The 45,484-nt window shown below is 68.4% G+C and carries 43 protein-coding genes, 2 pseudogenes and 1 riboswitch; of the genes and pseudogenes, 22 read left to right on the top strand and 23 right to left on the bottom strand.

Going from position 1 to position 45,484, the window contains the following annotated elements; genetic code table 11:
• Window positions 1-126: 126 nt before the first annotated feature.
• A pseudogene (locus QZW52_RS05435) lies at window positions 127-312 on the bottom strand (IS256 family transposase); the annotation flags it as partial.
• Window positions 313-362: 50 nt separating this feature from the next.
• Here QZW52_RS05435 and QZW52_RS05430 point away from each other — a divergent pair.
• Window positions 363-599: pseudogene (locus QZW52_RS05430) on the top strand (transposase domain-containing protein); the annotation flags it as partial.
• Between the two features lie 134 nt (window positions 600-733).
• On the opposite strand, the gene pobA reads toward QZW52_RS05430, so the two are convergent.
• Window positions 734-1,960: a 4-hydroxybenzoate 3-monooxygenase gene (gene pobA / locus QZW52_RS05425; protein WP_293996108.1), complete on the bottom strand. Its 1,227-nt coding sequence runs from the start codon at window positions 1,958-1,960 to the stop codon at window positions 734-736.
• Window positions 1,961-1,996: 36 nt separating this feature from the next.
• Window positions 1,997-2,788, bottom strand: coding sequence for an IclR family transcriptional regulator domain-containing protein (locus tag QZW52_RS05420; protein ID WP_293996106.1), 792 nt, complete (start codon window positions 2,786-2,788; stop codon window positions 1,997-1,999).
• Window positions 2,789-2,949: 161 nt separating this feature from the next.
• Here QZW52_RS05420 and QZW52_RS05415 point away from each other — a divergent pair, with 161 nt between their 5' ends.
• The 3 genes from QZW52_RS05415 to QZW52_RS05405 all read left to right on the top strand — a co-directional run bounded on the left by QZW52_RS05415 (window position 2,950) and on the right by QZW52_RS05405 (window position 6,338).
• Window positions 2,950-4,236 carry a DUF445 domain-containing protein gene (locus QZW52_RS05415; RefSeq protein ID WP_293996104.1) on the top strand — a complete coding sequence of 429 codons (1,287 nt, stop codon included), beginning with the start codon at window positions 2,950-2,952 and terminating at the stop codon, window positions 4,234-4,236.
• 64 nt (window positions 4,237-4,300) lie between these two features.
• Window positions 4,301-5,437, top strand: coding sequence for an iron-containing alcohol dehydrogenase (locus QZW52_RS05410; protein WP_293996102.1), 1,137 nt, complete (start codon window positions 4,301-4,303; stop codon window positions 5,435-5,437).
• Between the two features lie 112 nt (window positions 5,438-5,549).
• Window positions 5,550-6,338: a hypothetical protein gene (locus QZW52_RS05405; RefSeq protein WP_293996100.1), complete on the top strand. Its 789-nt coding sequence runs from the start codon at window positions 5,550-5,552 to the stop codon at window positions 6,336-6,338.
• Between the two features lie 14 nt (window positions 6,339-6,352).
• On the opposite strand, the gene QZW52_RS05400 is transcribed toward QZW52_RS05405, so the two are convergent.
• Window positions 6,353-7,207, bottom strand: a complete 855-nt coding sequence (locus QZW52_RS05400) for a hypothetical protein (protein WP_293996098.1) — start codon at window positions 7,205-7,207, stop codon at window positions 6,353-6,355.
• A gap of 324 nt (window positions 7,208-7,531) precedes the next feature.
• On the opposite strand from QZW52_RS05400, the gene QZW52_RS05395 reads away from it, so the two are divergent.
• Both QZW52_RS05395 and QZW52_RS05390 read left to right on the top strand, forming a co-directional pair.
• The gene (locus QZW52_RS05395) at window positions 7,532-9,115 is read left to right on the top strand and encodes a GGDEF domain-containing protein (protein ID WP_293996096.1); all 1,584 of its coding nucleotides are present in this window, start codon (window positions 7,532-7,534) and stop codon (window positions 9,113-9,115) included.
• Between the two features lie 86 nt (window positions 9,116-9,201).
• A complete protein-coding gene (locus QZW52_RS05390) occupies window positions 9,202-9,822 on the top strand; it encodes a glutathione S-transferase family protein (protein ID WP_293996094.1) in 621 nt (206 codons plus the stop codon).
• A 2-nt stretch (window positions 9,823-9,824) separates the two neighbouring features.
• On the opposite strand, the gene QZW52_RS05385 is transcribed toward QZW52_RS05390, so the two are convergent.
• Entirely contained in the window at window positions 9,825-10,616 is a 792-nt protein-coding gene (locus tag QZW52_RS05385; RefSeq protein ID WP_293996092.1) for a sensor histidine kinase, read from the bottom strand.
• 191 nt (window positions 10,617-10,807) lie between these two features.
• Window positions 10,808-10,880, top strand: a riboswitch (SAM riboswitch).
• Window positions 10,881-10,944: 64 nt separating this feature from the next.
• On the opposite strand from QZW52_RS05385, the gene metX reads away from it, so the two are divergent.
• Together metX and metW are read left to right on the top strand one after the other, a co-directional pair.
• Entirely contained in the window at window positions 10,945-12,090 is a 1,146-nt protein-coding gene (metX, locus tag QZW52_RS05380; protein WP_293996090.1) for a homoserine O-succinyltransferase MetX, read from the top strand.
• Window positions 12,087-12,671, top strand: coding sequence for a methionine biosynthesis protein MetW (metW, locus tag QZW52_RS05375; RefSeq protein ID WP_293996088.1), 585 nt, complete (start codon window positions 12,087-12,089; stop codon window positions 12,669-12,671). Before metX ends, metW begins: the two co-directional genes overlap by 4 nt.
• A 15-nt stretch (window positions 12,672-12,686) precedes the next feature.
• Here the strand turns inward: metW and QZW52_RS05370 are convergent, their stop codons facing one another.
• Window positions 12,687-13,853 (bottom strand): GGDEF domain-containing protein, encoded by a 1,167-nt coding sequence (locus tag QZW52_RS05370; RefSeq protein WP_293996086.1) that lies wholly within the window; start codon window positions 13,851-13,853, stop codon window positions 12,687-12,689.
• Window positions 13,854-13,931: 78 nt separating this feature from the next.
• Here QZW52_RS05370 and QZW52_RS05365 point away from each other — a divergent pair, with 78 nt between their 5' ends.
• Window positions 13,932-15,431, top strand: a complete 1,500-nt coding sequence (locus tag QZW52_RS05365) for a M20/M25/M40 family metallo-hydrolase (protein ID WP_293996084.1) — start codon at window positions 13,932-13,934, stop codon at window positions 15,429-15,431.
• Here the strand turns inward: QZW52_RS05365 and QZW52_RS05360 are convergent, their stop codons facing one another.
• From QZW52_RS05360 to QZW52_RS05340, 5 genes are all read right to left on the bottom strand, one after another.
• The gene (locus QZW52_RS05360; RefSeq protein WP_293996082.1) at window positions 15,432-16,178 is read right to left on the bottom strand and encodes a 5'-methylthioadenosine/adenosylhomocysteine nucleosidase; all 747 of its coding nucleotides are present in this window, start codon (window positions 16,176-16,178) and stop codon (window positions 15,432-15,434) included. It lies immediately after the preceding gene.
• Window positions 16,175-17,848: a long-chain-fatty-acid--CoA ligase gene (locus tag QZW52_RS05355; protein ID WP_293996080.1), complete on the bottom strand. Its 1,674-nt coding sequence runs from the start codon at window positions 17,846-17,848 to the stop codon at window positions 16,175-16,177. Before QZW52_RS05355 ends, QZW52_RS05360 begins: the two co-directional genes overlap by 4 nt.
• A 108-nt stretch (window positions 17,849-17,956) precedes the next feature.
• Window positions 17,957-19,384 (bottom strand): NAD(P)(+) transhydrogenase (Re/Si-specific) subunit beta, encoded by a 1,428-nt coding sequence (locus tag QZW52_RS05350; RefSeq protein ID WP_293996078.1) that lies wholly within the window; start codon window positions 19,382-19,384, stop codon window positions 17,957-17,959.
• Entirely contained in the window at window positions 19,381-19,713 is a 333-nt protein-coding gene (locus QZW52_RS05345; protein WP_293996076.1) for an NAD(P) transhydrogenase subunit alpha part 2, read from the bottom strand. The genes QZW52_RS05350 and QZW52_RS05345 overlap by 4 nt, the downstream gene beginning before the upstream one ends.
• 6 nt (window positions 19,714-19,719) lie before the next feature.
• A complete protein-coding gene (locus tag QZW52_RS05340) occupies window positions 19,720-20,850 on the bottom strand; it encodes a Re/Si-specific NAD(P)(+) transhydrogenase subunit alpha (protein WP_293996074.1) in 1,131 nt (376 codons plus the stop codon).
• Window positions 20,851-20,964: 114 nt separating this feature from the next.
• Between QZW52_RS05340 and QZW52_RS05335 the strand changes: the two genes are divergently transcribed.
• The 8 genes from QZW52_RS05335 to QZW52_RS05300 all read left to right on the top strand — a co-directional run bounded on the left by QZW52_RS05335 (window position 20,965) and on the right by QZW52_RS05300 (window position 27,400).
• Complete coding sequence (locus QZW52_RS05335) at window positions 20,965-21,453, top strand: NUDIX hydrolase (RefSeq protein ID WP_293996072.1); 489 nt, start codon at window positions 20,965-20,967, stop codon at window positions 21,451-21,453.
• The gene (gene mnmA, locus QZW52_RS05330) at window positions 21,450-22,589 is read left to right on the top strand and encodes a tRNA 2-thiouridine(34) synthase MnmA (RefSeq protein WP_293996070.1); all 1,140 of its coding nucleotides are present in this window, start codon (window positions 21,450-21,452) and stop codon (window positions 22,587-22,589) included. Before QZW52_RS05335 ends, mnmA begins: the two co-directional genes overlap by 4 nt.
• Before the next feature lie 83 nt (window positions 22,590-22,672).
• Window positions 22,673-22,969, top strand: a complete 297-nt coding sequence (locus QZW52_RS05325; RefSeq protein WP_293996068.1) for a type II toxin-antitoxin system TacA family antitoxin — start codon at window positions 22,673-22,675, stop codon at window positions 22,967-22,969.
• Window positions 22,966-23,472 (top strand): GNAT family N-acetyltransferase, encoded by a 507-nt coding sequence (locus tag QZW52_RS05320; protein WP_293996066.1) that lies wholly within the window; start codon window positions 22,966-22,968, stop codon window positions 23,470-23,472. The genes QZW52_RS05325 and QZW52_RS05320 overlap by 4 nt, the downstream gene beginning before the upstream one ends.
• Window positions 23,473-23,721: 249 nt before the next feature.
• Complete coding sequence (locus QZW52_RS05315; RefSeq protein ID WP_293996064.1) at window positions 23,722-24,792, top strand: RNA-guided endonuclease InsQ/TnpB family protein; 1,071 nt, start codon at window positions 23,722-23,724, stop codon at window positions 24,790-24,792.
• A gap of 24 nt (window positions 24,793-24,816) precedes the next feature.
• Complete coding sequence (locus tag QZW52_RS05310) at window positions 24,817-25,098, top strand: sodium-independent anion transporter (protein WP_363226178.1); 282 nt, start codon at window positions 24,817-24,819, stop codon at window positions 25,096-25,098.
• A 59-nt stretch (window positions 25,099-25,157) separates the two neighbouring features.
• Window positions 25,158-26,054: a DMT family transporter gene (locus tag QZW52_RS05305; RefSeq protein WP_293996062.1), complete on the top strand. Its 897-nt coding sequence runs from the start codon at window positions 25,158-25,160 to the stop codon at window positions 26,052-26,054.
• Between the two features lie 185 nt (window positions 26,055-26,239).
• The gene (locus QZW52_RS05300; protein ID WP_293996060.1) at window positions 26,240-27,400 is read left to right on the top strand and encodes a GNAT family N-acetyltransferase; all 1,161 of its coding nucleotides are present in this window, start codon (window positions 26,240-26,242) and stop codon (window positions 27,398-27,400) included.
• Here the strand turns inward: QZW52_RS05300 and QZW52_RS05295 are convergent.
• The 10 genes from QZW52_RS05295 to QZW52_RS05250 form a co-directional block, all read right to left on the bottom strand.
• Window positions 27,283-27,633 carry a hypothetical protein gene (locus QZW52_RS05295; RefSeq protein ID WP_293996058.1) on the bottom strand — a complete coding sequence of 117 codons (351 nt, stop codon included), beginning with the start codon at window positions 27,631-27,633 and terminating at the stop codon, window positions 27,283-27,285. The genes QZW52_RS05300 and QZW52_RS05295 overlap by 118 nt on opposite strands.
• Window positions 27,634-27,745: 112 nt before the next feature.
• Window positions 27,746-29,545, bottom strand: coding sequence for a feruloyl-CoA synthase (locus QZW52_RS05290; protein ID WP_293996056.1), 1,800 nt, complete (start codon window positions 29,543-29,545; stop codon window positions 27,746-27,748).
• 29 nt (window positions 29,546-29,574) lie between these two features.
• Window positions 29,575-30,297: an ABC transporter ATP-binding protein gene (locus QZW52_RS05285; protein WP_293996054.1), complete on the bottom strand. Its 723-nt coding sequence runs from the start codon at window positions 30,295-30,297 to the stop codon at window positions 29,575-29,577.
• A gap of 1 nt (window position 30,298) precedes the next feature.
• A complete protein-coding gene (locus QZW52_RS05280) occupies window positions 30,299-31,054 on the bottom strand; it encodes an ABC transporter ATP-binding protein (protein ID WP_293996052.1) in 756 nt (251 codons plus the stop codon).
• A complete protein-coding gene (locus QZW52_RS05275; protein ID WP_293996050.1) occupies window positions 31,051-32,055 on the bottom strand; it encodes a branched-chain amino acid ABC transporter permease in 1,005 nt (334 codons plus the stop codon). The genes QZW52_RS05280 and QZW52_RS05275 overlap by 4 nt, the downstream gene beginning before the upstream one ends.
• Window positions 32,056-32,061: 6 nt before the next feature.
• Window positions 32,062-32,928, bottom strand: a complete 867-nt coding sequence (locus tag QZW52_RS05270) for a branched-chain amino acid ABC transporter permease (protein WP_293996048.1) — start codon at window positions 32,926-32,928, stop codon at window positions 32,062-32,064.
• 33 nt (window positions 32,929-32,961) lie between these two features.
• The gene (locus tag QZW52_RS05265) at window positions 32,962-34,122 is read right to left on the bottom strand and encodes an ABC transporter substrate-binding protein (RefSeq protein WP_293996046.1); all 1,161 of its coding nucleotides are present in this window, start codon (window positions 34,120-34,122) and stop codon (window positions 32,962-32,964) included.
• 42 nt (window positions 34,123-34,164) lie between these two features.
• The gene (locus tag QZW52_RS05260; protein WP_293996044.1) at window positions 34,165-34,983 is read right to left on the bottom strand and encodes an alpha/beta fold hydrolase; all 819 of its coding nucleotides are present in this window, start codon (window positions 34,981-34,983) and stop codon (window positions 34,165-34,167) included.
• Window position 34,984: 1 nt separating this feature from the next.
• Entirely contained in the window at window positions 34,985-36,565 is a 1,581-nt protein-coding gene (locus tag QZW52_RS05255) for a benzoate-CoA ligase family protein (RefSeq protein ID WP_293996042.1), read from the bottom strand.
• Between the two features lie 28 nt (window positions 36,566-36,593).
• Window positions 36,594-37,061: a 4-hydroxylaminobenzoate lyase gene (locus tag QZW52_RS05250; RefSeq protein ID WP_293996040.1), complete on the bottom strand. Its 468-nt coding sequence runs from the start codon at window positions 37,059-37,061 to the stop codon at window positions 36,594-36,596.
• A 142-nt stretch (window positions 37,062-37,203) separates the two neighbouring features.
• Between QZW52_RS05250 and QZW52_RS05245 the strand changes: the two genes are divergently transcribed.
• A complete protein-coding gene (locus QZW52_RS05245; RefSeq protein WP_293996038.1) occupies window positions 37,204-38,136 on the top strand; it encodes a helix-turn-helix transcriptional regulator in 933 nt (310 codons plus the stop codon).
• A 25-nt stretch (window positions 38,137-38,161) separates the two neighbouring features.
• Here the strand turns inward: QZW52_RS05245 and QZW52_RS05240 are convergent, their stop codons facing one another.
• Window positions 38,162-38,455 (bottom strand): PepSY domain-containing protein, encoded by a 294-nt coding sequence (locus QZW52_RS05240; RefSeq protein ID WP_293996036.1) that lies wholly within the window; start codon window positions 38,453-38,455, stop codon window positions 38,162-38,164.
• A 117-nt stretch (window positions 38,456-38,572) separates the two neighbouring features.
• Between QZW52_RS05240 and QZW52_RS05235 the strand changes: the two genes are divergently transcribed.
• Window positions 38,573-40,132, top strand: a complete 1,560-nt coding sequence (locus QZW52_RS05235) for a DUF4139 domain-containing protein (RefSeq protein WP_293996035.1) — start codon at window positions 38,573-38,575, stop codon at window positions 40,130-40,132.
• 18 nt (window positions 40,133-40,150) lie between these two features.
• Here QZW52_RS05235 and QZW52_RS05230 read toward each other — a convergent pair whose 3' ends face one another.
• Complete coding sequence (locus tag QZW52_RS05230; protein WP_293996033.1) at window positions 40,151-40,597, bottom strand: MarR family winged helix-turn-helix transcriptional regulator; 447 nt, start codon at window positions 40,595-40,597, stop codon at window positions 40,151-40,153.
• 210 nt (window positions 40,598-40,807) lie between these two features.
• On the opposite strand from QZW52_RS05230, the gene boxC reads away from it, so the two are divergent.
• From boxC to boxA, 3 genes are all read left to right on the top strand, one after another.
• Window positions 40,808-42,490, top strand: coding sequence for a 2,3-epoxybenzoyl-CoA dihydrolase (boxC, locus tag QZW52_RS05225; RefSeq protein ID WP_293996031.1), 1,683 nt, complete (start codon window positions 40,808-40,810; stop codon window positions 42,488-42,490).
• Between the two features lie 33 nt (window positions 42,491-42,523).
• On the top strand, window positions 42,524-43,951 hold the full coding sequence (gene boxB, locus QZW52_RS05220; protein ID WP_293996029.1) for a benzoyl-CoA 2,3-epoxidase subunit BoxB: 1,428 nt from the start codon (window positions 42,524-42,526) through the stop codon (window positions 43,949-43,951).
• A gap of 78 nt (window positions 43,952-44,029) precedes the next feature.
• Window positions 44,030-45,322: a benzoyl-CoA 2,3-epoxidase subunit BoxA gene (gene boxA / locus QZW52_RS05215; RefSeq protein ID WP_293996027.1), complete on the top strand. Its 1,293-nt coding sequence runs from the start codon at window positions 44,030-44,032 to the stop codon at window positions 45,320-45,322.
• Window positions 45,323-45,484: the final 162 nt, after the last annotated feature.

Here is a 45,484-nt window from a genome sequence, read left to right as displayed (position 1 = left end):
CAGGAGCGTGCGCGAGTGGCGTGAGGTCATGAAGCAGCTCGCCATCGCCTATGGCGAACGGTTCTCCCCGGTGGCCGCCTGAATGGGTGGCCTTTTCAGCCTCGAACACAGAATTTCGGACACCCTCAGGTGGTGTGACAGCTCCGCTCCCAGCGCACGCTCAATCAGCGCCTTCTTGAACGCCAGTGACGCCGCTTCCACCGCCTGCGGACTCATCGGCCCCGTCACGAACTGATCAATCAGCTCTTTCGGTATCGCCGGCATCGCCGCCACTGCGGCCAGCGCCGCCTTCGTCGTCTTCCTGCTTGGCATACATGCTCCTTCTTCTCATGCTATGCCTCGCACACAAAATCCCGGATAGGCTCGTCGCCGATGGCGGCGCCACGGCCAACGCCATCGACTACAGCCTCAACCACTGGGCAGCGCTGACGCGCCACCTGCTCGACGGGGCGGTGCCCGTGGACAACAACCACCTCGAACGCCAGATCAAGCCCTGGGCCTACCTGCGCGATGTCCTTGAACGGCTGCCCACCCACCTCAACAGCCGCATCGACGACTTGCTGCCTCATCGCTGGCAGCCTCTGCAAACCCCGGACTGATCAGGGTCGCCTGACGGGGGACCGCTGGCCGCTCACTGTACAGGGGCAACTTGTCCTGCGAGACACCCCGGTGCGGACGCAGCCAGGAGCGCAGCCCCTGGCTGCGCGGCTCCAACTTGACTCCGCCCTTCAACTCATTCCTCGAACGGCAGCCCCACGTAGTTCTCGGCCAGCGACGTCATCGCCGCCGTCGAATGCACCAGGTAATCCAGCTCCGCGGTCTGCATACGGTGCCCGAACTCGCCCGTGTCGCCACTGCCGGCCGGGAACTTGTGCAGCAGGCTTGTCAGGTACCAACTGAATCGCTCGGCCTTCCAGACCCGGCGCAGCGCCTTGCGGGAGTAATCGTCGATGCCTGCGCGGCTCCTGTCGCTGTAGAACGCCATGAACGCCCGGCTCAGGTAGCGCACGTCCGCCGCGGCCAGGTTCAAGCCCTTGGCGCCGGTTGGCGGCACGATGTGGGCGGCATCCCCAGCGAGGAACAGTTGTCCGAAGCGCATCGGCTCGGCGACGAAGCTGCGCAGCGGTGCGATGCTCTTCTCGATGGACGGCCCGGTGACCATGTTCGCGGCCGCTTCCGGATCCAGGCGGCGCTTCAGCTCGTCCCAGAACCGTGCGTCGCTCCAGTCCTCCACCTTGTCCTGCAGCGAACACTGCACGTAGTGGCGCACGCGCGTCTTGCTGCGCATGCTGCACAGCGCGAAACCCCGTGCGTGGTTGGAGTAGATCAACTCGTCCGCCACCGGTGGCACATCCGCCAGGATGCCCAGCCAGCCGAACGGGTAGACCCGCTCGAAGTGCTGGATGCGCTCCTTCGGGATGCTGGCCCGGCTCACCCCGTGGAAACCGTCGCAGCCGGCCATGAAATCGCACATGAGTTCATGGCGCACCCCCGCGTGCGTGTAGCGCACGCGGGGCGCTGCGCTCTCGATGTCATGCAACTGCACGTCCGCGGCTTCGTAGACGATGGGGGCACCGGACGCTGTGCGCGCGTCCATGAGGTCACGGGTGACTTCCGTCTGGCCGTAGACCATCACGGTCTTGCCGCCGGTGAGCGTCTGCAGGTCGATGCGGTGGCGTTCGCCGGCAAAGGCCAGCTCGATGCCGCCGTGGACCAGCCCTTCGCGGTGCATGCGCGCACCGACGCCGGCCTCGTCGAGCAAGTCGGTCGTCACCTGCTCCAGCACGCCCGCCCTGATCCGGCCGAGCACGTACTCTGCACTGCGCGCTTCGAGGACCACGTTGTCGATGCCGGCGTTGTGCAGCAACTGGCCGAGCAGCAGCCCGGCCGGACCTGCGCCGATGATGGCCACCTGGGTGCGGCGTGGAATGGGGTTGGGCATGGACGTGGGCGTGGACATGGGAAGAGTCTCCAGGGAGATCGCTGCGGGAGGTCGCTACAAGAGCGGTTTGAGTTGTTCCTGCGCCTGCAGCAGCATGGGCAGGCAGCGGTCGAGCAGGTCTTCGATGCGCACACGGGCGGCGTGGACACTGACGTTCATGGCCGCGACGACCTCGCCGCGCCGGTTGCGCAGCGGCACCGCCACCGTGCGCAGCCCCGGCTCCAGTTCCTGGTCCACCAGCGCATAGCCCTGGGCACGCACGCGGGCCAGTTCCTCGCGCAGGCGCTGGCGGTCGGTCAGCGTGTGGACCGTGCGCGCGGGCATGTCCTGCCGGGCGATCCAGGCGTCGAGTTCGGCGGTTGGCAGCCAGGCGGTCAGCACACGGCCGTTCGCGGTGCAGTAGGCCGGCACGCGCGTACCCGGCTGCAGCGTCGAGGACACCACCCGCCCGGCCGTCACCGCGGCCACGGCGATCACGTCGTCCCCCTCCAGCACGCCCGCCGAACTCGCTTCCTGCATCGCCATCGCGATCCGCTGCAGTTGCGGCTGTATCGCCCGCGGCAACTTCGCCGAGTGCATGTAGGACTGGCCGAGCCGCATCACCTTGGGGCTGAGCGAAAAATGCCGCTCGTCCTGCCGCGCATAGCCCAGATGCACCAGCGTCAGCAGGCAGCGCCGCACGGCCGCCCGCGTCCACCCGGTGCGCGCGGCGACCTCGCTGATCGTGAGCCGGGCGCGGTCCTGGTCGAACGCCTCGATGACGCGCAAGCCTTTTTCCAGGCCGCCGATCAGGTCACGGTCAGCGATGGCGGGGGCGGGGGTGGGGCGGTCGGGCGGAAGGGTCATGGGATCGGCTCTGGATCAAGGGTAGTGGCGGATGGATGGGGGGCCTCCATCTGTGCGCTATGCGCCCATTGAATCGCAGTCTGTGCGCCATGCGTACATGGTCAACGCCGCCATGCCTTCGCGCACAATCGCGCGGTTGCCACTGCTGTTCCCCTTGACCGATGCTGAATGCCCTGCCTGCTGACCGCGCGGCCCGCCTGCGCCAGATGAAGATGATCGCCCTCGGGCTGCTGCTGGCCTGTGCCGCGCTGCTGACCCTTGCGCTGGTGCAGCACCGCGTCGGCGCCTGGGACTGGGTCGCCGCCTTTGCGGGGGCGGCGATGGTGGGCGCGCTGGCGGACTGGTTCGCCGTCGTCGCGCTGTTCCGCCGGCCGCTGGGCCTGCCGTTTCCGCACACCGCCATCATCCCGCGCAAGAAGGCGCAGCTCGCCGACCAGCTCGGCGGCTTCATCCGCGACCGCTTCCTCGACACGCCGATGCTGATCGCCCGGCTGCGCGGCTTCGACCCGATCCGCCGGCTGGGCGAATGGTTGCGCCAGCCGGACCATGCCCAGCGCCTGGGCGGGCATTTGCAGGGCGTGCTGTCCGAGGTGGTGAACGCCCTGGACGACCCCCGCGTGCGCGACACCGTGCAACGCGCCGTGATGACGCGGCTGGAAGGGCTGGACCTGTCGCGCTCGGCCGGTGACCTGCTGGAGACGCTGACGGCGCAGGGGCGGCACCAGGCGCTGTTCGGTCAGGCGCTGCAGGAAGCCGCCGACCACGTCGAGACCGAGCCGGTGCAGCACACGCTGTCGTCGATGCTGCTGGAGATCGCCGGGCGCGAGTACCCGATGCTGCTGCGCGGGCTGGCGATGATGGGCAAGCCGGAGGACTTCGGGCTCAAGCTTGGAGCGGCCACGGCGCGCGGGCTGGCGGGCTGGTTGCGCGAGGTGCATGACGACCCGCAGCACCCGCGCCGGCTGGCCTTCGACACGGTGGTGGCCGAGTGGATCGAGCGACTGCGCACCGATCCCGACTTCGCCGCCCGCGTCAACGAGGCCAAGAACCGCTGGCTGCACGCGCCCGAGCTGCAGGCGCAGGTGCAGGGGCTGTGGGACGAGTTGCGTGGTTGGCTGCTGGCCGACCTGAACACGCCCGGCTCGCGTCTGAGCACGCAGATGGGCGTGGTGGCGCAGCGATTGGGCGAGACGCTGGTCTCGGACGGTGCCCTGCGCACGGCGCTGCAGGAGCACCTGGAATCGGCCGTCGAGCACCTGGCGCCCGCACTGCGCGAAGGGGCGGGTGCGCACATCGCCCGCACGGTGCGTGACTGGCCGGACGAGGTGCTGGTGCGGGAGCTGGAGCTGGGCGTCGGGCGCGACCTGCAGTTCATCCGGCTCAACGGCACGGTGGTGGGGGGCCTGATCGGGCTGGGCCTGCACCTGCTGGAGCGCGCACTCGCTTGATCCGCGGGTGACGCTCGGGTAATCCTGTGCTGCGGCCGGTGCGGTGGCTGCCTAGGATGCAGGGATGTCGCTCATCCTCTACCTCACCCAGAGCCAGATTGCGTCCGGCGCCGTGCGCCTGCTCGCCGACGAATGCGCCCGCACCGGCATCACCCGGCCGCTGGTCGTCACCGATGCTGGCGTGCGCGCCGCGGGGGTGCTGCAGCCGGCGCTCGATGCGCTGCGTGACCTGCCCGTGGCCGTGTTCGACCAGACGCCGTCCAACCCGACCGAGGCCGCCGTGCGCGCCGCGGTCGGGGTCTACCGGCGGGAGGGCTGCGACGGGCTGGTCGCGGTGGGCGGCGGCTCCAGCATCGACCTCGCCAAGGGCGTGGCGATCGCCGCGACCCACCCCGGCCCGCTGACCACCTACGCAACGATCGAGGGCGGCTCGCCGAAGATCACCGCCGCCGTCGCCCCGCTGATCGCCGTGCCGACCACCGCGGGCACCGGCAGCGAGGTCGCCCGCGGCGCGATCCTGATCGTGGACGACGGCCGCAAGCTCGGGTTCCACTCGTGGCACCTGATGCCCAAGGCCGCGATCTGCGACCCGGATCTGACCCTTGGCCTGCCCCCGTTGCTCACCGCCGCCACCGGCATGGACGCGATCGCGCACTGCATGGAAACCTTCATGGCCGCGCCGTTCAACCCGCCCGCCGACGGCATCGCGCTGGACGGCCTCACCCGCGGCTGGGCGCACATCGAGCGCGCTACCCGCAATGGCCAGGACCGCGAAGCGCGGCTGCACATGATGAGTGCCTCGATGCAGGGCGCGATGGCCTTCCAGAAGGGCCTCGGCTGCGTGCATTCGCTCAGCCACAGCCTGGGCGGCGTCAATCCGCGGCTGCACCACGGCACGCTCAACGCGGTCTTCCTCCCCGCCGTGATCGCCTTCAACGCCGAAGCCGAGTCCGTGCAGCGCGAGCGCCGGCTGGAGCGCATGGCGCAGGCGATGGGGCTGGCGTCGGCGCAGGACATCGGGCCGGCGATCCGCGCGTTGAATGCGCGGCTGGGGCTGCCGTCCGGGCTGGTGGCGATGGGCGTGGACGAGACGCTGTACGACCGGGTGATTGCCGGCGCGGTGGCCGACCATTGCCACAAGACCAACCCGCGGCTGGCCAGCGCGGCCGACTACCGGGCCATGCTCGACGCATCACGCTGAACCGCCTGCGCTGCACGGCACCTGATCGGTGCGTGATCGCACCATCCGCAGGGACGGTACAGGACCATGGTGCCTGCGGCATGATCGGCCCACTGCAGCCGTTTCCATGCCCATGACCGCTCCCCGTCTCACCAGCTTGCACCGCCGCCGCCTGCGTGAAGTCTGGCGTTCTGCTGGCTGGCCCGCCCAGGACATCGTCGAGGCCGAGTTGCTGGCGATGGGCCTGCTGGAGCGCCAGCACGACGCCGCCGGCCGCTGCACCCTGCGCGTCACCGACGCCGGCATCCAGACGCTGGCCGAGTCCGCCGCCCTCAACCGCGCCGTGCGCAGCGACCACGAGGCGCTGGTCGAGCAGGTGGCGCAGGCCCAGCTCCGCGAGGGCCGCATCGCCTGGCGCGGGCTGTCGCTGCGCGCCAAGGTGGTGACACAGGAGGACGAGGGCTGGCAAATGGCGATGCCGGATGTCTTTTCGGTGCGCCACACGTCCGTGGCCGCTTACCTGCAGCCGGTGGTCCACGAGATCAAGGTGCGCCGCGCCGACCTGCTGGCCGATCTGCGCCGCCCAGCCAAGCGGGCCGCTTACCTCGACATGGCCGGGGCGCTGTACTACGTGCTGGCCGAGGGGATCGGGCGGGTGGAGGACGTGCCGCCCGAGTGCGGCGTCATGGAGATGCGCGCCGGGGTGCTGCAGACGCTGCGGCCGGCGCCGGTGCGGGCGCTGGCGCACGAGGCGGGCTTGCCGTTTGCCGTGTGGATGGCGCTGGCACGGGCCACGCCGGTGCCCCGGCCCGAGAGCGAGCAGCGCCGATTGGGGGAGGCCGGTCTGTCAGAGAACGCCGAGAACCCCGACAGCCCCGACAGCCACGAGATTGTCGAGCGTCCCGACACGGATGGCGGGTAGCCGCCGCGCGTCACTCAGGCGTGGCCGGCCATCGGCAGCAGCGTGCCCAGGCTGTTGCTCAGCGTGGACCACCACAGCACCCGCGGGCTGTGCGCGGTGGCACCCTCGGCAGGCAGCGGGCGGCCATAGCTGACACAACTGCGGATCGGCAGGTGGTGCGTGCGTGCCACCCACAGCACGCCCTGGTGCGGCAGCTCGGGCAGCAGCTCCAGCGCCACCGGCGTGCCGGCGGCGCGCAGCCGCTCCAGGCTGTCGGTGACGATCTGCGGATCGTGGCAGACGAGGGTGACATGGCAGGCACGGCCGGCCACCCGCTCGACCATGTGCGCAAACGCCAGCGCCGATGCCTTGCGTGCCGCCCCCGTCTCGTGGCGCCGCTCCTGCACGAGGCGCAGCCGCAGGCCCATGTCGCAGGCCGTGTCGGCATCGACCGGGCTGCGCGCCCGGTCGCAGGACAGGGTCAGGCCCAGATCGCCGTGGATCGGGTGCAGCTCGGTGGCGCATGCCAGCAGCGCGTCCGACTGCTCCGGCGCGGCCATGTCCAGCGTCACCGCCACCGAAGCGGCTCCGGCAGCGTGCAGTACCTCGTTCAGCAGTCCACGGTCGTGGCCCAGTGCGGCCACCTGCACCAGCAACTGCGCATTGGCGCGCAGCCCGGACAACGGCGCCAGGCTGGCGAGCAGGCGCTGGGCCACGCGGCGTGGGGATTCGTCGCTCAGCGGGCGGTAAGTCACTGTGGCGCCGATGCGCCAGCGCGCGAGCCGCTCGGTGGCCAGCAGCACCTCGTCAAAGCGGATCGCCGAGCGACCCGAGACCTCGACAGGTGGGCGTGTACGCACGGAGGCGGAGGCAGCCAGGGCAGGCATCATGGTGGGCATCCAGTCAGAACCGTTCAAAACCGTGTTGTTGTCTTGCAGACGTGTCAAGGTTCACAGATTCTCATGAAACGTGGGCCATATTCCCATGCAGACGACTGGCTGTTCATGCGGACGCAAGAAATCCCGCTCCTTCCACGCTCCCTGCCTGGTGTGGGGGGCGCCAGCGCCCTTTGGCGGACCTTGGCAAGGTATTCCATTTCCGGCTATATCCCTCGTTTGCGGGGTTAGCGAAGTGAAATTTGTGGCAATCGTCGATTTTTTCGCAGGTCGGCGTGGCGGGGCGTCTCATACTTTCCGCCACTTGATGGGGAACACATGACCAACCTGCTGCGCTTGGACGAACTCGACTCGACTTGCCGCGTCCTGTGGCGCTCCGGCGCTGTCGGCGACTGCCGTCTGCGCGCTGCGCAGTTGATTGAACGCGCCGTTGCCTGCGACGACGTGCTGGCACAGGCCCGCGGCTGGCTCCACCGCGCGCAGTGCGACCAGCACCAGTCCGCCTACCTCGACATGCTGGAAGCGGCGCGCCGGGCCATGGCATTGCTGCGGGTGGGCGACGCCGACCGCGACCTGGTGCAGGCGCAGGCGCTGGCCTGCACGGCGGCTGCCGTGCTGAACCGCACCGACGAGGCGATCGAGGCGGGTTTGCTGGCCCAGCACCTCGCCGACGACATGCAGGACACCGACGACCGCCTCCTGGCCGCAGAAGCCTTGGCACTGGCCTTCGTCTGGGCGGGGCAGAACGCTGCGGCGCAGGACTGCTTCGACCGTGCGCTGGAGTCCGTGCGGCAGTCGGGGTCCGCCGGGCGGCTGGTGCAATGGCTCATCGAGCGCGCCTGCGCCCAGGTGTGGCACTGCATCCGGCAGGACGAGCGCGGTGCGGATGCGCCCGCGTGTCTGGCGGTACAGGCCACGGTGGCCGAGGTGCTGCAGTGCTGCGATGCCACGCCGGGCGGGCTGCATGCGCTGGTGCCCCGCGCTGGTCGCTTCCAGCTTGGCTGGGTCCAGGTGCTGTTGACCTGCTGGCGCGGCGAGACCGAGCGCGCGCGGGTTCAACTGGCCTCCATTCGCCCGCTGACGCAGGACGAGCGGCCCTGGCTGGACCTGCTCGCGGTCTGGGCTGCGGCCGAGATTGCGCTGAAACAGCGGGCGTGGCCGGCTGCCGAGGCATCGGCCCGCCGTGTCTTCGACGAGGCCCACCGCCTGTCCCACGAAGCCCTGGCCGAGCAGGGCGCCCAGATGCTGGTCCACCTGCTGCTCGGCCAGGGCAAGCACGCCCAGGCCCTGGACGTGGCGCGGGAGAGCGCACAGCGCCGCCATGGCGGCCACGCCCGCGCCTTGCCCGGCCATGCCCGGCTGGCGCAGTTTTTCACCCAGACCCGTGCGCGGGAACTGCAACAGCGCACGCGGCTCAGCCTGCCACCAGACGATAGCCTGACCGGCTTGCACGCCCGAGGCTATTTTCTGCAGTTGGCCCAGGAGATGCTGCGCACGATGGACTTGTCGCGGGCGCGCTGTTCGGTGCTGCAGATCGGGGTCACGGGGCTGCAGACGCTGGCCGAGCGCCATGCACCGCTGATCCGCGACCGCGTGCTGTGCGCGGTGGCTCGGCTGCTGCGCGAGACCTTGCGGGCGGGCGATCTGCCGGCCCGCTGGACCCACGACGAATTCGCCGTGCTCCTGCACCGCTCGTCGGCCGACGACACGGCGCGTGTCTGCCAGCGCATCGCCGAGGCGGTGCTCGCGCACGACTGGTCGGCCCTGACCGGCGGGCTGGTGGTGCAGGTCAGCATCAGCCATGCGCAAGCGCGTCCCGGCGACACCATCGAGACGCTCATGCGCCGCTGTGACGAGGAAATGCGCGCTGGCCGGCTCCAGCACCAGCAGATCGCGGCGTGAGGTGCGGCGTTTGCACGTCTGCGGGAGCAGCCGGCTAGAATGGGCCAGGGACTTCCCCCGCAAAAATACAAATTCCACGCCTGCTCATGAAACTCATCGGCTCGCTCACCAGCCCCTACGTTCGCAAAGTGCGTATCGTGCTGGCGGAGAAGAAACTCGATTACAAGCTCGTGCTGGAAGACCCCTGGTCCGACCCGTCGAGTCTGAATGAAGCCAATCCACTGGGCCAAGTTCCCTGTCTGATGCTCGAAGGGGGCGACACGCTGTTCGATTCGCGTGTGATTGTCGAATACGTGGACACGCTGTCCCCGGTCGGCCGCCTCATCCCCGAGAAGGGCCGCGAGCGTGCGGAGGTGCGTACCTGGGAGGCGTTGGCCGACGGTCTGCTCGATGCGGCTGTGCTGGCGCGTCTGGAAACCACCTGGCCCGGCCGCGCCGAACACGAGCGCAGCGCCGCCTGGATCGACCGCCAGATGGGCAAGGTCCACGCCAGCGTGCTCGCCCTGGGCCGCGGTCTGGAGGATCGGCCCTGGTTCGCGGGCCTGCATCCTTCGCTGGCGGACATCTCCGTCGGGTGCGCGCTGGGCTATCTGGACTTCCGCTTCCCGCACATTGCCTGGCGCGAAGAACATCCCAATCTGGCGCGCCTGATGCAGAAGCTCTCACTGCGTCCGAGCTTCGCCAACACGCTGCCCCCCACGCCCTGACGTCACGCCAGCGGCAGCGGCAGCGTCACCTCGACGACCCACCCGCTCGGTCCTGGCCCCATGGCGAGCCTGGCACCAATCTCGGCGGCCTGGTGCTCCAGCCGCGCCAGGCCGGTGCCGGTGTAGACAAAATCCGGCCGCTGGACGTGGATGGCGCCGCCGTGGCTGCGTCCGTCGTCCTGGACCACCAGCGCCAGGTGCTGGCGCTGCCCTCGCGGCGCCAGCAGGCGGCAGGACACCGAGACCAGCGTCGCGTGGCGTGCGTGTGCCACAGCGTTGTCCAGGGCCTCCTGCACCACCCGCAGCAGGTGCAGCCGCTCCCGCGCCGACAAGGCCACCTGTTCGGCTTGCGGCGTCAGCTCCCACTCCAGCCGGACGCCCCGCTCGGTCAGCACGGGCTGGAAATGCGCCTGCAGCCCCGTGAGTCCATCGGCGAGCGAAGCCGGCTCTGCGCGCATCGCGTCCCGCATCAGGCGCAGTGACAGCAGGGCCTGGGCGAGCTGGTGGTCGAGCTGCTGCAGCCGCGGTGCGCCGGGTGGTACACCGTTGCCGACCTGTGCCAGGGTGCGCGCGGTGAGCAACTGCATGCCGAGCCGGTCCTGCACCTCTCCGAGCGAGGCGTGGCCGGTCGTGCCGTGGGTGCCCGGCCAGCCGCTGCTAGGCTCGAATGGCCGGCGCAGGCGGCCCGGCATCCAGCGCCCCCACACCAACCCCGCCACGGCCAGGGCCGCCACCGTACACAGGGCCAGCAGCCAGGGGTCGTTCGGCAGGTCAGAGAGTTGCGGCAGGGTCACGGGGCAGGTCGGTGAAGGGGTGGTGACGAATAGAACCACGGTGTAACAATTGTGATCGGATCGTCTGGCGGCCACCCATCCCGAACTCGCGGGCCTCTGCAGCCGCGGTGCCACCCGTCTCGGGGACCACGGGGCGCCCGATCGCGCAGAGCGGCCGCGCCGGCGGGCGTGGCACCTGCCGCGCTACACTCGCCCTCCACAGCGCCGATTTGGTCCGGATTGCGGGCGCTCTACAAATGCCGCTAAAGAGGGGCACCCGACGACTCGGTGACTGCCTCGATGGCGGCGCCGGGTTGTTTGCTTTCTAGTCGTTGTCGGGAGCCTCTCCATGTCGATGCCGGGTCCAGTCACCGCGCAGCAGATGCACTTTGCCGAGCCACTGCCGCTGCGCAGCGGTGCCGCACTGCGGGACTACACGCTCCTGTACGAGACCTACGGCACGCTCAACGCTGCGCGCAGCAACGCCGTGCTCGTCTGCCACGCCCTCAACGCCAGCCACCACGTCGCTGGCGCCTATGCCGACCAGCCGAAAAATGTCGGCTGGTGGGACAACCTCATCGGCCCCGGCAAGCCGCTGGACACCGACCGTTTCTTTGTCCTCTGCGTCAACAACCCCGGCTCCTGCTTCGGCTCGACCGGCCCGATGCACGTCAACCCGGACACCGGCCGCCCCTACGGCAGCGACTTCCCCGTCGTGACGGTGGAGGACTGGGTGGACGCGCAGGCCCGCGTGCTCGACCGGCTGGGCATCGCGCAGCTCGCCGCCGTGGTGGGTGGCAGCCTCGGCGGGATGCAGGCGCTGGGCTGGACGCTCCAATACCCCGAGCGGGTCCGCCATGCCCTGGTCATCGCCTCGGCCCCGAACCTCTCGGCGCAGAACATCGCCTTCAACGAGGTCGCCCGCCGCGCCATCGTCACCGACCCGGAGTTCCACGGCGGCCATTTCTACGCGCACGGCGTCGTCCCGAAACGCGGCCTGACCGTGGCCCGCATGATCGGCCACATCACCTACCTTTCCGACGACTCGATGGAAGCCAAGTTCGGTCGCACGCTGCGCTCGGCCGAGCTGTCGTATTCGACCCAGGACATCGAGTTCCAGATCGAGAGCTACCTGCGCTACCAGGGCGACAAGTTCAGCGAGTATTTCGACGCCAACACCTACTTGTTGATCACCCGGGCGCTCGACTACTTCGACCCGGCGCGCGACTTCGGCGGCAACCTGTCGGCGGCACTGGCGCGGGCGCAGGCGAAGTTCCTGGTGGTGAGCTTCACGACCGACTGGCGCTTCAGCCCGCTGCGCTCGCGCGAGATCGTCAAGGCGCTGCTCGACAACCGCCGTGACGTGAGCTACGCCGAGATCGACGCACCGCACGGCCACGACGCCTTCCTGCTCGACGATGCGCGTTACCACGGCGTGGTGCGCAGCTATTTCGACAATATCCACGCGGACACCACGGGGGAGCTGCACGCATGAGCAACCGCCAAGCCATGGAAATCATCGCCGCTCTGGTGCCCGAGGGCAGCCGCGTGCTGGACCTCGGTTGCGGCGACGGCGCGCTGCTGGCGCTGCTGCGTGACCGGCGGAGCTGCCGCGGCTACGGGGTCGAGCTGGACGATGCGAAGGTGCTGGCGGGCGTGCAGCGTGGCGTCAACGTGCTGCAGCGCAACCTCGAAGAGGGCTTGAGCCTGTTCGAGGACAACAGCTTCGACGTGGTGTTGCAGCTCGACACGCTGCAGAACCTGCGCAACACCGAGGCCATGCTGCAGGAAACCGCCCGCGTCGGCCGCATTGGCATCGTCAGTTTCCCCAACTTCGCGCACTGGCCGAACCGACTGCAGGTGCTGCGCGGACGGATGCCGGTGACGAAGGTGCTGCCGTATCAGTGGTACGACACGCCCAACATCCGCGTCGGTACCTTCGCCGATTTCCGCATCCTGGCCGAGAAGAACGGCCTGCGCATCCTCGACGCCTTCGGGTTGCACGAGGGCGAGGTGGTGCGCCACTGGCCCAATCTGCGCGCCAGCACGGCGGTGTTCAAGTTCGAGCGGCGCTGAGCCAGCGTACCACGGTCAATCCAGCCGAGCGGGCCGGGTCGCGAGCAAGTCGGTGTCCAGGTCTTCGGCCACGACCAGTCGGTTGCGCCCGAGGTGCTTGGCCTCGTAGAGCGCCAGGTCCGCCCGGTGCAGCCACGACGACGCGGCCTCGCGCCCGTTCCACTGCGCTACCCCCAGACTGGCCGTCACCGTGCCCACCGCCGGGAAGGGCTGGCTGCGCAGGGCGGTCATCAGGTGCTCGGCCTGCGTGCGGGCGCCCACCAGATCCGTGTCGGGCAGCAGGATCGCGAACTCCTCGCCGCCGAGCCGCCCCAGCAGGTCGGCCCGCCGGATCTGGCGCCGCATCCGGTGCGCCACCTCGCGCAGCACCGCGTCGCCGACCCCATGGCCGTGCTCGTCGTTGATGCGCTTGAAGTGGTCCAGATCGACCATCACCAGCGACAGCGGCTCGGCCTGCGCCTCCGCTTCGGACTGCGCGCGCAGCAGCCGGTCCATGAAGCCGCGCCGGTTGGTGGCGCCGGTCAGGCTGTCTTGCGTGGCGAGCCGGCGCAGGGCGCGCTGGTGTACGTCCACCGGATTCACCACCAGCCGGCGCAGCATCAGGTTCAGCGCCATGAACAGCACCACCACCAGCAGCGCCATGCCGCCCATTTGCCGCCAGAAGGCGTCCACCGCCCGTTGCATCGGCAACTCCAGCGGCATCGACACCCGCTGCAGCCCAGTCAGCACCGGCGTGGTGGAGGCGCTGGGCGCCGTGTCGCGCAGCGCCCGCACGAAGGTCAGCCGGGCGGCGGGGGTGTCTTCGTCCACCTGCAGCAGCGTCTCGTCCGGGTGGGTGCGCAGCCGCTCGATGAGGGGGAGCAGGGCTGGCTCGTGTGGGGCCTCGCCGGTCCAGCGCACTTCGCTGTAGTCGTGGCCGGCGTAGTGGCGGTTCACCTGGGCCAGGAGGCGCGCATCGCTCAGGCGCTGCTGGACCGCGTCGCCCTCCCAGGCACCGGGCAGCAGCGCCTCGGCGGCGTAGGCACGGGTGGCATCCACGGCCTGCAGGTGCAACTCGGCTTCACGTCGGGCGGTGGCGATGGCCTCGCCCTTCAACCCGAAGTACGACGCCCCTCCAATGGCCGCCATCGCCACCAGCGCCGCACCGCTGAGCACCAGATTGATCCGCGTCTTGATCTTCATGGCTTCCTGGGGGACCGCTTGTTTACTTATTGTTTCACACTGTGCGGTACCAGTGGCCAGCCTCCCTACACTCGGTCCATGAACGCACCCGACCGCCTCCCCCGCCCGGACGCTGCCGCCCTCGGCCGCCATGTCGATGCCACCTGGAACCGCGAGATCGTGCGCGAGCTGCACGACTACATCGCGATTCCGGCCAAGAGCCCGATGTTCGACGCCGACTGGGTCGCGCACGGCCACCTCGACACGGTGGTGCGCCGGGCGGCGGACTGGGTGGCGGGGCGGCGCGTGCCGGGGCTGGCGCTGGAGATCGTGCGGCTCACCGACGAGGCGGGCCGGCCGCGCACGCCGGTGCTGCTGTTCGAGGTCGCCGCGACCCGACCCGAATCCGCGGTGGGCGTGGCGCAGACGCCGACCGTGCTGATGTACGGCCACCTCGACAAGCAGCCCGAGTTCACCGGCTGGCGCGGCGACCTCGGGCCGTGGACGCCGAAGCTGGTCGATGGCCGCCTGTACGGGCGCGGCGGTGCGGACGACGGTTACGCGGTCTACGCCGCCATCGCCGCCATCGAGGCGCTGAAGGCCCATAACATCCCGCACCCGCGCATCGTCGGCCTGATCGAGACCGACGAGGAAAGCGGCTCGGGCGACCTGCCGGCGTACCTGGACGCGCTGCGCGAGCGGCTCGGCGCGGTGAGCCTGGTGGTGTGTCTGGACTCGGGCGCCGGCAACTACGAACAGCTCTGGCTGACGACTTCGCTGCGCGGGCTGGTCAGCGGCGCGCTCAAGGTCGAGGTGCTCGACGAAGGCGTGCATTCGGGTGATGCCAGCGGCGTGGTGCCGTCGAGTTTTCGCATCCTGCGGCATGTGCTCGACCGGCTGGAGGACAGCGCCACCGGCCGGCTGCTGCCGCGGCAGTTCCACGTCGAGGTGCCCGCCAACCGACTGGCGCAGGCGCGGGCCACCGCCGCCGTGCTCGGCGACGAGGTGTGGAAGCGCCAGCCCTGGGCCTGCGGCGCGGATGGCACGCCCGTGCTGCCGATGAGCGCCGACCCGACCGAGGCGCTGCTCAACCGGACGTGGCGGCCGATGCTGTCGGTGACGGGCGTGGACGGGATGCAGCCGCTGGGCAACGCCGGCAACGTGCTGCGCCCGCACACCGCGTTCAAGCTCAGCCTGCGCCTGCCGCCCACGGTGGACGCGAACCAGGCGGCCGAGGATCTCCAGCGCCTGCTCGAACTCGACGCGCCCTACAACGCCCGCGTCACCTTTCACCCGGACGGCCGCGCCGGGGCGTGGGGCGCGAGCGGCTGGGATGCGCCGACGCTCGCGCCGTGGCTGGAAACGTCGCTGAACGCGGCGTCACAGGCGCAGTTCGGCGCCCCGGTCGGCTACATCGGCCAGGGCGGCACGATCCCGCTGATGAACCTCCTGCAGGCCGGTTTTCCGCAAGCACAGATGATGGTCTGCGGCGTGCTCGGCCCGAAGAGCAACGCCCACGGGCCGAACGAGTTCCTCGACGTGCCCTATGCCCGCCGCCTCACCGCGGCGGTGGCGCAGGTCATCGCCGATCACCCCTGATCACCCGTGATCGACCGCTGTGGCGGTCTGCAGCCAGCGCCCGACGATCGCCGCGCTGGCCTGCGCCGCCACCTGGATGAACTGCGTGAAATCGACGTGCGCGCTGTCGTCGGCGCGGTCGGAGATGGTGCGCAGCACGGCAAACGGCAGGCCGAGGTCGTGGCAGACCTGCGCCACCGCCGCGCCTTCCATCTCCACCGCCAGCGCGTCCGGCAGCACCTGGCGCAGCGCGGCACACTCCGCCGCCGCGCTGACGAAGCGGTCGCCGCTGATGACGAGGCCGCGGTGCAGCGTGGGGGCGGTGGCGCCGAGCGCCTGCGCTGCGTCCACCAGCGCGGTGGCGAGTCCTGGATCAGCCTCGAAGCGTGACCGCCCGGTCAGCGGCACCTCGAAGCGCGGGAACAGCGGCGAGGCGTCCATGTCGTGCTGCAGCAGCGACGCCGCCACCACCACGTCGCCCACCCGCACCCCGTCGCCCAGCCCGCCCGCCACGCCCGTGAACACCAGGCACTGCGGCGCGAACCGCTCGGCCAGCAGCGTCGTGGTCATCGCCGCCGCCACCTTGCCGATGCCGCAGAGCACGAGCACGACCGGCACCCCGTGCAGCGTGCCGACGTGGAAACGCCGGCCGGCGTGGGTCTGCACCGTGACCTCCCGCGCTTCGGCGAGCAGGGCGGCCAGCTCCTCGGCCATCGCGCTGACGATGGCGACCGGGCGCACAACGACCGTCTTCTCCGCTGCGCTCACGCCTTGCCGCGCAGCTCGCGCCGCAGCACCTTGCCGACCGGCGTCTTGGGCAGCTCGGTGCGGAACTCGATCACCTTGGGCCGCTTGTAGCCGGTCAGGTTCTGCTCGCAGTAGGCGCGCACGTCCAGCTCGGTCAGCGCCGGGTTCTTGCGCACGATCACCACCTTGACCGCCTCGCCCGTCTTCGCGTCCGGCACCCCCACTGACGCACATTCGAGCACGCCCGGCATCTGCGTCAGCACATCCTCGATCTCGTTCGGGTACACGTTGAAGCCCGACACCAGGATCATGTCCTTCTTGCGGTCCACGATGCGGAAGTAGCCGCGCTCGTCCACCGTGCCGATGTCGCCAGTGCGGAAGAAACCGTCCGCGGTCATCACCTTGGCGGTTTCGTCCGGGCGCTGCCAGTAGCCGGCCATCACCTGCGGACCACGCACCGCGATCTCGCCCGGTGTGCCCGACGGGACTTCGCGGCCGTCGTCGTCGAGCAGGCGCATCTCGGTGTTCGGCACCGGCAGCCCGATGGTGCCGGTGAAGGCGTTGCTGTCGGTCGGGTTGCAGGTCACGGTCGGCGAGGTCTCCGACAGCCCGTAGCCCTCGCAGATGCCGCAGCCGGTCTTCTCCAGCCAGAGTTTGGCAGTGGCCTGCTGTACCGCCATGCCGCCGCCGACCGAGATCAGCAGGTGGCGCCAGTCCACGAGGTTGAAATCCGGGTGGTTCGCCAGCCCATTGAACAGCGTGTTGACGGCCGGGAAGGTGTGGAACTTGATCCCGGACAGCTCCTTGAGCATTCCTGGCAGGTCACGCGGATTGGGGATCAGCACGTTGCAGGCGCCCACCCGCATGCCCAGCATCATGTTCGAGTTGAAGCCGAAGATGTGGTAAATCGGCAGCGCACAAACCTGCACCAGTTGCTCGCCCGCGGCCAGCTTCTTGAGCGCGGGCTGGTACCACGCATCGCACTGCAGCACGTTGGCGACGAGGTTGCGGTGCAGCAGCACGGCGCCCTTGCTCACCCCCGTCGTGCCGCCGGTGTACTGCAGCACGGCGATGTCGTCCGGGCCGACGGTGGCGGGCTTGAGCGTCATCGAACGGCCACGCGCCACAGCATCCTTGAAGCGCACAGCACCGGGCAGTTCGTAGGCCGGCACCAGCTTCTTCACCTTGCGCACGACGAAATCGACGAGCGTGCTCTTCGGGAAACTCAGCAGCTCGCCCATCGAGGCCAGCACGACAGACTTCACCGGCACGTTCGCCCGCACCTGCTGCAGCGTGTGGGCGAAGTTCTCCAGGATGATCAGCACTTTGGCGCCGGAGTCCTTGAGCTGGTGTTCGAGTTCACGCGGGGTGTAGAGCGGGTTGACGTTCACCACGACAAACCCGGCACGCAGGATCGCCGCGACTGCCACGGGGTACTGCGGCACGTTCGGCAGCATGACCGCCACCCGATCGCCGCGCTCCAGCCCTTGGCCTTGCAGCCACGCCGCGAAGGCTTGCGACAGGGCATCGACCTGCCCATAGCGGATCGATTGCCCCATGTAGCGGTACGCCGACCGCTCGCGGTAGCGCGTGAAGCTCTCCTGCAGCAAGGCCACCAGCGAGGGGTAGCCGGCCACATCGACCTCCGCCGGCACGCCAGCGGGGTAGTGCTTCAGCCAGATTTTCTCCATTCAGGGTCTCCAATATCCGGAGACTATTCTGGCGGACACCCTCGGAGCGGTCATCAGGGGATATACCCCGCGCACTCTCCGAGGGCGGGTGATCTCAATCGAACATGATCATTCGATTGCCTTCACCATGTCCTCGACGACCTTCTTGGCGTCCCCGAACACCATCATCGTCTTGTCCATGTAGAACAACTCGTTGTCGAGGCCGGCATACCCCGCCGCCATCGACCGCTTGTTGACGATGACCGTCTTGGCCTTGTACGCCTCCAGGATCGGCATGCCGTAGATCGACGAGCCTTTCTGCAGCGCGGCCGGGTTCACCACGTCGTTGGCGCCGAGGATGATCGCCACGTCCACCTGCCCGAACTCGCCGTTGATGTCCTCCATCTCGAACACCTGGTCGTAAGGCACCTCGGCCTCGGCCAGCAGCACGTTCATGTGGCCCGGCATCCGGCCGGCGACCGGGTGGATGGCGTACTTGACGGTGATGCCCTTGGCGGTGAGCTTGTGGGCGAGTTCCTTCACCGCGTGCTGGGCGCGTGCCACGGCCAGACCGTAGCCGGGCACGATGACCACGGTTTCCGCGTTGCCGAGGATGAAGGCGGCGTCGTCGGCCGAGCCGCTCTTGACCGGCCGGGCTTCCGCCTTGCCGCCCGCCGTTGCTGCCGCCGCGTCACCGCCGAAGCCACCACCGATCACGTTGAAGAACGAGCGGTTCATCGCCTTGCACATGATGTAGCTCAGGATCGCGCCCGAACTCCCCACCAGCGAGCCGGCGATGATCAGCATTGCGTTGTTCAGCGAAAAGCCGATGCCGGCCGCCGCCCAGCCCGAGTAGCTGTTGAGCATCGACACGACCACCGGCATGTCCGCGCCGCCGATCGGGATGATGATCAGCACGCCCATGACGAAACCGAGGGCGCAGATCATCGCGAAGTCGAACGCGCTTTGCGAGTGCCAGAAGCCGAACATGAAGAACAGTGACGCGAGACCAAGCGCCGCGTTCAGCTTGTGCTGGCCGGGGAAGGAGACCGGGGCGCCCTGGAACAGCCGGAACTTGTACTTGCCGCTGAGCTTGCCGAAGGCGATGACCGAGCCGCTGAACGTGACCGCGCCGATGAAGGCGCCGAGCGCGAGTTCGATCCGGTTGCCGCCGGGGATCTCCACGCCCTTGGCGGCGATGCCGAAGGCGTGGGGTTCCGCGACCGCCGCGATGGCGATGAACACCGCCGCCAGGCCGATCATGCTGTGCATGAACGCGACCAGCTCCGGCATCTTGGTCATCTCGACCTTGTTGGCCATGTAGGCGCCCGCGCCGCCGCCGACGACCAGCGCACCGAACACGTAGACCATGCCTTGCGCCGAGCCGGAGGACAGCTTGACGATCAGCGCCGCGGTGGTCAGCACGGCGATCGCCATGCCGACCATGCCGAACAGGTTGCCGCGGATGGACGTGGTCGGGTGGCTCAGGCCCTTGAGCGCCTGGATGAAGCAGATGCTCGCGACGAGGTAGAGCAGGGTGACGAGGTTGAGGCTCATGCGTGCTCTCCCTTGGCCGCCGCACCGGCTGCGGGCTTCTTGTCCTTCTTGCGGAACATCTCCAGCATCCGGCGCGTGACCAGGAAGCCGCCGAAGACGTTCACCGCAGCGAGGGCCACCGCCAGCGTGCCCATGGTCTTGCCCAGCCCGGTTTCAGTCAGCGCCGCCGCCAGCATCGCGCCAACGATGACGATGGCCGAGATCGCGTTGGTCACCGCCATCAGCGGCGTGTGCAGCGCGGGCGTGACGGTCCAGACGACGTGGTAGCCGACGTAGATCGCCAGCACGAAGATGATCAGGTTGATGATCGTGGGGGAAACCGCATCCATGGTGTTTCAGCTCCGGGTGACTTGACCGTCACGGGTCATGAGGCAGGCCGCGACGATGTCGTCGTCCATCGGCACGTTGATGGCGGTGGCATCCTTGGGCAGCACCAGCTTGAGGAAGTCGAGCACGTTGCGCGCATACAGCGCCGACGCATCCGCCGCCAGCAGCGCGGGCAGATTCGTCTCGCCGATGATCGACACGCCGTGGACCTGCACCGTCTCGCCGGCGACGGTCAGCGGGCAGTTGCCGCCGCCGTTCGGGCCGCGGCCAGCGGCGATGTCCACGATCACCGAGCCGGGTTTCATCGCCTTGACCATCTCGGCGGTGATCAGCGTCGGCGCGGCGCGGCCGGGGATCAGCGCCGTGGAGATGACGATGTCGGCCTGTGCCACACGCTTGGCGACCTCGACCTGCTGCCGCGCCAGCCAGCTCGGCGGCATCGGCCGGGCGTAGCCGCCGACGCCTTCCGCCGCTTCCTTCTCCTCGGCGGTTTCATACGGCACGTCGATGAACTTGCCGCCCAGCGACTCGATTTGCTCCTTCACCGAGGGCCGCACGTCCGACGCCTCGATCACCGCGCCGAGCCGCTTGGCTGTCGCGATCGCCTGCAGGCCGGCCACGCCGACGCCCAGGACCACGACACGGGCGGCCTTCACCGTGCCGGCCGCCGTCATCAGCATCGGGAAGAACTTCTGGTAGCGGTCGGCGGCCATGATCACCGCCTTGTAGCCGGCGATGTTGGCTTGGCTGCTGAGCACGTCCATGCTCTGTGCCCGCGTGGTGCGCGGCGCGGCTTCCAGCGCGAAGCTGGTCAGACCGGCGCCGGCGAGCTGCTGCAGGCCGTCGCGGTGGAACGGGTCGAGCATGCCGACCAGCGCAGTGCCGGGTTTCATGTGCGTCAGTTCGTCCGTGGAGGGCGAGCGCACCTTCAGCACCAGATCGCAGCCCAGCGCGCCCGCCGCGTCGGTGATCTCGGCGCCTGCTGCGACATAGGCTTCGTCGGTCGCGCTGGCGCGCAGGCCCGCGCCGGATTCGAGGCGCACGGTGTGACCCTGCGCCTTGAGCTTCTTCGCCGTCTCGGGCGTCACGGCGACACGGGTTTCCCCGGTGGCCGTTTCTTTGGGCACTCCAACCAGCATCGGACCCTCCTCGTTGTGGGTGAATGAGCTTATACAGATTGCGCGATTCGCCCACCCCCGTGACATCCCTCACTGCTCGGTCATCGGACATCTCCAAGCCGGTACGATCGCGACATGAGTACACACCGTTGGAAACCCAGTGTCACGGTCGCGGCCCTCATCGAGCAGGAGGGCCGCTTCCTGCTGGTCGAGGAAGAAACGCCCGACGGCCTGCGCCTGAACAACCCCGCCGGCCACCTGGAGCCGGGCGAGTCGATGCTGCAAGGCGTCGTGCGCGAGGCGCTGGAGGAGACCGGCCGCCACTTCACGCCCGATGCGTTGCTGGGCGTCTACCTCGCGCGGATGCACCGCGAAGCCGATCCGGCCGAGGACATCACCTACCTGCGCTTCGCCTACCGCGGGCAGGTCGGCGAGCCGATCCCTGGCGCCACGCTCGACGCCGGCATCGTCCGCACCGTGTGGATGACGCCGGACGAGATCCGTGCCAGCGTTGCCCGCCACCGCTCGCCGATGGTGCTGCGCTGCATGGAAGACCACCTCGCCGGCCGTCGCCAGCCACTCGACACCATCTGGTGCGAGGACCGCATCGGGCCGCAGCCATGACGGCGTCCGCGAAGTCAGCAAAGAAGCAACGCATCGTCGTCGGCCTCAGCGGCGGCGTGGATTCGGCCGTCAGCGCGTGGTTGCTGAAAGAGCAGGGGCACGAGGTCATCGGCATCTTCATGAAGAACTGGGAGGACGACGACGACAGCGAGTTCTGCTCCACGCGGCAGGACTTCCTCGACGCCGCCTCGGTGGCCGACGTGCTCGGCATCGAGATCGAGCACGTCAACTTCGCTGCTGACTACAAGGACCGCGTCTTCGCCGAGTTCCTGCGCGAATACGCGGCCGGCCGCACGCCGAATCCGGACGTGCTCTGCAACGCCGAGATCAAGTTCAAGGCGTTCCTGGACCACGCGATGCGCCTGGGGGCCGACAAGATCGCCACGGGCCATTACACCCGTGTGCGCCAGAACGGCACGACCGGCCGCTTCGAGCTGCTCAAGGGACTCGATCCGAGCAAGGACCAGAGCTACTTCCTGCACCGGCTGAACCAGGCGCAGCTCTCGAAGACGATGTTCCCGGTCGGCGAGATCCACAAGACCGAGGTGCGCCGGATCGCCGCGGAGATCCACCTGCCGAACGCGAAGAAGAAGGATTCGACCGGGATCTGCTTCATCGGCGAGCGGCCGTTCCGCGATTTTCTGAACCGGTATCTGAGCAAGGAGCCAGGGTCGATCCGCGACGACCGGGGGCGCCTGCTCGGCGAGCATGTGGGGCTGAGCTTCTACACGCTGGGGCAGCGCAAGGGCATCGGCGTCGGCGGCGTGAAGGAGAAGGGCGCGGCGCGGGGCGGCGGCGAGCACGAGCCATGGTTCGTCGCCCGCAAGGACATCGAATGCAACACGCTCTACATCGTGCAGGGGCATGAGCACCCGTGGCTCAAGTCGCGGCACCTGCTGGCGGCGGATGCGAGCTGGGTGGCGGGTGAGCCGCCAGCGGGCGGGGCGCTGGCCGCGAAGACGCGGTATCGGCAGGCGGACGCGGCGTGTCTGCTGACCGGGCCAGGGGCGGTGGCGGGGGAGTTCGGGTTGCACTTCCACGATGCGCAGTGGGCCGTCACGCCGGGGCAGTCGGCGGTGGTCTATGACGGGGAGATTTGCCTGGGGGGTGGGGTGATCGCGGCGGTGGAGGCTTGAACAGGGCACGGGATTTTGTCATGACATTGTCTGGCGGCTGTGCTACCGTCTGGTGGCATAGTCAGGAAGCAGGAGTCCACGCCATGACCACGGTGAACCGAACCAACCGAACCGAAAAGCTGGACCTCCGGCTCACACCGGCCGCCAAGCAAGCCTTGGTGGCCGCGGCGCTGGCGGACCACCGCTCCGTCAGCGAATTCGTGCTGGACAGTGCGCTGTCACGCGCGCAGGAGATGCTGGCGCAGCGCCAGCACTTCGGGCTGGACGCTGTGAAGTGGGCGGAGTTTCTCGGCGCGCTGGAGTCTGGACCGCGAGAACTGCCTGCGGTGCAAGCCCTGTTCGCCAAGCCCAGCCCGTTTGAAGTGCCGCTGCAGAAGTGACCACCTTTCGCATCGAGAAGCTGTCGCGGTACCACGCGGTGGATACCTTTGACTGTGGAGAACCGGCCCTCGATCGCTTTCTGGCCCGCTTTGCGTGGGGCAGCCAGCAGGCCAACGCTTCGCAAACCTATGTGGCGCTGGCGGATGACGTCGTGGTGGGATTCTTCACCTTGGTGGTCGGGCAGGTCGCCTACGAGGACGCCCACGAGCGATTGGCCAAGGGCCTTGCGCGCCATCCCATTCCCTTGCTGCTGATTGCGCGGTTGGCCATTCATCGTGCGTGGCAGGGGCAAGGTCTGGGTGCCGGGCTGTTGAAAGACGCCATGCGCCGCACGGTCCACGCGGCGGACATTGCCGGCATTCGTGCCTTGGCGGTGCATGCGAAGGACGAAACCGCTGCTGCGTTTTATCGCCGTTTTGACTTCATCCCCTCGCCCACGGACCCGCTGCACCTGTTCTTGCTCATCAAAGACCTCGCGTGCTATGTGACGGCCTCGAATTGACGGGCGTTCTGTCGGGTGAGCTGATTTCGCTTGAACTTGTCGTTCCGTTATCAGAAGGCGCGAGAAGCCCCGTCCTTCAGGGCGGGGAGGCAGAGCGCAGGCTTGCGCAGCGAGCCATTGGCTTGGTGGTTGAGTTTTCTGTGGCATTGTTGACCCGGACGAAGCGACAAGCCCCGGAGTTCAGCCCGGGGTCGAGCGTTCAAGCCGTTCCGGCTTGTCAACCGACATGTATGGAAATACAGTTGTCGGATGGAAGCCGTGAAGACCCTCAAGCTGCGCATCAAGGACAAGCACGCGGGCGTGCTGTCCTTGATGGCGCGCGAGGTCAATCAGGTGTGGAACTACTGTAACGAGACCAGTTCGCGGGCGATCCGCGAGCGCGGAAAGTGGCTGAGCGGGTTCGACCTGCAGAAGCTCACGGCGGGGTACTCGAAGTGCGAGGGCGTGCGGATCGGTAGCGCCACGGTGCAACTGGTGTGCGAGGAATACGCCACCCGGCGCAAGCAGTTCAAGAAAGCCCGGCTCAATTGGCGCGTGTCGAACGCGAAGGCGGCGAAGCATTCGCTGGGCTGGGTGCCGTTCAAGGCGGGCGGCGCGAAGTACAAGGCCGGGCAGATCGCTTTTCTCGGGCACAGGTTCAGTCTGTGGGACAGCTACGGGCTGAGCCGGTTCGATCTGCGCGCTGGCTCGTTCTCGCAGGACGCGCGCGGCCGGTGGTACCTGAACGTGTGCGTCAAGGTGGACGTGCTGAAGTCGGCTGGCACTGGGCTGATCGGTATCGACCTCGGCCTGAAGACTGCAGCGACGTGCTCGGACGGCGAAGAGCTGGCGTCCGGCCTGTACCGCAAGCATGAGGGCGCGCTGGGGATCGCCCAGCGAGCCGGGAAGAAGGACCGGGTGCGTGCGATCCACGCGAAGATCGCCAACACGCGCAAGGACGCGATGCACAAGTTCAGCACCGGGCTGGTCGAGCGCAACGCGGCGATCTTCGTCGGGAACGTGCAGGCCGGCGCGATGGTGAAGACTCGGATGGCGAAATCCACGCTGGACGCCGGGTGGTCGATGATGAAGACGATGCTGGAATACAAGAGCCATCAGGCCGGCATCGTGTTCGAGGAGGTGAATGAAGCCTATACAACCCAGACCTGTTCGCGCTGCGGGGGCATACCCGCCAGCAGTCCGAAAGGCAGGACAGGTCTGCGAATGAGGCGATGGACATGCTGCGATTGCGGCGCGGAACACCACCGCGACGTGAATGCAGCCAGGAACATCGCCGCGCGCGGACATGCGCGTCTCGCAGGAGGAATCCCCGTCCTTTAGGGCGGGGAGGATGTCAACAAGAGCATGAATTTCCTCGACCTGGCGGGCGTCGAGGTCTGGGACACCGAACTGCGCGAGCGCCGCGCCATGGGCGGCGACCTGTATTTCCACCGCCCCCGCCCGCAGGTGATCCAGATCTGGACCCGCACCGGCTTTCTCGATCGGCTGGGGCGGGACCATGTGTTTCCCGACAAGCAGCAGGCGATCGCGGCGATCTATTCGCGGTTGGACCGGGCGGTGTGCGCGCGGTGTGCGGTGCGGGTGTTCCGGGAATGCCAGACCGATGATCCCGGTGTGGTGATTTGACCTAGGGTTTTCCATGAGTTGAAGTACAGTCGCGCCGTCGCCCGCTGCTGTCTCCTGCCATGTCCACCGCTGCTCCCCGTCCTCTCCACGGCATCCTGTTCGTCATCGCCGCCGTCGCCCTGTTCGCCTGCTTCGACGCGGGTGTGAAGACCGCCAGCGCGATCGCTTCGGTCGGGCTGGTGGTCTGGACGCGCTACCTGTTCCAGGTCGGGTTCACCGCGCTGACCATGCTGCCGCGTCGGGGCACCGCACTGCTGAAGACCCGTCGGCCGGGCCTGCAACTGCTGCGCGGCCTGAGCCTGCTGTCGCTGAGCGTGCTGGCCTTCTTCAGCCTGCAGGTGATGCCGGTCGGCGAGTTCACCGCCATCGTGATGCTCACCCCGCTGCTGATCACGCTGCTGGCCACCTTGACGCTGGGCGAGCGCGTGCCGCTGGTACGCTGGCTGCTGCTGGCGGGCGGGATGGTCGGCGCGCTGGTCGTGATCCGGCCCAAGGGCGAGGCGCATGACCTCGGCTGGGCGGCATTGCTGCCGGTCGGGCTGGTGCTGTCGAACGCCGTGTTCCAGCTCATCACCAGCCGCCTGGCGCGCACCGAAGACCCCGCGACAACCCAGTTCTACACCGGCCTGACCGGCGCCGTGCTCACCAGCGTGCTGTTGCCGTGGAGCTGGCAGACGCTGACGCCGGCCGGCTGGGCGTTGCTCGTGCTGCTGGGCGCGCTGAGCACCTCGGGCCACTTCCTGCTGATCCTCGGCTACATGCGCGCCGGGGCCGCCACGCTGACGCCGTTCCTGTACTTCCAGATCGTCTTCGCCACGCTGGTCGGCTGGCTCTGGTTCGGCCACGCACCGGACGCAGCCACGCTCGGCGGTGTCACGGTCATCACTGCGTGCGGCGTGCTTGGTACCTGGCTGGCCCACCGCCCACGACTGGATGCCGTCACCGTACGGTCCTGACACCAGCACTGTCAGAGCGGTACTTGTTGGTACATTTTTGTATCACCAGACACAAAAGGTGCATTTCTAGTCTGCGATTTGCAAATCAGTGCCCTAGACTCCCCCTCGAATCAGCATTTTTATTCAAGGGTGCGCGTGGTATGGCGATGTCAGCAGAAGTGGGCTTCCTGCCTTGGGCGACTTTCATGCACCGGCATGAGGCGGGTTGGCTGCGGCTGTGGACGGCCATGGACGCTGCACCGGATCTGAGTCCGATCTGGGCGCTCAGCCTGCTGCATGGCCACCAGATCGACACGGCCGAGCTGCAGGTGGCGTTTGCCACGACCGACGGTGGCGAGCTGTCGCTGGTCTGGCCGCTGCGCTTCGCCACGCACCGCCGCATGGGCATGACCTGGCAGAAGGTCGGTGCGCTGTCGAACATTTTCTGTTTGCATGGCGGGCTGCTGACGGCGATGGACACGGGTGTGGCGGTGCGCCAGACGCTGCAGGCGCTGCAAAAGAGGCAGGGCGCGTGGAGCTGGCTGGACGTGGATCTGCTGGAAGTCGGCACCCCCTTGCACACCGCCTGGCTGCGCGCCGCGCAACACTCCGACTGCCGTCTGGAGCGCATCACCAAGGGCCGCTCGCCCTACATCGTCAGCCCCGGCACCCTGGACGATTTCCTCGCCACCAAGACCCGCAATTTCCGCAGCAACATGCGCGCACGGCGCCGGGATGTGCTGAACGATCCGGGCATCGAGGTGCGCTACTACACCCGACCGCACGAGGTGGCGGCGTATCTGGAACAGGCGCTCACCGTCGAAAGCAAGAGCTGGAAGGGGCGCACCGGCTCCTCGCTGGCCGCGCGGGAGTGGGAAACCCGGCTGTACGACACGCTGCTGACCCGTTATGCCGAACTCGGCCGGGTGCTGGCTGCCGTGCTCTTCATCGACGGTGTGCCGACCGCCCACAGCATGGACCTGCTGCAAGGCGATCGCGTCTACGGACTCAAGACCAGCTTCGACCCGGCTTACACGGTGCGCCGTCCGGGCGTGATGCTGCTGGTGGCGCGGCTGGAACGCTACTTCGCGCAAGGGGTGCGCGAGTTCGATTTCATCGGGCTGGACGAGGATTACAAGCTGCAGTGGAGCCGGCAGTGCCGCCCGCACGAGTCGCTGCGCCTGTATGCGCCCACACTGGCCGCGCGGGCGCTGTTCCTGAGCACCGAGCTGCGTCGGCAGTGGCGCGACTACCGCAGCCGGCCGACGGCGCCAGTGCCCGCGCCAGTGCCAGTGCCAGTGCCGGCTGGCCAGCCAGCACTGGCCAAGACATCGCTCGACGGCGACCAGATGTCCGTGTCGCTCTGATCCAGTTGGCTGTTCAGTCCGAAAGTCAGCGCGCTGCTGCTGAACTGCGGGCGGTAGACCGCGGTGGGCCACAGGCAGGGCCACAGCAGCAGCAGCAAGATCGCCAGGATCAGCCGCGATTGCCACCCATCGTGCCGGGTTTCCTCCATCAGGCGACTGAGCGGGCCGATCTGCAGCAGCAGCAGTCCGATGCCGATGTGCAGACCCAACAAGATGACCAGAAAGTGTTGCATGGATCCATGCTAGACACGTTTGGTTCTTGTTGGTACCTATCACCCGCTGTGCGCGCCCTGCAAGCGCGGGGGTGAAATCGGGCAGGTTGCGGCTTTTGGCGTTTCAGGCGTTTCAGGCGCGCAACCCCTGCGGACCATGCAATGCGGCGACGGCGTCTGCCCGTCGTGTCAGCACCGCCCGCTGGTTCAGATAGCCTTTGTCGGTGATCTCGCCCGCGTCCACGCTGGGCGGCTCGTCAAGCACCAAGGCACACACCGGTGTCTGGGATGAACCACCGCCCTCTGCCTTCATCGCCTTCAGGCCGGCGCGCAGGTGTACTTCCAGTTCTGCACGGGGCAGCGCCTTGGCCTGCGGCGTCGGGAAGACCAGCAGGCCGATCTCCTCGCGCTCGTGGCCGGTGATGACGACATCGGCCGCGTGCGGCGCCAGCGCGGTGACGGCGCGGATGCGCAGCGTGCCGACGCTGACCCAGGTGCCGCTGAGCAGCTTGAAGTCCTCGGCCACGCGCCCGTCGAAGACGACGCCGCGCTCGGGGCGGGTGTCATCCACCAGCTTGGCGGCGTCGCCGATGCAGTAATAGCCGTCCTCGTCGAACGCCTTGGCCGTGACCTCGGGTGCGTGGCGGTATTCGGAAAACACGCTTGGCCCGCGCACGCGGATCTCCAGCTTGCCGCCGTTCGGGATCAGCTTCAGGTCGATGCCCGGCAAGGGCAGCCCGATGCAGCCGGCGCGGTCGATGCGCCAATGCACGCTCGTCACGGCCGGCGCCGTCTCGGTTGCGCCCCACGACGACGTGAACCACAGCGGCCGGTCACGCACCTGGGCCACCACCGCTTCGAGCCGCGACCACAGACTCTGTGGCAATGCGGCACCCGCGTAGAACACGCCTTCCAGCCCGCCGAGCACGTCCCGCGCCAGCGCCTCGTCCGCCTCCAGGTAGGGCAGCAGCATGTCGAAGCCACGCGGCACGTTGAAGTGGAAATTCGGCCGCACCTCGCGCAGGTTCGCCACCGTCTTCTCGATCAGCCCCGGCGCCGGGCGGCCTTCATCGACGAACAGGCTGCCCCCATGCGACAGCACCATGTGGAAGTTGTGGTTGCCGCCGAAGGTGTGGCTCCACGGCAGCCAGTCGAGCAGGCGCAGCGGCTGGCGCGTCAGGAAGGGCCACGCCTGCGCGATCTGCTGCTGGTTGGCGCAGAGCATGCGGTGGCTGTTGACGACGACCTTGGGCACGCCGGTCGAGCCGGAGGTCAGCAGGTACTTGGCCGGCCACTCCGGGCGGATCGCGGCGAAGGCGGCCACGACGGCGGGTGATTCATTCCGGTCCAGCAGCTCGGCGAAGGATTGCGCGCCGTCGAAGGCCGCCGCGTTCTGGCTGAACACCACCGGCACGCTGCGCCCTTGTTCCCAGGCGCGCACGTGCGGGCCGTAGACACCCGGTTCGGATGCATAGACCAGCGCCGGATCAAGCGCGTCGAGAATGGCGTGGATCTTCGCGAAGTCCTTCGTCATCCGGCAGTAGGCGCTGGAGACGGTGCAGACGACGCGGCCGAGGTGCATCGTCGCCAGGATCAGCAGCGCGTGGTCCACGCTGTTGTCCGACAGGATCACCACCGGCTTGTCGGCGGGCAGGTTCAGGTCAAGCTGCGCCTGCGCGATGCGCCCGACCGCATCGCGGGTCTGGCGGTAGGTGAGCTGGCGCCAGCCGCCGGCCGCACCGGGGTCGCGTTCGGCGAGGAACAGCGCGTCCGGCGTCGTCGCGGCCCAGTGCTCCAGCCAGTCACCGATGCAGCGCGCAAACGGCTGCAGCGCCTCGGGCGAGCGCAGGATGAAGCCGCCACCGGGCAGGTCTTCGCGCACGACACGCGGCGGGGCGAGCGCGGCCGCGTCGCCGAACAGGGTCAGGTCCATCGTCTTGTCTCCTTGAATGTCCGTCCGGGTCACACGCCCAGATACCCGGCCAGCTCCGCGCTGTTCCTCAACGACTCTGAGGCACCTTCCAGCACCAGCCGCCCCTTCTGCAGCACCACCAGCCGATCCGACTCGGCGCACACCTTGCGGTAGTCGCGGTCCACGATCAGCGTGGCGATGCCGGTGCGGCGGATGTCGGCGATGACGCGCCAGATCTCCTGGACGATCAGCGGCGCCAGCCCCTCGGTGGCTTCGTCGAGGATCACCGCGTCGGGGTTGGTCATCAGCGCCCGGCCGATCGAGAGCATCTGCTGCTCGCCGCCGGAGAGCTGGCTGCCCAGGTTGGTCAGCCGCTCGGACAGGCGCGGGAAGGTCGTCATCACGCGGTCGAAGTTCCAGTCCTTCTGCCCCGACGTGCCGGCGCGGGCGGCCATGACGAGGTTTTCGCGCACGGTCAGCGTCGGGAAGATGCCGCGCCCTTCCGGCACGTAGGCGACACCAAGCTGTGCGGCCTGGTGCGGCAGGCCCTTGGAGAGATCCTTGCCAGCGACGTGGATGCGGCCCTGGCGCTGGCGGACGTGGCCGAGCAGGGTGCGGATCAGCGTCGATTTGCCCATGCCGTTGCGGCCGAGCAGGCCGACGGTTTCGCCCTTGGCGAGCTTGAAATCGAGTCCGTGCAGGATGTGGCTGCTGCCATACCAGGCTTGCACGCCCTGCGCGTCGATGATCAGTGGAGTGGATGGTGCCGACATCTCAGTGGCCTCCCAGGTAGGCGGCTTGCACGTCGCGGTTGGTGCGGACCTCGTCGGGCGTGCCCGTGGCGATCACGGCGCCGTTGACCATCACGGTGATGCGGTCGGCCACGGCGAACACGGCGTCCATGTCGTGCTCGACCAGCAGGATGGCGTGGCCCTTCTTCAGCGAGCGCAGCAGGTCCAGCATCCGGTGCGACTCCTCCGGCCCCATGCCGGCCAGCGGCTCGTCGAGCAGCAGCACACGCGGTTCGGTCGCCAGACACATCGCGATTTCGAGCTGGCGCTTCTGGCCGTGCGACAGGCTCGCCGCCGTGCGCTGCGCCACTGCCGCGAGTCCTGCGCGTTCGATCGCCGCCTTGGCCCGCCCGGTGCTGGTGCGGCAGGCTTGCGCCGACTCCCACCACGCCCACGGCCGCTGCACGCGGGCCTGTGCGGCGAGGCGGCAGTTCTCCATCACCGCCAGCGGCAGGAAGATGTTGTTGCGCTGGTAGCTGCGGCCGATGCCGGCGTGGGCGAGCTTGGGCTGCGGCCAGCGCGTCACGTCCGCTCCGCCGAGCAGGACGGCGCCGCTGCTGGGGGGCAGTTCGCCCGACAGCAGGTTGATCAGCGTCGATTTGCCCGCGCCGTTGGTGCCGATGACGGCGTGGATCTCGCCCTCGTGCAGCGCCACCGACACGTCGCTCACAGCCACCAGCGCGCCGAAGCGGCGGGTGAGGTTGCGGGCCTCGAACAATGCGGTGCTGGTGGTGCTCATGCCGCCTCCTTGCGCTGCTGCAGCCGTGCCCACAGCCCGGCCAGTCCCTGCGGCAGCAGGGCGACCGCGATGATGATGAAACCGCCGAACAGCAACTGCCAGTGCTTGGTCAGCGCCGAGAACCACTCCGACAGCAGCACGAACGCGAACGCCCCCGTCACCGCCCCGCCCAGGCTGCCCAGCCCGCCGAGGATGATCATCACCAGCGCGTTGCCGCTGTAGTGCCAGGACAGGATCTCGGGCGTCACGAAACCGTACTGCGCCGCATACAGGAAGCCGCCCAGCCCCGCCAGCATCCCGGCGACGACAAAGGCCGCGAGCTTGTAGAGCAGCGTCGAATAACCCGCGGCCCGCATGCGCTGCTCGTTGTGCTTGATGCCGACCAGCGCGTGCCCGAAGCGCGAGCGCAGCAGCAAGGCCAGACTGCCCAGCGCCAGCACCAGCGCGCCCAGCACGAACCAGTAGAAGCTGTTCGCCTTCTCCAGGTCGATCCACTGCCAGCCCGCGATCGCGAAGTCCGGCTTGAAGTAGACGTAGGCGCCGTCGCTGCCCCCGGCGAGCTTGGTGTCGTGGAAGACGAAGAACACCAGTTGCCCGAAGGCCAGCGTGACCATGATGAAGTAGATGCCCTGCGTGCGCATCACCAGCGCACCGATGACCAGGGCCAGCAGCGCCGCGCCCGCCATCGCCGCCAGCAGCATCAGCCAGCCATTGCCGGCTTCCGACATCGGCGCGAGCATGGCGACCGCGTAGGCGCCGAAACCGAAGAACGCCGCGTGGCCGAGGCTCACCAGCCCGGTGTAGCCCACCAGCAGTTGCAGGCTCGCCGCGAAGATCGCCATGATCATCACCTTGGCGAGCAGCTCGGTGTGGAACTTGCCGCCGATCGGCTCGGGCAGCAGCGGGAACACCGCCAGCAGCGCGAAGGCGATCACCCAGGCGGCCACGGACAGCGACGAAAAGGATTTGCTGGTGTTGGTGGTGGAATTGAGAGAAGTCATCGCCGATCACCCTGCCTTGAACAGACCGGCCGGGCGCCACAGCAGGATGGCCGCCATCAGCACGTAGACCAGCGCACCGGCCCCTTCCTGCCAGAGCACCTTGCCGAAGGTGTCCACGAAACCGATCAGCAGCGCCGCGACCAGCGCCCCCTTGATCGAACCGATGCCGCCGATCACGACGACGACGAAGCAGATGATCAGCACCTGCCCGCCCATGCCCGGATAGACCGACGACACGGGCGCCGCGATCATCCCGGCGAACACGGCGAGCGCCACGCCCACCGCGAACACCACCCGGTACAGCAGCGTGATGTTGATGCCCAGCGACTGCACCATCTCGCGGTTGGTCGCCCCGGCGCGCACCATCATCCCGAGCCGCGTCTTGCTGATGAGCAGGTACATCCCGAGCGCCATCGCCAGGCACACCGCCGACACCGCCAGCCGGTAGACCGGGTAGGTCATGCCGTTGCCGATGGCGATGGAACCCGCCAGCCAGCCGGGGATGTCCACGCCATGCACGTCGTCACCCACCAGGATGCTGCGCAGCTCCTCGAACACCAGGATCAGCCCGTAGGTCATCAGCACCTGCTGCAGGTGTTCCCGGTCATAGAGGTAGCTGAAGAACACCCACTCCAGCACGTAGCCGAAGGCCACCGCCAGCACGACCCCGACGGCCAGCGCCAGCGGCAGGCTGCCGAACAGCGAACTCAAGCTGAACGCCAGGTAGGCGCCGATCATGTAGAAGCTGCCGTGGGCGAGGTTGATCACGCCCATGATCCCGAAGATCAGCGTCAGCCCCGAGGCCACCAGGAACAGCAGCAGGCCGTACTGCACGCTGTTCAGGCACTGGATGAGGAAGGTGGTGAGGTCCATCGGGGCGTGCGCTGGTCAGTGGTCAGGAAGGGGTCAGAGCTTGCAGCCGCGGGCCGGGTCGGTCAGACCCTTGACGGCGATGGCGACGTTCTTGTTCACCTTGCCGGTGACTTCGCGCAGGTAGAAGTCCTGCACCGGGTTGTGCGCCTTGCTCAGCGTGAACGGGCCGCGCGGGCTGTCGATCTTGGCAGCCTCCATCGCCTTGACCAGCCCGTCGCGGTTGGCCACGTCGCCCTTGACCGCCACCAGCCCCGCGCCGAGCAGTTGCGCCGCGTCGTAGCCCTGCACGGCGTACACGTCCGGCTGCAGCTTGTAGGTCTTGGCGTATTGCAGACGGAAGGCCTTGTCCTTGGCGTTGGTCAGGTCGTCGGCGTAGTGCAGCGTGGTCAGCAGGCCCTTGGCGGCGTCGCCCTGTGCTTCGAGCGTGCCGTCGGTCAGGAAGCCCGCGCCGATCAGCTTGATGTTGGCGCCCAGGCCGGCAGCCGCCCAGTCCTTGACGAACTTGACCGCGCCGCCGCCCGCGAAGAACACGTACACCGCGTCCGGCTTGAGGGCGGCCACTTCGGTCAGCAGTGCCTGGAACTCGACGCCGGGGAAGGGCAGGTTCAGCTCCTTGACCACCTTGCCGCCACCCGCCTCGAAGCCTTCCTTGAAGCCCTTGACCGACTCGTCACCGGCCGCGTACTTCCAGCTCAGCGTCACGGCGGTCTTGATCTTCTTGTCGGCGGCGACCTTGCCCATGGCAAAGCCCGGCTGCCAGTTCGAGAACGACGAGCGGAAAATGTTCGGCGCGCACAAGGGTCCGGTGATGGCGTCGGCGCCCGCGTTGGGGACGATCAGCAGCGTGTTGTTGTCCTTGGCGACCTTGGCCATCGCCATCGCCACGCCCGAGTGGACCGTGCCGACCATCACGTCCACGTTGTCGCGCTTGACGAGCTTGTTGGCGTTGTCGGACGCCTTGGACGGGTCGGACTCGTCATCGACCTTGACGAACTCGATGGTCTTGCCACCGAGCTTCCCGCCTTGTTCATCGACGTACTGCTTGAAGCCGTTCTCGATCGCCACGCCGAGGGCCGCGAAGGTGCCGGTGTAGGGCAGCATGAAGCCGACCTTGATCTTGTCCTGGGCGAAGGCGCCGCCGGCCAGCGACAGCAGGGCGGTGGCGACGAGGGTGCGGGTGAAGAAGGGGGTCATGTCATGTCTCCTGATGAGTCCTGAAGGGGGTGTGAGTGTGTCTCAACGGGTGTGACGATGCAGGAAATCGGCCGCGGCGTCGATCAGGGCTTCCGGCTGGTCACGGTGGGGGCTGTGGCCGCAGGCGTCGAGCTTCAGCAGCGTGGTGCGGTCGGGGCAGCGGTCGGCGATGCGCTCGATCTGGGCCATCGTGCCGTACTGGTCGTCGTGGCCCTGCACGGCGAGCACCGGGCAGCGGACCTGCGCCACTTCGCGCTCGATGTTCCAGTCGCGGAAGGCCGGGTCGAGCCAGATGTCGTTCCAGCCGCGGAAGGCGGAGTCGGGGTCAGCGTGGTGCTTACCCAGCTTCGTGCGCAGATCGGTCGTCGCGTAGGCGGTGCGGGCGTCCTCGATGCTGGCGATGGTCAGGTCTTCGACGAACAGGTGCGGCGCGGCGACGACGAGCGATGTCACGCGCTCGGGGAACATCGCCGCGTGCAGCAGCGCGATCGAGCCGCCGTCGCTGTGGCCGAACAGCGCATACGGCTGCGTCACGCCCAGCGTGTCCAGCAGCGGCGGCAGCACCTCGCGCGCCTGCCGGTGCATGAAGTCGGGCCGCCAGCGTTCGTCGGCGGGTTTCGGCGTGGACTGCCCATACGCCGGGCGCGAATACACCAGCCCCGCGCAGCCGAGCCGCGCGCACAGCCGATCCGGAAAGTCGCGCCACATCGACAGCGAGCCGAGGCCCTCGTGCAGGAACACCAGCAGCGGCAGCGGCGCAGCACCCGTCAGCGCCTCCGCCGGGGCGGCGATGCGGCGGTACTCGATGCGCACCGGGCGGTCGGCCCAGTCGATGTCGGCGAAGGCGGTGTCGTGCGCCATCTCAGCCCTGTGCTTTTTCCTGGTCCCGCAGCTTGAACCGCTGGATCTTGCCGGTGGCGGTCTTGGGCAGGTCGGCGACGAACTCGATCTGGCGCGGGTACTTGTACGGCGCGAGCTTGTCCTTCACGAACGCCTTGAGCGTCGCCTCGTCGGCCTCGGCGCCGGGTTTCAGCACGACAAACGCCTTGGTCTTGGTCAGGCCGTCCGCGTCGATCACGCCGATCACCGCCGCTTCGAGCACCGCCGGGTGCTGCACCAGCGTCGCCTCGACCTCGAACGGCGAGACGTAGATGCCGCTGACCTTGAGCATGTCGTCGCTGCGGCCGCTGTAGGTGTAGGTGCCGTCGGCGTTCTTCACGTACTTGTCGCCGCTCTTGGTCCAGCCGCCCTGGAAGGTGTCGCGGGTCTTGTCGCGGTTGCCCCAGTACATCATCGCGGCGCTTGGCCCCTGGATGTAGAGGTCGCCCGGCTCGCCATCCGGTACCGTGCCGCCGTTCTCGCCACGCAGCTCCACCGTGTAGCCCGGCACCGGCCAGCCGGTCGTGCCGTAGCGCACCGCGTCGGGGCGGTTGCTCAGGAAGATGTGCAGCATCTCGGTCGAGCCGATGCCGTCCACGATGTCCACGCCGAAGTGGCGCTGGAACCGCTCGCCCAGCTCGCTCGGCAGCGCCTCGCCTGCTGATGACACCAGCCGCAGCGTCACCGCGTCGCGCGCCGGCAGGTTCGGGTGGACCAGCATGCCCGCGAAGCCGGTCGGGGCACCGAAGAACACCGTCGGTTTCACCCCGGCTTGCGAGGCGGTCGCGCCGAGCCAGCGTTTGAACGTGGCATCCGGCGTGGGGCGCTCGCCCATCAGGACCGTGGTGGCGCCCACCGTCATCGGGAAGGTCAGCCCGTTGCCCAGCCCGTAGGCGAAGAACAGCTTGGCCGCCGAGAAGCACACGTCGTCCTCGGTCAGCGCCAGCACGCCCTTGCCATACAGCTCGGCGGTCCAGTAGGGGTTGGCGTGGGAATGCACCGTGCCCTTGGGGCGGCCCGTCGATCCGGACGAGTAGAGCCAGAAGCCGGGGTCGTCGCCGCTGGTGGTGGCGGCTTTCTGTGCGGGGGCGTGGGCGCTGAGGAATGCCTCGAACTCGACCTCGGCCGGGTGCAGCGGCGCGGCTGGGCGCGAGACGATGACCTTCTGCACCTCGTGGTCCGACTTGACCAGCGCGGCGGTCAGCGTCGGCAGCAGGGCGCCGGAGACCAGCACGGCCTGCGCCCGCGAGTGCTCCAGCATGTAGGCGTAGTCGTCGGCGGTCAGCAGCGTGTTGACCGCCACCGGCACGATGCCGGCGTGCATCGCGCCGAGGAAGCTCACCGGCCAGTCGTTGCCGTCCTGCATCAGCAGCAGCACGCGCTCTTCCCGCTTCAGCCCCAGCGCCCGCAGCCCGCTGGCCAGCCGGCGCACGCGCTCGTCGAGTGCGCCATAGGTGAGTGCGCCGAGGTCGTCGAGGAAGGCGGCCTTGTCGGCGCGGCCGGTGTTCAGTGCCAGCAGGTGCTGCGCGAAGTTGAAGGGTTGGCCGGAGATCAGAGCGGTCATGGGGTGTCCTTTGGCGTGCCGGGGGCGGTCACAGGCCGGTGAATTCGATCGCGCCTTCGGGCAGCAGGTACAGCACCTGCGCCCGACCGCCCGACACGGTAGGGCGGTGCGCGCTGCCCGGCCCGTAGACCAGCCAGCCGGCGCCGCGGCCGTCGAAACGGGCGTCCGGGTCGATCGGCACGATCAGGTCGATCTCGCCGTGGGGGTGGCGGTGGTGCGGGCCGACCACGTTGTCCATGTCCACGACATCGACCGAGCAGCGCGCCAGGTCGTCGGCCGACTTGAAGATGCGCCCGTAGCGCAGGCCGCCGCCTTCGCGGTTGCACAGCCAGCCTTCGGCCACGCCGGTGTGGATCTCGGCGGCCAGCTGCCGGTACGTCTCGCTGTCTGCACCATGGTGCAGGTTCAGCCAGGCGTCGAGGTCGGCGTCGAGGGGCCGACCGGCGATCTGTGTACCGAGTTCGGCCAGCGCGGCGCGGAAAGTGGCTTGCGACATGGTGGTGGGGTCCGGGTTTGATCTAGTTTGATCTGGTGGGGCTTGCAGCCCGCATGAACATGCACTATTGTGCTTTCGATGAACGATAGTTCTCGGTCCGTTCAGTGTCAAGCAATATAGTGCATACATAGTGTTTTCCCCCATGCAGGTCAACTCCCTCGAAGCGTCGGCGCTGGCCGCTGTCCCCTCCTCGGCTGACGAAGCCAAGAACCCGCTGCTGGTGACCCTGGGCGAGCGCGTGCGGGATCTGCGCGCCCGGCGCGGCCTGACGCGCAAGGCCGTGGCGCAGGCGTCGGAGGTGTCGGAGCGGCATCTGGCGAACCTGGAATACGGCACGGGCAATGCGTCCATCCTGGTGCTGCAGCAGGTGGCGGGGGCGCTGCAGTGCTCGCTGGCCGAGCTGATCGGCGACGTGACCACCTCGTCGCCCGAGTGGCTGATGATCCGCGAGCTGCTGGAGGGCCGCAGCGATGCCGAACTGCGCCGCGCCCGCGAGGCGCTGGCCGGGCTGTTCGCGGCGGGCACGTCGGCGCAGGGGGGTGGGCGTGGCCACTGCATCGCGCTGATCGGCCTGCGCGGGGCGGGCAAGTCCACGCTGGGGCAGATGCTGGCGGACGACCTGGGCTATCCGTTCATCGAACTGAGCCGGCAGATCGAGCAGTTCGCTGGCTGCAGCATCAGCGAGATCCACAACCTCTACGGCACCAACGCCTACCGCCGCTATGAACGGCGCGCGCTGGAGGAGGCGATCCAGATCTACCCCGAGGTGGTGATCGCCACGCCGGGCGGGCTGGTGTCGGACGCGGCGAACTTCAACCTGCTGCTCGGCCACTGCACCACGGTGTGGTTGCAGGCCACGCCCGAGGACCACATGCAGCGTGTGGCCGCGCAAGGCGACCTGCGCCCGATGGCGGGCAGCCACGAGGCGATGGAGGATCTGCGGCGCATCCTGGCGGGGCGGTCGTCGTTCTACGAGAAGGCGGATCTGGTGTTCGACACCAGTGCGCAGGATTTGCCGGAGAGCTTCACGGCGCTGCGGCAGCAACTGCGGGTCGCACTGGGCTTGCCGGCCTGAGCGGCCGGCGGGCCGCGACCAGCGATCAGCGCGCCTTGGTCGGCACCGGCGCCAGCGTCACCGGATGGAAATACGCCTCGACCCGCTGCCCCTTGTCGTCGAGCGCGTAGACCTCGTAGCAGCCGCCGTCTTCCTTGATGCGGCGCACCTGCCAGCCCTTGTCGGTGAGCTGCTTGGTCAGCACGTCGGTGCTCTGCCAGCCGGACTTGGCGCCGGAGTCGCAGGTGGCCAGGCCGGTGGCGTGGGCAGCCGGGAGTGCGCACAGCACGAGGGCGAGCGAGGCGAGGGCTTGGCGGATGGGGTGGTGGTGGCGGGTCATGCGGATGTCCTTGTGGCGCGTTGAAGAAGGTGCATCGTGCCGCGGGACTGTTGCCCGCAGGTTTCTCTCGGATTCACTCCGGATCCAGTGTCAATCTTCGATTCAGAATCGACCGCCATGAACACACCACCTCTGGTTCTCGCCGCTGCCGCTGTCCTGCTGAACATGCCGCTCGCGGCTTCGGCGGCTGACCTGGCCTCGCGCATCGCCCGCGTCACCGTCTACCCCGGCACCGCTGTCGTCGAACGCACCGCCCGCGTGCCGGCCGGTGCCCGCGAGGTGGTGCTGAACTGCCTGAGTCCGCAGTTCGACATGGCCTCGCTGCGCTTCGAAGCCGATGCCCCGATCCGCCTCGGCCCGGTCACCGCCACCACGCGCCCGCGCAGCGAACTGCCCGCCTGCAGCACCAGCCCGCTGGACGGCCGCATCACCGCGCTGGAGGACCGCCTCGCCGCGCTGACGGCCGAACATGCGTCGCAGGAGCTGGTGCTCGGGCTGCTGAAGGGTGCGACCGCGACCCCCCCGCTGGCCGCGACCCTCACCCTCGTCCAGCGCACCAGCCAGGACGCCTACCAGCAGCAGCACCGCCTCCAGCGCGAGCGCGAGAAGCTTGAGCGTGAACTCGCTCCGCTGAAAGCCGAGCGCGACCGCCAGCAGCCCGGCGGCGGCGAGGTGCGCCAGTTGCGCGTGCAGCTCCAGGCGGGGGCCGAAGGGGAGCTGCGCCTGCAGTACCAGACCACCGGCCCGACCTGGGCGCCCGCCTACCGCGCCACGCTGGACCCAGCCGCCGCCACGGTCGAGATGGAGCGCCAGGCGCAGGTCAGCCAGAACACGGGCGAGGACTGGGCCGGCGTGGCGCTGCGGCTCTCGACCGGCTCGCCGCAGTCGGCCACCAGCGGGTCGGCGCCGCGGCGCTGGGAAATTTCACCGCGCCCGCCGATGCCCGTGGCACCCGTCGCCATGGCGATGGCCGCTCCCGCGCCTGCGCTGATGGCGCGCAAGGGTTCGGCCATGGAGTCCGCCGAGTCGATGGATTTCGCCGTGCAGGTGCGCCAAGGGGAGTTCGCCACCGAATTCGAGGTGCCGGGCCAGGTCGATGTCGCGCAGGGCGGGCAGCGTGTGGCCTTCTCGCTCGGGACACAACGCTGGCCCGCCCGCGTCAAGGTGCAGACCGTCCCGCAGGCCGACCCGAGCGCGTGGCTCATCGCCGAGGTGGCGCGCCCGGACGGCGTCTGGCCCGACGGCAGCCTGCAACTGCTGCGCGGCACGCAGGTGGTTGGCCGCACCACCTGGCGCCTGGGCGAGCGCGAGACGCTGGCGCTGTCCTTCGGTCGTGACGAGCAGGTGCGCGTGCAGAACCTGCCCGTGACGCAGCAGACCGCCAGCGCCGGCTTCATCGGCACCCGCACCGAGCGCCGCGTCGGCCGCCTCTACGAGGTCGAGAACCGCCGCCGCACCGCGGTGACGCTGGAGGTGCTCGAATCGACGCCGGTCAGCACCGACGAGAAGATCACCGTTACCCGCCAGTTCACGCCCGCGCCGCAGCCCGGCGACTGGCAAGACCAGCCGGGTGTCGTCGCCTGGACGCAGACGCTGGCGCCGGGGCAGAAGGCGCGTTTCGGGGCGGAGTACCTGATCGGCCATGCGAAGGATCTGCCGGTGATCGAGCGGCGGTGACGTGACCGTGGCAGGGACTCAGGCATTCGCCGCGTTGATCCCCGCCAGCCCCCCCAGCAGCTCCACCACCGCCGCCAACTGCTCGCCCGACACCGCTTGCGTGGCGTCCTGGCAGATCACCTCGGCCGACGCCAGCGCGTAGCCGTGCAGCTCCTCGCCTGCCGGGGTCAGCGTCGCATAGCCGACCCGAGCGTCCCGCGGATCGGACTCGCGCCCCACCAGCCCGATCTTCTCCAGCGGCAGCAGCGTGCGCGTCACCCCTGAAGCGGTCAGCCCCATGCGCTCGGCCAGATCGATGCGCCGCAGCCGGCTGCCTTCGGCGCGGGAGAGGCTGTGCAGCACCATGAAATCGCTGAAGCTCAGGCCGTGGACGCTGGAGAGCTTGCTGTCGAGCCGGCGGGTCAGCACGGCGTAGGCGCGGGTCAGGCGCAGGCAGAGTTCGAGTGAGGTACTGGTCGTGGACATGCAAATGCTTTCTTTGTATTTGATATATCAACTATAAATCAAGCAAATCGACACTGCAAGGCCCCGTAGTTACCCGAATTCAAGACAACACGCACTGGAATGCATTGCGTCGCGTCAGTACATGCAATATCATGCATTCACTGAGTCACCCGACCCCCACCCCATTCCCACCAGATGCACCACCGTGCGTCTCGCCTCTGGAGCTGTCCCATGAGTGATGCCGCTGTTGCCACCGCCACCGTCCCCGCCGCCGTCGATTACCGCACCCACCCGTCGCGCTACCGCCACTGGAAGCTGTCGTTCGAAGGCGCCGTCGCCACGCTGGCCGCCGACTTCGACGAAAACGCCGGCCTGCGTCCCGGCTACAAGCTCAAGCTCAACAGCTACGACCTGGGCGTGGACATCGAGCTGAACGACGCCATCAACCGCGTCCGCTTCGAGCACCCGGAAGTGCGCACGGTCGTCGTGACCAGCGCGAAGGAGAAGGTGTTCTGCTCGGGCGCCAACATCTTCATGCTGGGCGTGTCGAGCCACGGCTGGAAGGTCAACTTCTGCAAGTTCACCAACGAGACGCGCAACGGGCTGGAAGATTCCTCGACGCACTCGGGCCTGAAGTTCCTGGCGGCCGTGAACGGCGCCTGCGCTGGCGGCGGCTACGAGCTGGCGCTGGCCTGCGACGAGATCATCCTGGTCGATGACCGCTCGTCCGCCGTGTCGCTGCCGGAAGTGCCGCTGCTGGGCGTGCTGCCGGGCACGGGCGGCCTGACCCGCGTGACCGACAAGCGCAAGGTGCGGCACGACCTCGCCGACCTGTTCTGCACCAGCGTCGAAGGCGTGCGTGGTCAGAAGGCCAAGGACTGGCGCCTCGTGGACGACATCGTCAAGCCGGCCCAGTTCGCTGCCAAGGTGCAGGAACGCGCCCTGCAACTCGCCGCAAAGAGCGACCGCCCCGCCGATGGCAAGGGCGTCGAGCTGGTGCAGGTCGAGCGCACGGTCGAAGCCGACGCGCTGCGTTACGCCAACGTCACCGTCGAGATCGACCGCGCCAAGCGCACGGCGACCTGGACCGTCAAGGCCCCCACCGGCGTGCAGCCGACCGACATCGCCGGCATCGAAGCCGCCGGCGCCGCCTGGTATCCGCTGGTGATGGCCCGCGAGCTGGAAGACGCGATCCTGACGATGCGCACCAACGAGCTGGAGATCGGCACCTGGCTGATCAAGACCTCGGGCGACGCTGCCGACGTGCTGGCGATGGACGCCACGCTCGCCGCCCACCAGAACCACTGGCTGGTGCGCGAAACGATCGGCCTGCTGCGCCGCACGTTCAGCCGCTTCGATGTCTCGTCGCGCAGCCTGTTCGCGCTGATCGAGCCGGGTTCGTGCTTCGCGGGCACCTTCCTCGAACTGGCGCTCGCCTGTGACCGCAGCTACCACCTCGCGCTGCCGGACGACGAGTCCGCTGCGCCGAAGCTCACCGTCGGCGAGGCCAACTTCGGCCGCTACCCGATGGTCACCGGCCAGAGCCGGATGGGCCGCCGCTTCTACGACGAACAGCCGGCGATGGACGCCGTGCGCGCCGCGATCGGTCAGGCGCTGGACGCCGACGCCGCCTTCGCGCTGGGCCTCGTCACGTCGAACCCGGACGACATCGACTGGGCCGACGAAGTGCGCATCGCCATCGAGGAGCGCGTGGCGATGTCCCCGGACGCGCTGACCGGCCTGGAAGCCAACCTGCGCTTCAACGGCCCCGAGAACATGTTCACGCGCGTCTTCGGCCGCCTGACCGCGTGGCAGAACTGGATCTTCCAGCGTCCCAACGCCGTTGGCGAAAAGGGCGCGCTGAAGGTCTACGGCAAGGGCGACAAGGCCGCGTTCGACTGGAACCGGGTCTGATCTGAATCCGCATCGAGTTCAAGGAGCACACACATGAGCAGCATCGACTACAGCCAGAAGATCCCCAACAACGTCAACCTCAGCGAAGACCGCACCCTGCAGCGCGCGCTGGAGCAGTGGCAGCCCAACTTCATCAACTGGTGGGACGACATCGGCCCCGAAGGCTCGACCAACAGCGACGTGTACCTGCGCACCGCCGTCAGCGTCGATCCGCAGGGCTGGGCGCAGTTCGGCCACGTCAAGATGCGCGACTACCGCTGGGGCATCTTCCTGAACCCCGGCGAGACCGACCGCACCATCCACTTCGGCGACCACAAGGGCGAGAAGGCGTGGCAGGACGTGCCCGGCGAGTACCGCGCCAACCTGCGCCGCATCATCGTCACGCAGGGCGACACCGAGCCGGCCTCGGTCGAGCAGCAGCGCCACCTCGGCCTGACCGCGCCGAGCATGTACGACCTGCGCAACCTGTACCAGATCAACGTCGAGGAAGGCCGCCACCTGTGGGCGATGGTCTACCTGCTGCACAAGCACTTCGGCCGCGACGGCCGCGAAGAAGCCGAGGCGCTGCTGGAGCGGCGTTCGGGCGACGAGAACAACCCGCGCATCCTGGGCGCGTTCAATGAAGCGACGCCGGACTGGCTGGCGTTCTTCATGTTCACGTACTTCACCGACCGCGACGGCAAGTTCCAGCTCTGCGCCCTGGCCGAGTCCGCCTTCGACCCGCTGGCGCGCACGTCCAAGTTCATGCTGACCGAGGAAGCGCACCACATGTTCGTGGGCGAGTCCGGCATCAGCCGCGTCATCAGCCGCACCGCGCAGGTGATGAACGAGCTGAAGACCGACGACGTGGGCAAGCTGCGCGCCGCTGGCGTGATCGACCTGCCGACGATCCAGCGTTACATCAACTTCCACTACAGCGTCACCATCGACCTGTTCGGCGCCGACGAGTCCAGCAACGCCGCGACCTTCTACAGCTCGGGTCTGAAGGGCCGCTACGAAGAAGGCAAGCGCGTCGATGACCACCAGTTGCGCGGCCAGACCTACAAGGTGCTGGAAGTGCGCGGCGGCCAGTTGGTCGAGAAGGACGTGCCGATGCTCAACGCGCTGAACGAAGTGCTGCGCGACGACTACATCAAGGACTCGGTGGCCGGCGTGAACCGCTGGAACAAGGTGCTGGAGAAGGCGGGCATCCCGGTGAAGCTGACCGTGCCGCACAAGGCGTTCCACCGCAACATCGGCGCGCTGTCGGGCGTGAAGGTGGCGCCTGATGGCCGCGTGGTGTCGGACGCCGAGTGGGCCGCCAAGGTGGACCAGTGGCTGCCCTCGGGCGGTGACCGGGCGTTTGTCGCCAGCCTGATGGGCCGTGTCGTGGACCAGGGCAAGTTCGCCAACTGGATCGCGCCGCCGGTCATGGGCATCAACCGCCAGCCGGTGGACTACGAGTACGTGCGCTTCAACTGAACGGGTTGAGTGCCGCATACTCGACGGACGAACGCTCAAGGGGCCTGACGGCCCCTTCTTCACGACTTGGAGACCCCCATGGACATGGCCGACACGGCAGTCATCCGCCAGCACCTCATCGACCCCGAGATCTGCATCCGCTGCAACACCTGCGAGGCGATCTGCCCGGTGGGAGCGATCACGCACGATGACCGCAACTACGTGGTCGATGCGGGCAAATGCAACCTGTGCATGGCCTGCATCTCGCCGTGTCCGACGGGTTCGATCGACAACTGGCGGGTGATGCCGCGGGTGATGGCCTACACGCCCGAGGCGCAGCTCGAATGGGAGGAACTCCCCGCCGAGCTGACGCCGGAGCAGTTGGCCGAAGCCGGTGTCGCCGATGGCGCGGCGCCGGACATCGAACCGGCGGCCGTGTCGCTGCCGGCCGCGGCCGATGGCGCGACTGCGTTCAACAGCGCGCAGTACGGCGCCTCGCTGCCGCCGTGGTCCGCCGCGCACGCCTACACCAACCTCTACGGCCCGAAGGCGGCGGAGAAGACGGTGACGGCCACCGTGACCGGCAACGTGCGCGTCACCGAGGTCGGCCAGCACGCCGGCAGCGATTACGACACGCACCACGTCGTGCTCGACTTCGGCGCGATGCCGTTCCCGGTGCTGGAAGGGCAGTCGATCGGCATCGTCCCGCCCGGTGTCGATGACAAGGGCCGCGCCCACCACGCCCGCCAGTATTCGATCGCCAGCCCGCGCAACGGCGAGCGTCCCGGTTACAACAACGTCTCGCTGACCATCAAGCGCGTGCTGGAGGACCACCAGGGCCGGCCGGTGCGCGGCGTGGGCAGCAACTACATGTGCGACCTGCAGGTCGGCGACAAGGTGCAGGTGATCGGCCCGTTCGGCACCAGCTTCCTGATGCCGAACCACCCGAAGTCGCACCTCGTGATGATCTGCACTGGCACGGGTTCGGCGCCGATGCGGGCGATGACCGAGTGGCGGCGCCGGCTGCGGGCGAGCGGCAAGTTCGAGGGCGGCAAGCTGATGCTGTTCTTCGGCGCCCGCACCAAGGAAGAGCTGCCGTACTTCGGCCCGCTGCAGACGCTGCCCAAGGACTTCATCGACACCAGCTTCACCTTCTCGCGGGAAGCGGGCAAGCCGAAGCGGTACGTGCAGGACGCGCTGCGCGAGCGGGCGGCGGATCTGGCGCTGTTGCTGGCCGATCCGAATGCGTATTTCTACGTCTGCGGGCTGAAGGCGATGGAGGAGGGCGTCGTGCTGGCGCTGCGCGATGTGGCGCAGCAGGCGGGGTTGCACTGGGACACGGTGGGGGCGGCGCTCAAGGCGCAGGGGCGGTTGCACCTGGAGACGTACTGAGTTCGTGCGGCCATGACGCTCGCGCAGACAGACTATGCCCAGTGGCTCCAGACCCTCAAGGAGCAGATCCGCACGGCCCGCATCAAGGCGAGCCTGGCGGTCAACAGCGAGCTGATTCGCCTGTATTGGCGACTCGGCCGCGAAATCCTTGCTCGGCAGGAC

The organism is Sphaerotilus sp. (assembly GCF_013299175.1).
Taxonomy (GTDB): domain Bacteria; phylum Pseudomonadota; class Gammaproteobacteria; order Burkholderiales; family Burkholderiaceae_C; genus Sphaerotilus.
The sequence above is the reverse complement of the archived record's forward strand: the minus strand, read 5'-3'. Positions and strand labels throughout refer to the sequence as shown.

Excerpts from the sequence above, each read along its gene's own strand:
- pobA (WP_293996108.1), bottom strand. The coding sequence starts at position 1,960 with ATGTCCACGCCCACGTCCATGCCCAACCCCATTCCACGCCGCACCCAG.
- QZW52_RS05420 (WP_293996106.1), bottom strand. The coding sequence starts at position 2,788 with ATGACCCTTCCGCCCGACCGCCCCACCCCCGCCCCCGCCATCGCTGAC.
- QZW52_RS05415 (WP_293996104.1), top strand. The coding sequence starts at position 2,950 with ATGCTGAATGCCCTGCCTGCTGACCGCGCGGCCCGCCTGCGCCAGATG.
- QZW52_RS05410 (WP_293996102.1), top strand. The coding sequence starts at position 4,301 with ATGTCGCTCATCCTCTACCTCACCCAGAGCCAGATTGCGTCCGGCGCC.
- QZW52_RS05405 (WP_293996100.1), top strand. The coding sequence starts at position 5,550 with ATGACCGCTCCCCGTCTCACCAGCTTGCACCGCCGCCGCCTGCGTGAA.
- QZW52_RS05400 (WP_293996098.1), bottom strand. The coding sequence starts at position 7,207 with ATGATGCCTGCCCTGGCTGCCTCCGCCTCCGTGCGTACACGCCCACCT.
- QZW52_RS05395 (WP_293996096.1), top strand. The coding sequence starts at position 7,532 with ATGACCAACCTGCTGCGCTTGGACGAACTCGACTCGACTTGCCGCGTC.
- QZW52_RS05390 (WP_293996094.1), top strand. The coding sequence starts at position 9,202 with ATGAAACTCATCGGCTCGCTCACCAGCCCCTACGTTCGCAAAGTGCGT.
- metX (WP_293996090.1), top strand. The coding sequence starts at position 10,945 with ATGTCGATGCCGGGTCCAGTCACCGCGCAGCAGATGCACTTTGCCGAG.
- metW (WP_293996088.1), top strand. The coding sequence starts at position 12,087 with ATGAGCAACCGCCAAGCCATGGAAATCATCGCCGCTCTGGTGCCCGAG.
- QZW52_RS05370 (WP_293996086.1), bottom strand. The coding sequence starts at position 13,853 with ATGAAGATCAAGACGCGGATCAATCTGGTGCTCAGCGGTGCGGCGCTG.
- QZW52_RS05365 (WP_293996084.1), top strand. The coding sequence starts at position 13,932 with ATGAACGCACCCGACCGCCTCCCCCGCCCGGACGCTGCCGCCCTCGGC.
- QZW52_RS05355 (WP_293996080.1), bottom strand. The coding sequence starts at position 17,848 with ATGGAGAAAATCTGGCTGAAGCACTACCCCGCTGGCGTGCCGGCGGAG.
- QZW52_RS05350 (WP_293996078.1), bottom strand. The coding sequence starts at position 19,384 with ATGAGCCTCAACCTCGTCACCCTGCTCTACCTCGTCGCGAGCATCTGC.
- QZW52_RS05345 (WP_293996076.1), bottom strand. The coding sequence starts at position 19,713 with ATGGATGCGGTTTCCCCCACGATCATCAACCTGATCATCTTCGTGCTG.
- QZW52_RS05340 (WP_293996074.1), bottom strand. The coding sequence starts at position 20,850 with ATGCTGGTTGGAGTGCCCAAAGAAACGGCCACCGGGGAAACCCGTGTC.
- QZW52_RS05335 (WP_293996072.1), top strand. The coding sequence starts at position 20,965 with ATGAGTACACACCGTTGGAAACCCAGTGTCACGGTCGCGGCCCTCATC.
- mnmA (WP_293996070.1), top strand. The coding sequence starts at position 21,450 with ATGACGGCGTCCGCGAAGTCAGCAAAGAAGCAACGCATCGTCGTCGGC.
- QZW52_RS05325 (WP_293996068.1), top strand. The coding sequence starts at position 22,673 with ATGACCACGGTGAACCGAACCAACCGAACCGAAAAGCTGGACCTCCGG.
- QZW52_RS05315 (WP_293996064.1), top strand. The coding sequence starts at position 23,722 with ATGGAAGCCGTGAAGACCCTCAAGCTGCGCATCAAGGACAAGCACGCG.
- QZW52_RS05310 (WP_363226178.1), top strand. The coding sequence starts at position 24,817 with ATGAATTTCCTCGACCTGGCGGGCGTCGAGGTCTGGGACACCGAACTG.
- QZW52_RS05305 (WP_293996062.1), top strand. The coding sequence starts at position 25,158 with ATGTCCACCGCTGCTCCCCGTCCTCTCCACGGCATCCTGTTCGTCATC.
- QZW52_RS05300 (WP_293996060.1), top strand. The coding sequence starts at position 26,240 with ATGCACCGGCATGAGGCGGGTTGGCTGCGGCTGTGGACGGCCATGGAC.
- QZW52_RS05295 (WP_293996058.1), bottom strand. The coding sequence starts at position 27,633 with ATGCAACACTTTCTGGTCATCTTGTTGGGTCTGCACATCGGCATCGGA.
- QZW52_RS05290 (WP_293996056.1), bottom strand. The coding sequence starts at position 29,545 with ATGGACCTGACCCTGTTCGGCGACGCGGCCGCGCTCGCCCCGCCGCGT.
- QZW52_RS05285 (WP_293996054.1), bottom strand. The coding sequence starts at position 30,297 with ATGTCGGCACCATCCACTCCACTGATCATCGACGCGCAGGGCGTGCAA.
- QZW52_RS05280 (WP_293996052.1), bottom strand. The coding sequence starts at position 31,054 with ATGAGCACCACCAGCACCGCATTGTTCGAGGCCCGCAACCTCACCCGC.
- QZW52_RS05275 (WP_293996050.1), bottom strand. The coding sequence starts at position 32,055 with ATGACTTCTCTCAATTCCACCACCAACACCAGCAAATCCTTTTCGTCG.
- QZW52_RS05270 (WP_293996048.1), bottom strand. The coding sequence starts at position 32,928 with ATGGACCTCACCACCTTCCTCATCCAGTGCCTGAACAGCGTGCAGTAC.
- QZW52_RS05265 (WP_293996046.1), bottom strand. The coding sequence starts at position 34,122 with ATGACCCCCTTCTTCACCCGCACCCTCGTCGCCACCGCCCTGCTGTCG.
- QZW52_RS05260 (WP_293996044.1), bottom strand. The coding sequence starts at position 34,983 with ATGGCGCACGACACCGCCTTCGCCGACATCGACTGGGCCGACCGCCCG.
- QZW52_RS05255 (WP_293996042.1), bottom strand. The coding sequence starts at position 36,565 with ATGACCGCTCTGATCTCCGGCCAACCCTTCAACTTCGCGCAGCACCTG.
- QZW52_RS05250 (WP_293996040.1), bottom strand. The coding sequence starts at position 37,061 with ATGTCGCAAGCCACTTTCCGCGCCGCGCTGGCCGAACTCGGTACACAG.
- QZW52_RS05245 (WP_293996038.1), top strand. The coding sequence starts at position 37,204 with ATGCAGGTCAACTCCCTCGAAGCGTCGGCGCTGGCCGCTGTCCCCTCC.
- QZW52_RS05240 (WP_293996036.1), bottom strand. The coding sequence starts at position 38,455 with ATGACCCGCCACCACCACCCCATCCGCCAAGCCCTCGCCTCGCTCGCC.
- QZW52_RS05235 (WP_293996035.1), top strand. The coding sequence starts at position 38,573 with ATGAACACACCACCTCTGGTTCTCGCCGCTGCCGCTGTCCTGCTGAAC.
- QZW52_RS05230 (WP_293996033.1), bottom strand. The coding sequence starts at position 40,597 with ATGTCCACGACCAGTACCTCACTCGAACTCTGCCTGCGCCTGACCCGC.
- boxC (WP_293996031.1), top strand. The coding sequence starts at position 40,808 with ATGAGTGATGCCGCTGTTGCCACCGCCACCGTCCCCGCCGCCGTCGAT.
- boxB (WP_293996029.1), top strand. The coding sequence starts at position 42,524 with ATGAGCAGCATCGACTACAGCCAGAAGATCCCCAACAACGTCAACCTC.
- boxA (WP_293996027.1), top strand. The coding sequence starts at position 44,030 with ATGGACATGGCCGACACGGCAGTCATCCGCCAGCACCTCATCGACCCC.